This is a genomic window from Streptomyces sp. NPDC033178 (genome assembly GCF_055577685.1).
Genome location: NZ_JBVIPT010000007.1, coordinates 55345 through 108545, shown reverse-complemented (window position 1 = coordinate 108545; position 53201 = coordinate 55345). Strand labels below are relative to the sequence as shown.

Here is a 53201-nt window from a genome sequence, read left to right as displayed (position 1 = left end):
GGACCGGACGTCCGGACGGGGACGCTCGCCCGTCCGCCGGGGTCGTACGTCCCGACAAGTGACACTTGGTCGCTTTGGTGCCGTCGGGGGCGTGACCTGTCGCACGTGATGCGCGGCACGTTCCGGGCGGCCCGGCAACCCCCGGGGCGTGATGTACGTCATCCCGGACAAGAGCGCATCCTGCCCAATTGCGGTACGGGATGCGGCATATGACGGTGGCTGTTTTGGACGTGCCCGGGCCTCCGCCATTCCTTTGTGGCGGCGGCTGACGCTATGGTCCCCGTCGGTGGACCGAGACCCCTCGGTCCGCCATGCCCTCGGGGGGAGGGAAGGAACCCAGACGATGCCCGTACCCGTACCGCGGCAGAGAGCGATCCCCGCCGTGGAAGGTGGTCAGGCTCGCGCCGCGTCCTCAACCGGCGGACCGGCTCAGGCCGTGCCCGCACCCGGCGCCCTGCCCGGCCAGGCGCCGCCTTCGACGAGCCGCGACACCGACGGCGACAACTGCGACGACCCCGGCCACGGCAGCGACGCCCACCACGGCGACGCCCACCATGGCGGCTTCCACAACGGCAGTGCCCACACCGGCACGGCCCCGCTGACGCTGCTCGTGATCGAGGACGACCCGGCCGGCTCGCTGAACGTGCCCACACTCCTGGACTCGGCCGGCAAGCCGATACGTATCCGTACCGCCCGCAACCTCACCGAGGCCGAGCGGCTGCTGACCGACGACGTCCAGTGCATCCTGCTCGACCTCGCACTGACGACCGGTGGCCGGACGGCCGCCGACGCCGAGCCGGACGACGAGCTGGCCACGCTCAAGCACGTGCTGCGGCTCGCGCCGCGGCACGCCGTCCTCGCGCTCACCGCGTCCGAGGACGCCGAGCACGGCGCCGAGGTGGTGCGCGTCGGCGCCCAGGACTACCTCTTCCGCGACGAGCTGGACAGCCGGCTGCTGAGCCGCGCGATCCGGTACGCGGTGGAGCGCAAGCGTTCCGACACGGCCGAGCGACGGCTCACCGAGTCCAAGCTGCGCGCGCAGGAGAACGCGCGGCTTGAGCGCGGCCTGCTGCCCACGCCCCTCCTCGAAGGCTCCTCGCTGCGGTTCGCCGCGCGCTACCGGCCCGGCCGCTCGCGCGCGCTGCTCGGCGGCGACTTCTACGACACCGTCCGCACCCCCGACGGCACCGTGCACGCCATGATCGGCGACGTCTGCGGCCACGGCCCGGACGAGGCGGCGCTCGGCGTGGAGCTGCGGATCGCCTGGCGCGCGCTGACGCTGGCGGGCCTGTGCGGCGACGAGCTGCTCTCCACGCTCCAGCAGGTCCTGGAGCACGAGCGGGACAACGACGAGATCTTCGCGACGCTCTGCACGGTGGACATCGCACCGGACGGCCGCCGCGCTGGTCTGTGCCTGGCCGGTCACCCGGCTCCGCTGATCTCGCGCCCGGCCCGCTCGCGAGCCGTCGCCGGCGGCGCGGACGGCGCCGGGGAGCCGGCTCCTCCCGTCGCCGAGCTGCTGCCGTACGAGAACGGCGGCCCGGCGCTGGGTCTGCTGCCGAACGCCCGCTGGCCGCGCCAGCAGGTGGAGCTGGGCGGCGAGTGGAGTCTGATGCTGTACACGGACGGCCTGATCGAGGGCCGGACGGGTGAGGGCCGGGAGCGGCTCGGCCAGGACGGGATGGTGGACATGGTCCGCCGCCAGTTGGCGCAGGGGCTGCGGGGCGAGGAGCTGCTGCGGGCCGCCGTGAACGAGGTGCGGGCCCTCAATGGCGGGGAGCTGACGGACGACGTGGCTGTGCTGTTGCTGGACCGAGTGGCTTAGCGGCGCGCTCCGCGGGGTCCCGCTGTTCCCTTGCTGCGGGCCGTCCGTGGCTGGTCGCGCCCACGCGGCGGAGCCGCAAATTGATACAGCCCCGCGCCCCCAAAAAAAAGCTGGTCGCGCAGTTCCCCGCGCTCCTAAAAGGAGGGCGCCGGTGTGCGCGACCGGAAAGAGGGAGGGGGCTCAGCGGCCGCCGTTGTACGGGCCGTACGGGCCGTCGCTGCTGCTTCCGCCTCGGCGGCCGCCCCCGCCGCCGGAGACCTGCTTGAGCGCGGGCCGGACGTCGACGAAGAAGACGATCGTGGCGATGAGGCCGGCGATCTGCAGGAAGACCATCGGGACCAGCAGGTTCACGGCCACCGTGACGCCCAGGATGACCAGCCAGAACATCTTGCTCTGCTTGTTCGCGGCGCGGTACGCGTCGTCGCGCGCCAGGCCGGCCATCACCAGCGCCACCACCGCGAGCACCAGCATGCCGAGGAAGATCAGCGACATGAAGCCGCCGAACGCGGTCAACAGCACTTGGCCCACCTACCCGATTCGAGTCCTCGTCCCTACGCGGTCACCGTACCCGCAGAACGGGTCGGGGACTCCGATAGTGCCCGGAGTCCCCGACCCGTTCTCGTAACACCCCGCCGCCGGTCGACCGGCGGCGGTGCCTCGCCTACTTCGCGGGCGGCGTCGTCTTCTTCGCGGTGGTCTTGCGGGCGGCCGGGGCCTTCTTGGCCGCGGGCTTCTTCGCCGGGGCGGCCTCGGCCTTGGCCTCGGCGGGCTTCTCGTCCTTGACCTCGACCGGCTCCGGCTTCGGCTCGACGGCCACGGCCAGTTCCTCGATCTCCTCGGCGGCCTCGCCGCGCCAGGTCTTCACGGTCTGCTCGCCGCGCTCGGCGACCTTCTCGTACGTCTCGCGCGCCTTCACGGCGTACTCGGCGGCCACGCCGACGCTGCGGAGGGCGAAGTCCTGAGCCGTCTCACCGATCTTCTTCAGGTCGGTGTCCAGGGTGCCGATGAACTCGTTCACCTTGGTCTGAATGGTCTCCTGCGCCTCCTTGGCGCGGGCGGTGGCCTTCTCCTGGACCTCGTTCGGGTCGATGCCGCGTACGGCGTCGATGCGGGCCGGGGCCTCGGCACGCAGCTGCTCGACGATGCCGGGCACCTTCTTGGCCTGCTGAATGGCCAGGTCGGCGGTGCCGGCGGCGAAGTAGAGCGGGGTCGGGTCGCTGAAGGTCTTGCGCAGGTCGTCGGTGATGGCCATGGCGATGGTCCTCCCGGAATCGCTAGTGCTTGAAGCGTGAGGGTTTTGTGGTGCGGTTACTCCGCCGCCGGCCGGGCCGTTCCATGCCGTGCCCGGCCATGCCGTACCGGCCACGCCGTGCTCGTCATGACGTGCCCGGTCAGCTCGCGGAGGACTGCTGGTCGTGAGGGTCGTTCTTGTCGTACGGGTCCTGCGGATCGTGCTGGTCCTGCGGATCGTGCTGGTCGTGCGGGTCCTTCGGTGCGGCATCGCTGCCGTCGGCCGTGCGGGCCCTGTCAACGACGGTGTCCGGGCCATCCGTCACGTCTGTTACGCCGGTCGTGCCGGTCGCATCCGGTGCGTCTGCCGCACCGGGGACGCCCAGAGCCTCCTCGACCGCCTTGATCTCGATCTCGAACCCGTTCTCCTTGCGGAAGGACTCGTAGATCTGGAGCAGCACCTGCTTCTGCCGCTCGTTGAGCGTCGGGTCGGCGAGGATGACGGCACGCGTCTCCACCTCGTCCCGGTCCCGCTCGGCGTCGAGGATCCCGGCACGGACGTACAGCGTCTCGGCGGAGATCCGCAGGGCCTTGGCGACCTGCTGCAACACCTCCGCGCTCGGCTTGCGCAGCCCGCGCTCGATCTGGCTCAGATACGGATTGGACACCCCGGCGGCCTCGGCGAGCTGCCGCAGGGACAGCTGCGCGTTGCGCCGCTGTTCACGCAGATACTCACCGAGATTGCCGACGTTGAGCGATGCCATGCCCCCTACCCTGCACCACGCCCGCTAACTATTGCAAGCACATGCTTGCAAAAGTGCGCCACGCCACTTGCGGCTGAGCTGAGCCTGAGCACGACAGGTGTCGTATTTGCACGACAACCGTCGCCATCCGCGTTCGGCCTCCTGGTGCAGGTTCTCCTGGGTCGGCCTCCACGGGGCTCCGAGAAGCGGCGTTGTCAGTGGGCTCTGCCAGGGTGTGCGCCGTGGACGAACTCGTGGAACGCGTCGACGATCAGGATCGTGTGCTGGGGGTGGTGGTCAGCCGCCGGCAGGCCATCCGGGAGGGTTGGCTGCACCGGGTCGCCGTGACGGTGTGTCGTGATGAGCGTGGGCGGATCCTCGTTCACCAGCGGTCGGAGCAGCTGTCGCGCTTCCCCGGGCTCTACGAGGTCGTGGTCGGTGGCGCCGTGGATGTCGGTGAGTCCTATGAACAGGCCGCCGCGCGGGAGCTGGCCGAAGAGCTGGGCATTCGCGTGCTGCCGCGCTTGCTGTTCACGTTCCTCAACCGCAGCGGTTTGAGCCCTCACTGGCTCGGCGTGCACGAAGTCGTGGTGCCGGACTCCGTGGCCGCCGATCCTGATGAGGTCGCCTGGCACGGCTGGCTGACCGAGCCGGAGCTGCGGTCGGCCCTGCTGGAGTGGCACTTCACCCCCGACAGCCACGAAGCCTTCAGCCGGTATCTCAGACGGCCCGATCCGTTGCCGGGGTGGACCGGGCTTCGGGGGTGGGGGAGGCGAAGGCGGTGCCCGGGAGAGCGAAGGTGCGGGTGAGAGGGGAGAAGGTGGTGGAGCGGAGTGCGAGGTGGAGGAGGAGACAGCCGAGCGCGGCGCCGAAGGTGTTGGTGATGAGGTCGTCGACATCCGCCCCTCGGCCGTTGCTGAACAGGATGTACATGCCGAGTTGGGTGAGCTCGATCGAGGCGCTCACCGCCAGGGCACGAAGGGCGGCCCGCCCCGGGCCGAGTTCCCGGCGGGTCATGAGAGGGAGCAGCATCCCGAAGGGGAGGAACAGGAGCACATTGAGCGGGAACGAGACATCCGTGCCGAGGAGGCCCGTGAGAGGGATCAGCTGGACCTGATTGGTCCAGGGGGAGAGGTTCTGGGCCCGGTCCACGATGATCGGGAACAGGGTGAAGTGCAGGGCACCCGCCGCGTACAGGACCGCCACGAGCCGGGTGAGCGCGGGCCTGCCGTGCCAGCCCGGACGTCGACGGGTGGCACGAACGGCGAAGAGCACGGTGAAGGCGGCGAGAAGCGGCCCGAGCACCTCGACGGATTCGATGCGGAGGGTGATCCCGCTCATGTCATGCTCCTTGGTGTGACGGATCGCGTAACCGGCCTGACCAAGTCGACTCTGCCCGGCGGTCCGGAGCCCCGGATCGACCGAAAGCCAGATCTCGCGCCGCCTGCTACGACTTTCGGCAGAGCGGCGCGCGGCGTCCGGTGGTCCTGGGCGGCATGGCTGGTGTGGGTGGTGTGGCTGGCGCTGGTGTTCCTGGTGTTGCGGTTCGACCACCCGGCGCTGGGCATCGACGACAGATTCAGCAACCGTTCCGCCAAGCCGGTCAGCGCCCTGCTGGCGGTGGTCGCTGTCGTCGGCACGCCGTGGCTCGGTGCGCGGGCCCTGCCCGTGGTCGGGGCTCTGGTGGGGGTGACGTCGCTGGCGGTCTCGGTCCTGTTGCGCGCCGGTCCCGGCAGCGCTCCGGATCCCCTGGCCTCGGACGCGTACGGGCTCGCGGAGCCGGCGGCGCTGCTGTGGCTGATGCTGCTTGTCACGCTGCGCGGGCGGCGGGGCTGGGTGGCGTGGGCGGCACCTCCGCTGCTGTGGGCGGCGATCGTGCTGCGGCCGTTGGCGGTCGCGGTAGGGGAGAACAGCGTCATCGTGGCGCTGATCCTCGCCGTTGGGGCGACCGCGGTTCTGGGCGCCGGCGTCGCCTGGCGGCTGGTCGTGGCGGACCGGCGGCGGCGGGCGGCGGCGCTGCGCCTTGAGCAGCGGACCGAGTTCGCCCGTGATCTGCATGACTTCGTCGCCCACCACGTGACCGGGATCGTGGTGCAGGCGCAGGGCGCGCTGGCGATCGCGCAGCGGCGGCCGGAGCTGGTGCCACCGGCGCTGAAGCGGATCGAACACGCCGGGTCGGAGGCGCTGACGTCCATGCGGCAGATGGTCGGGATGCTGCGGGACGCCGACGGGGCACCGGCCCTCGCGCCGTTGGCCGGGATGGCAGAGGTGCGCTCGCTCGTCGAGGAGTTCTCGGCGGTCGGCGGCGCGTCGGCCCGGCTCGAACTGACGGGTCCGTTCGACGACCTGCCGGTGGAGGTGACCACCACCGCCCACCGGGTGGTGATGGAGGCGCTGACCAACGTACGCAAACACGCCCAGGGCTGCACCGAGGTGGAGGTGCGCGCGGTCCGGTACGGCGACGGCGTCACGGTACGGGTCAATGACGACGGCCGGCCGCGCCGTACCTCCGGTGGTGGGTTCGGACTGCGAGGGCTGGCCGAACGGGTGAACCTGGTCGGTGGTGACCTCCGGACGGGCCCGGCCGCGGAGGGTGGCTGGAGCGTCGAAGCCACCCTTCCGGCCGCCCCGGCCCCGGTCCGCGTCCCGGGCGGAGGGACCCGTTGACCATCCGCGTGCTGATCGCCGACGACCAGGCCATGGTCCGAGCTGGATTCACGATGATCCTGGGCGCCGAGGACGACATCGAGGTCGTAGCCGAAGCGGTGGACGGCCTTCAGGCAGTGGAACTCGCCGAGCGGTACCGCCCCGACGTGGTGCTGATGGACATCCGGATGCCCCGCCTCGACGGCCTCGACGCGCTGCGCCGGCTGAACCGCCCCGGCGCCGTCGACCCGCCGAAGGTTGTCGTGGCGACGACCTTCGACGACGACGAGTACGTCCACCGCGCGCTGCGCGACGGTGCCTGCGGTTTTCTGATCAAGGACTCCGGTCCAGCCCTGCTCGTCGAGGCCGTGCGGGCGGCGGCCTCGGGTGAAGCGCTGGTCAGCCCCTCCGTCACGGTGCGGCTGCTGCGCCGTCTGAACGCTCCGGCGCCTGGCCGTCGGGTGGCGCCGAGCCCCCTGTCCGCACGCGAGCTGGACCTCGTGCGCCTGGTGGCCCGGGGCTTTACCAACGCGGAGATCGCCGCCGCCCTGACCATCACGGTGGGGACGGTGAAGACCCACTTGGGGAACGTGCAGGCCAAGCTGCACGCCCGGAACCGGGTGGAGATCGCCGCCTGGGCCTGGGAATCCGGCCTCGTCGGCCAGGAGTGAGACCAGGAACGACCGTCCCGGCGAGGCTCTCCTGCTGTGCCGAAGCCCTGCCCCGGCTCCCTGCTTCCCCCCCCATGGCGTCGATGTTCCCCACCCGGGCGGGGCCGGGCGGGGAACGATCACCTGTCGACTGGGAAGCGATCACTCGCAGCCCTCAACTCGGCAGGCCACGGGGGCTCGTGAACGCCCCAGCCCGGTCGACCAGCGGGCCCGGAGCTCAAAGCTCAAAGCTCAGAGCCAAAGAAAAGATGCCGGCCGACACGTCCTTCGGGAGTGTCGGCCGGCGCGGGCGCCGGGGGCGGGGTGCCGGCCCGCGGTCGGTCAGCCGGTGGTGAGGAGTTCGAGGGTGTCGATCACTCGGTTGGAGAAGCCCCACTCGTTGTCGTACCAGGCGACCACCTTGACGTGACGGCCTTCGACGCGGGTGAGAGCCGAGTCGAAGATCGACGAGGCGGGGTTGCCCACGATGTCCGAAGACACCAGCGGGTCCTCCGAGTACTCCAGTACGCCGGCGAGCGGGCCCTCCGCCGCGGTGCGGTACGCGGCCAGCACGTCGTCGCGTGTCACGTCGCGGGCGACCGTCGTGTTGAGTTCGACGATCGAGCCCACCGGCACCGGTACGCGGATCGAGTCGCCCGACAGCTTGCCGTCGAGGTTCGGCAGCACCAGGCCGATCGCCTTGGCGGCGCCGGTCGTGGTCGGCACGATGTTGACGCCGGCGGCCCGGGCGCGACGGGCGTCGCGGTGCGGACCGTCCTGGAGGTTCTGCTCCTGCGTGTAGGCGTGCACCGTCGTCATGAAGCCGTGCTCGATACCGGCGAGGTCGTCGAGCACCTTGGCCAGCGGGGCGAGCGCGTTGGTCGTGCAGGAGGCGTTCGAGACGATCGTGTGCACGGCCGGGTCGTACGCGTCGGTGTTGACGCCGAACGCGAGCGTGACGTCGGCACCGTCCGACGGCGCGCTGACGAGCACCTTGCGCGCGCCCGCGTCGAGGTGCGCCTGGGCGGCCTTGGCCGAGGTGAACCGGCCGGTGGCCTCCAGGACGATGTCGACGCCGAGTTCGGCCCACGGCAGCTGCGCCGGTTCACGCTCGGCCAGCACCTTGATCCGACGGCCGTCGACGACGAGGACGTCCCCGTCGACGGTCACCGGGCGCCCGAGCCGGCCGGCCGTGCTGTCGTAGGCGAGCAGCCGGGCGAGAGTGGCGGGCTCCGTCAGGTCGTTGACGGCGACGATCTCCAGGGCGCTGTCGCGCTCCAGCAGTGCGCGCAGCACATTGCGTCCGATGCGGCCGAATCCGTTGATGGCGATGCGAGTCATGAGTGAGGTCCCTTCCCTTCGCGACCAGGCTCGCGCGCGGGCGACACCGCTGACAGTGGCGGGATCGCCATGGTTCAAAAGGATCCCGCCATGCCGTACGTGGGCAGGTCACTCGCCCCGCGTGAACGTGCGCCGGTACTCGCTCGGTGTCGTGCCGAGGATCCGCTGGAAGTGCAGGCGCAGATTCGCGCCGGTGCCGAGCCCGATGTCGGCGGCGATCTGTTCGACGCTGCGCTGCGAACGCTCCAGCAGTTCGCGGGCCAGGTCGATGCGGGCGCGCATCACCCACTGCATCGGCGTGTAGCCGGTCTCGTCGACGAAGCGCCGGGAGAACGTGCGCGGCGAGACCCCCGCCTGCCGCGCCAGCGTGTCGAGGGTGAGGGGCTCGTCGAGCCGGTGCAGCGCCCACTCACGGGTGGCGGCGAACCGCTCGCCGAGCGGCTCGGGGACGCTGCGCGGCACGTACTGGGCCTGGCCGCCGCTGCGGTAGGGGGCCGCGACCAGCCGCCGGGCCGCGTGGTTGGACGCGGCCACTCCGAGGTCGCCGCGCAGGATGTGCAGGCACAGGTCGATGCCGGAGGCGGCGCCGGCCGAGGTGAGCACGCTGCCCTCGTCGACGAACAGCACGTTCTCGTCGACCCGGACGAGCGGATGCCTGGCCGCCAGTGCCCGCGTGTAGTGCCAGTGCGTCGTGGCGCGCCTGCCGTCGAGCAGGCCCGTGGCGGCGAGCGCGAAGGCGCCCGTCGAGATGGCGGCGAGCCGCGCGCCCCGGTCGTGGGCCGCGATCAGCGCCTCGACGACGGCCCGCGGCGGGTCGTCGCGGTCCGGGAACCGGTAGCCGGGTACGAAGACGATGTCGGCCCACGCGAGCGCGTCGAGGCCGTGGGCGACGGAGTACGCGAGACCGTCGCCGCCGGTCACGAGACCGGGTGTCGCCCCGCACACCCGCACCTCGTACGGCATGCTCGCGCGGGTCGTGAAGACCTGCGCGGGAATTCCGACATCGAGCGGCTTCGCACCCTCCAGCACAAGGACGGCGACGCGATGCAGGGGAGGTGCGGGCACAGGAAGAGGTTACGCGGGGAGGTGGGGCGTGCCTTCGACGCGCCCCACCGCGCGGCCGGGGCGGGTGCTCGCCACGACCGGAGCGGATTCAGGCCGGGTCAGGAACCCGGGGGGCGGTGAAGTCCACGTCGGCCGCGGGCAGGACACGGCTGCTGCGTGCCGGGAAGCCGATGTGCCGGTAGATGGCGTTGTGGTGCATGACGGCACGATCGGAGGCGACGAACCCGTCCACGTCAGGGCGGGGCGGAGGTGGTGTGCCCGTCGGCGACGAGCACGAGGTCGTACCCACGGCTGAGCGCCTGCCGCGCGGTCGTGTCCACGCAGAACTCGGTGGCGAACCCGGTCACGATCACCTCGGTGACGCCGAGTTCTGTGAGCAACGGGCCGAGCTCGCTGTCGAGAAAGGCGTCGGCGGCGCCCTTCCGGACGGTCTTCTCGCCCTCGCCGGGGGCCAGTTCGGGCACGATCCGCCACGCTTCCGTGCCGGGCTCCAGCCCGGGGCCGTCGTGCTGGACCGTGATGACGGGCACGTCGACGGCACGGGCACGTTCCCGGAGCAGGGCGATCGTGGTGACGGTCTCCTTCGGCCGGTGGGAGATGGCCACGGCGGCGTTCTGCATGTCGAGGACCAGGAGCGCGGGTGTATGCGGCATGAGGGCACCGTATTGGGGTGCGGACGGGCGGGGCGACGGTTTCCATCGGGGGCCGACACCCCCGACCCTGTTCCGGCAGAGGTCGCCGAAGCCGCACCGGAATTCCGCTGTGCCGTTCCCGCGGTCCGCCGCACGGCGCTAGCGTCGGATCCCATGATCGTATGGCTCAACGGCACCCATGGCGCGGGCAAGACGACGACCAGTGCACTCGTGCAGCAACTGATCCCGGACTCACGGGTGTTCGACGCAGAGAAGGTCGGCGAGACACTCATGGACATCACGCCGGGGCTGCCCGGGCCCGGGACGGACAACTTCCAGCACTGGCCGCCGTGGCGGCCGCTCGTGGTCGAGACCGCCCGCCGCGTACTCGACTACACCGGAGGCACTCTGGTGATTCCGATGACCGTGCTGGTCGAGGAGTACTGGCGCGAGATCAGCACGGGCCTCGCCCAACACTCCATTCCAGTACGGCACTTCGTCCTCCACGCCGACCAGGACACCCTCCGCGGACGCATCGCGGGCGACACCGTTCTCGGCCCCGACTCTCCGTTTCGCCTCAAGTACCTGAAGCCCTACGCCGAGGCGGCCCGCACGTGGCTGCACGAAGAGGCCGAGGTCGTCGACACCACGCATCTCACGCCCGCCGAGGCCGCCCTGCGGATCGCGGAGGCCGTCAAGGGCAACGACGGTTAGCCCCTATTTCCGCCCCGAACCCGCAGGTCGTCACGTATGCGAGCACCGGCTTCGACACGGGCTCGACGACCTCGCTGGCGATTTCAGGACAAGGATCCCGGCGGCGGTCGCCGCGTCCCCGGCGGGGCGCCCCGAGCAACTGTGCGGAAGTCCGCTGCCCCGCCCTGGCGGAAAAGCACGGGGCACACCAGCCGCCTGGGGAACCATGAGGCATGCGCCCAGATGACTGGCACCTCACCGAAGACGTCGACGAATTTCTCGCCCGGGCCGGGGACTTCCTGCGCTCGCGGCCCGGCCCGCACGTCATGCAGCTGACGTGGGCCGAGAGAGTACGAAAGCGTGGAGCGGACTCGTTCGGTGCCGAAGCCCCCCTCTTCGGCATACTGGAGCAGGCGGGCGAGGTCAGCGCCACCTTCTACCGCCTCCCGCCCCGCGCTCTGGCCCTCTCCCCGCTCACGCCCGAGCAGGCCGACTCCCTCGCCGCCCGCCTGGCCGCCCTCGGGCAACCCCCTTCCCGCGTCAGCGCGGACCACAGCACCGCCACCGCCTTCGCCGAGGCCTGGCAGCGGCGCACCGGCGCGACGCCGAAAATCCGCGCCACGCGGCTCCGCCTGTACGGCCTCGGCACGCTCACCCCGCCGGAGCCGCTACCGGCCGGCCGGAGTCGTGTCCTGGGCGAGCAGGATCTTGAGGAGGCCATTTTCTGGTGCGGCGAGTTCTCCAAGGCCGTCGGGGAGGACGTCTCCATCAACGCCGACACCTGGGCCGAATCGCGCTACGCCGACAAGCGCTACACGCTCTGGGAGGCCCCGGACGGCACCCCCGTCTCCATCGCGGGCATGAACCCGTTGATCGGCGGCCAGATCCAGGTGGACATCGTCTACACCCCGGCCCACCTGCGCGGTCACGGTTACGCGGCTGCCGTGTCGTCGGAGGTGAGCCGGGCCGCGCTCGCCGCGGGCGCCAAGGACGTCGTCCTGTTCGCGGACCTCTCCAACCCCACCAGCAACGCTCTCTACCAGCGCATCGGCTATCGCACGCTCACCGACTGGGCCGCGTACGACTTCTCGGGTGCCGGTCAGTGACGGAGAAGCCAAACCCGTCGCCGGTCACTAGCGTGAGGAGCATGGATCTCAAGCTTGCACAGTGTTTCATCGCCGTCGACGACCACGACAAGGCGCTCGCCTTCTACCGCGATGTGCTCGGTCTCGAAGTGCGCAACGACGTCGGATTCGAGGGGATGCGCTGGGTGACCGTCGGCTCGCCCTCGCAGCCGGACGTGGAGATCGTCCTGGAGCCACCGCTCGCGGACCCGAACGCCACGCCCGCCGACCGGCAGGCGGTCGCCGAGCTGATGGCCAAGGGCCTGCTGCGCGGTGTCATCTTCCGGACCGACGACTGCGACGCCCTGTTCGAGCGGATCCGCGCCGCGGGCGGCGACGTACTGCAGGAACCGATGGACCAGCCGTACGGAGTACGCGACTGCGCCTTCCGCGACCCGGCGGGGAACCTCCTGCGGTTCAACCAGCCGCGCGGCAAGTAGTACGGCAAGGAGTACGGCACGCAGCAGGGGGCGCGGCGAGTGGCTCGGCGACCACAGGAGAAGCGGTCGCCGAGCCCTTAGGCGCGCACCAGTCACCAGTCACCAGTCACCAGTCACCAGTCACCAGTCACCAGTCACCAGTCACCAGATGATGACCCCGCCACGGACACCCAGCGCCCGTCGAGCCGCGTTCACGATGTTGTCCAGGCGGCGGCTCACGTCGTCGGCGTGCTCAGCGTGGGACTTCCGCGACGCCGCCCCCGCCTCCGCCGTCATGTGATCGGCGATCCGCGCCAGATGGGTGCGGAGCAGGTCGCACTCGGCGAGGAAGTCGGACACCTCGTCCGGCGCCACCGTCAGGTCCTCGGTGGCCAGCCGCGGGAAGAACCGCGCGCCCAGCGAACGAACCGGCTCCGACCCCCACACCTCCGTACGCCACCGCTCCCAGCCGGCCACGTCGGAGGACTCGGGCGGAACGTCCAGCACCTCGATGCCGCCCTCCGCTCTGGGCACGTACACATCGACCGACAGACTCATGGCAGGGAGTCGACCACGGACGGGCCCCGCCGGTCCACCACACCCGAGCGACGCGCCCGCCGCTCCACGGACCGGTGAGGCGTCAACGGCCTCCGGAGTCGGCTGCCTTGCCATTCGGACGGGCACTGGACAATGCCTGAAAACACGCATTGCCTTGCCGCACCAATTCCATTAACCTTTCCTCCGTGACTGCCGGGTCGGCCTTGGGCCAACAGCGAGTAGGGTTCCCGGCCTCCGAGTGAGGCCCGGGCGGGCCAGAGGGCCGCCCTTTCTGATTCAAGCGCGCCGAGCGCTCGTACGGAATTTCCTGTACGAGTGCCATGCCGCGCCGCACGCGCCACGCCACGCCTTGGCACACGAGATCACAACCTCCGCGTGCCGTTCCGCATAGCGCGTACCGCGTTCCGCGTGCCACCACGTATCCGCACGTCTCCCTGCCGGTGCCGCCGCAGGCGCATGCCCAGCGGACGTTCGTCCTGTCGACGTTCGCCCTGTCGACGTTCGCCCTGTCGACGTTCGCTGTGTGCGCATTCGCCCTGCCGGTGTTGGCCCTGCCGGGAATTCGCGCGCCTTCGTCTCGCCATCACCGCACTGCTACCACGGGCGTACCCGAATTCGCCCCGTGGCGATTCCCCATGCCCCGATCCAGTAATCACCCTGCAATAGACACCCAGAGGAAAGAAGAGAATGCCCAACGATTTCAACCAGCAGGTCATCGAAGAGTTCCGTGCCAACGCGGGCCAGGTCGGCGGCTATTTCGACGGAGCCCGGCTGATCCTCCTGACCACCACGGGAGCGCGCTCGGGCAAGCGGCACACGACCCCGGTCGCCTACTACCCCGACGGCGGCGCAAGCGTGCTGGTCATCGCCTCGGCCGCCGGCGCCCCGACACACCCGGACTGGTTCCACAACCTCCTCGCGCACTCTCAAGTCACCGTGGAAACGGGGGTGTTCACGTACGAGGCGGCTGCGGAGGTGCTGGCGGACGCCGAACGGGACAGCGCCTTCGCCCGTCTGGTCGAGGCCGAGCCGGGCTGGGCGGACTACCAGGCGAAGACCACTCGGGTGATCCCGGTGGTCGCCCTCCACGAGATCCCCGTCGACGGCCCGCCGAACGTGAACGCCACCTCGATGGGCCAGGGACTCAAGGTCATCCATGACGCGTTCCGCCGTGAACTCGCCCTGATACGAAAGGAGTTCACCACCGCCGGGCCCACCCTCGGCGCCCAGCTCCGCGTCAACTGCCTGACCCTCTGCGCGGGCCTGCACAACCACCACACCGGCGAGGAACTCGGCATCTTCCCGTTCCTCGGCGGCCGCAGTCCCGAACTCGCCCCTGTCCTGGACCGCCTGCGCGAGGAACACGAGCGCATCGCCGCCCTGACCGCGGAGCTCAAGCGGATCATCGGCGACGAATCCGCGGATCCCCAGCACGCCCGCCGGGAGGTCGAACGCCTCACCGCCGAGCTGGAGACCCATCTGGCGTACGAGGAGGAGCACCTGATCCCCGCACTCGACGCACCACCGACCGAGCCGACCTCCTAGTTCGGCCTGCGCGACAACCGGCTGGGGCGACCCACCGGACGGCACCTACTCCGTGGCGGCGGGTTCCGGCAGGGCGCCCGGGCGCGTACCGGAGACGGCCGACCGTCGTTCGCCGAGCCTGCCCAGTGCCGCGAGGGTCAGGGTCACGGTGACCGACGCGGCCGCCATCATCGTCATCGCCGTTGCCGGGGACGTCAGTTGGGCGAGCGTGCCCGCGAGGACGGCGCCGACGCCCTGCATGGCGGCCATGCCGGTTGCGTGCAGGCCGAGGGCCTGGCCCGCGAGGTCGTCGGGGGTGAGGGACATCAGGCGTTCCTGCAGGACCAGGCTCGCGGCGAAGCCGGCGGAGGCGACGGTGACGGCCACGGCCGACAGCGCCACTCCGGGCCGCAGGACGAAGAACAGGTAGGGAACGGCGAGCAGCAGACGCAGCGGGGTCGCGAGACGAGAGCGCAACGCGGGCGGTACCAGGAGCGGGACGACCTGCCGGAGCGGGCGACCGCGCTGCTGACCTACGTCTGGGAGGAAACCGTGCGCCCGTACTGGGAACGTCGGCGGCGCGTCCTGGAGGCCGACATGGTCGCGCGGACCGCACGCGTGAGCCAGGGAGGCTGGGCCGCTGTGCTGGACTCGCTGAAGCCCGGGACGCGGTGGCTCGGCGAAAGCCGGTTCCAGGTCAACCCGAACGCGTATCCGCCGCGGGAGATCGCCGCCGGGGCGGAGCTGCTGTTCATGCCGGTCACACCGAAGACCAGCTGGGTGTCGTGGGAGGGACGGGAGCGGTACGCCGTCGTCTACCCGTGCCTCGGGGTGCTCGCCGAGGACCACCACCGGCGCCCCGTCCCGGCCGGACTCGGGGCGCTCGTCGGGACCGCACGGGCCGGGGTACTGGCGCTGCTCGGAACTCCCATGAGCACGACCCAGCTCGTCGCCGTGACCGGACAGGGGCTGGGTTCGGTGGGCCGGCACCTGCGGGTGCTGCTGGACGCGGGCCTTGTGGAGCGGCGGCGAGCCGGTCAGTCGGTGCTGTATGTCCGGACGCCGGCCGGGGAGGTCCTCATGGAGGCGTCGGGGGCCGGTACCGGCGACCGGGAGCCGGACCCGGGGATCAGCTAGGTACCGCGCGACGGATCACGGTGGCCCTGGACAGTCCCCCAGGGCCCCCGACGGCCCTCACTCGAACGGCAACGGCCGCGCATGCACCACGTCCAGTCGTGACACGGCCCGGGTGAGCACGACGTACAACCGATGCAGGCCCCGGGTCTCCCCCTCCGCGATCGCCGCAGGCTCCACGGCGACGACATGGTCGTACTCCAGGCCCTTCGCGAGTCCGGCCCCCAACACCGTGACGCGTGCGCCCAGTTGGTCGACCCCGGCCGCCTCGATGCCGGCTCCGCCGAGCGCCTCCCGCACCCGTACGACGTCCGGGTCGGCCGTGATGACGCCCACCGACCCCTCGTACGAGAGGGCGCGTCGCACGGCCTCGATTGTCTCACCGAGTACGTCGTCCGTGTGGAGCATCCTCAACTCGCCGTCCCGGCGCAGGGATTGGCCCGCGGGAACTCCGACGTCCAGCCTCGCCAGCACCCGGTTGGCCAGTTCGACCACCGCCTGCGGCACACGGAAGCCGGTGGTCAGCGGCACGACCACCGCCTCCGGTCTGCCCAGGTGGCCGAGCAGTTCGCCCCACTCCCGCGCGGCCCACGGCGTGGTTCCCTGGGCGAGATCGCCGAGTACGGTGAGCGACCCGTAGGCCGCCCGGCGGCCGATCGCCCGGCACTCCATCGGGGACAGGTCCTGTGCCTCGTCGATCACCAAGTGCCCGTAGCCCTCCGGGTGTTCGACCAGCCCGGCGACCTCGTCGAGGAGGACGAGATCGGCCGCCGACCACCGGGCGGACTTCCACGACCGGGGCGGCCGCGCCCACAGCAGCGCCTTCTGTTCGTCCGCGTCCAGCACCCCGTCCGCCGCCCCGGCCAACGCGCCTGGGTCGGCGAGCAGTTCGGCGACGACCTCCTCCGGACGCGCCTTGGGCCACACGGCGTCGACGTACGCGCCGACGGGCCGTGCTCGCGAGATCTTCTGGACCCAGGCGTTCGACTGGGGCCCGGCACGTCGTTCGGCGCGCTCCCGCACGTACCGCACGATCCGCGTCCGGACCCGCTCGCGCCCGACGGCGTACGGCAGTTCCTCGGCCCGCACACCCGCCACGATCCGCGCGAGTGCCTCGCCGGGCACCCGCCACCGGTACGAACCGTCCGGCACCGCAAGGCCGTTGACCCCCTCAGCCCCTTCTGAACTCACCCTGGCGTAGAGGGCCCGCCGCAGCACCTCCGCCATCCGGGCGTCGTGCTTCACGACCGCGGCGGCCTCGTCGTCCTCGCCCGTGACCGGGTGCCGCCCGATCTCCTCCCCGACCGTGGACTGCCGTACACCGGTCTCGCCGAGCGCGGGCAGCACCTCCGAGATGTAGGAGAGGAAGGTGCGGTTCGGCCCCAGGATCAGCAGTCCGCCCCGCTGGACGCGCTGCGGGAAGGTGTACAGCAGATACGCGGCCCGGTGCAGCCCCACAGCCGTCTTCCCGGTGCCGGGCGCGCCCTGCACACAGACGGAGACGGTGAGGTCCGCCCGTACGAGTTCGTCCTGGTCGGGCTGGATGGTCGCGGCGATGTCGCGCATCGGGCCGACGCGGGGCCGCTCGATCTCGCTCGCGAGGATGCGGCTGCCGGCCGGGGTCCCGGTGCGGTACCCGTCCGGCGACCCGCTGAGGTACGCGTCCGGAAGGTGCCCGTCCGCGCGCCGCTGGTCCTCCAGGTACTCCCCCTCCAGGCGTTCGACCTCCGGGCGCTCGACCTCCGGGCGCTCGACCTCCAGGTGCTCGACCTCCAGGCGCTCGTCCTCCAGACCGGTGAGGTCGGTCGAGTCGCCGCGGCTCCCCGGCGCCCAGCCGAACCGCCGCCGCACCCGCACACCCTGTGGATCGCGGGCGCTCGCCTGGTAGAAGGAGCGCGACACGGGAGCCCGCCAGTCCACGACGAGGGGCGGCGCGGAGGGGTGCTCGGTGATCCTGCGCCGCCCGACGTGATAGCTCTGCCCGGCGTGGTCACCGGCGCCGCCGCGCTCTCCCCCGAAGTCCAACCGCCCGAAGAACAAAGGCCCTTCGGGCAGTTCCCGCATCTCCTTGGCCCGACTGCGGAGCCGATACCCGAGCACTTCGGCGTCGGCACCGGACGCGGAAACGTCCTCCCCGGTGACGACATGTTCCTGAGCACCGTCGACCATCGCGGCGAGGGCGGCGCGGCAGGTGTCGTGGTAGTCGCGTTCCTGCGTGAGGGAGGTGAGGAGTACGGGGTCGGGTGACGTCATTCGAGCAAGGATATCGGAATAACGTAACCGAGTTAAACTTTTTACTTGGTTGTGGAACGGATGCCGCTCGGCGACCGCGCGTCACACGCAGCGGGGCAGACCGGCCTCAAGCCGCGCGAACGCGCCCTCCGCAGCGACGACGGCATCCCGCCGCACGTCCGCGACCGGCTCGCCCTCCGCGATCCGCCGCCAGTTCTCCTGCGCGAGGATCCGCTGCACGGCGACGATCTGCCCGGCGGCGAGCCTGGCCTCAAGGCCACCGCCGAGGGCCTCGGTGAGGGCGTCCTCGGACCGCTCCAGATACTCGTACAGCCGGGCGACCAGCGAAGGAGTCCCGTAGAGCAGCCGGTGGAAGGCGAGGATGTGCGGGTCCCCGTTGACCCCGGTGATGGGGTCGCTCCGCTCGATCCCCGCCAGGAAGTGCCGGCGCAGCGCGTCGACGGCGGACTCCCCCGGCGCCCGCGCGGCGACCACCCGCGCGGCCTCGGCCTCGTGATCGGCGAACCGGTGCAGAACCAGGTCCTCCTTCGACGAGAAGTACCGAAAGAGGGTCGGCTTCGAGATCTGCGCGGCGGCGGCCACCTCCGCGACGGAGACCCGCTCGAACCCCTTCTGCAGGAAGAGCGTGATGGCAACGTCCGAGACGTCTTGGTACATGCGCAGCTTCTTACGCTCACGCAGCCCCATGGCACCCGCAGCCCCTGCCACACCCACCGCACGCGCCTGACGCGGCGCGCCCACGGCGCTCGCACCACTCACCGCCCGCGTGACTCCGGTCGCACCCGGAGCACCCCTCGCACCCGTCTCGCCCATGCCCCGAGCCTACGCACTTTCCGGACTCTCGCCCTCCCCTTGAACGCCACTACCTCAGCCCCCTGGCTGGTTCCGACCCCTCCTGCCGGCTCCTCTTGACCTCAACCGAACTTGAGGTCGAAGACTGGGCGCTCCACCCCCTCCCCTCTCTGGAGATCCCCGTGCGAGCAGCCCAGGTGACAAGGTTCGGCGACCCGTCGGTCCTGATCACGACCGACCTCCCGGACCCGGCCCCCGCCCCCGGCGAAGTACTGATCGACGTCGCCTACGCGGACACGATCTTCGTGGAGACGCAGATACGGTCCGGCTGGGGCGGCGACTACTTCCCGGTGGTCCCTCCGTACGTACCCGGGGGCGGAGTCTCCGGAGTCGTGAGCGCCCTGGGTCCGGACGTCCCCGAGGAGTGGCTGGGCCGCCGGGTCACTTCGTTCGTGACGGGCGCCTACGCGGAGCGAGCCGTCGCGGCGGCCTCGGCCCTGACGGTCGTACCGGACTCCCTGGATCTTCTCGATGCGGCGGCCCTGGTCCACGACGGAGTGACATCGACGGGCCTTCTGGAACTCACCGCGGTGACCGAGACGGACCGGGTCCTGATCCTGGGCGCCTCGGGCGGCATGGGCACGCTCCTGGTCCAGCTGGCCCATGCGCGGGGTGCCCGGGTGGTGGGCGTGGCCCGAGGAGAGGCGAAACTCGCCCTGGTACGGGACCTGGGCGCGGACGCGGTGGTCGACGCGACGTCCCCCGACTGGCCGGCCCTGGCCCGTCACGCCCTCGGCGGGTCCGGCGGCGCGGCGGACGTGGTCCTGGACGGTGTCGGCGGCCAACTCGGCGCCACCGCCTTCCCCCTGACGGCCCCCGGCGGCCGCTTCTCGGCCCACGGTGCCCCGACCGGCGGCTTCACCACCGTGGACCCGGCGGAGACCAAGCAGCGCGACATCACCCTCTTCGGCATCGGCGACGTCCAGTTCAGCCCGCCCGACCTCAGCCGCCTGAGCGCCCACGCTCTCGAAGAGGCTGCGGCGGGGCGATTGCGGGCGGTTGTCGGGGAGGTGTTTTCGCTGGAGGAGGCGGGGGAGGCGCATCGGGCCGTCGAGGGGCGGGAGTTGCTGGGGAAGGTGGTGCTGAAGTGCTGACCCGGCACCACTTCTCGAGCGCTCGCTCGATGTCGGTCACATCGGGGATGCCGTCGAGCCCCAACGGTCCGGCCGCGGTCTCCAATGCCTTGCGGACCACGGCTGTCGACCGGGCCAGCGCCCGCCGACCGGGGCGGTCCGGGCGGTCGGGCTGGTCGGGGCTGTCGGTCAGCGACTGCGCGGCGCGCACGACATCCGGGTAGACCGACTGCGCACGCTCGAACTCGACGTAGTGCCGCAGGTCTTGTGCCACCCCGTCGACCGAGTCGGGGCTGGTGCGCCGAAGTGCCCGACACCAGGCATCGACCACCTGCTCCCGCTGCGGCTTCGGATACCGCATCCGTACGAGGTGGATGGCAAGGTCGTGCAGCGGGTCGCCGTAGGTCGCGAGTTCCCAGTCGACACAGACCAGAGGCGGCGCACCGGAACGGGTCATGATCACGTTGTCTCGGTGGAGATCCGAGTGCAGCAGAGCGAACGGCCGCCCCGTCATGGCGGGCAGGCGGTCGGAGAACCGTCGCATCCCGTCCTCGGGGACGCCCAGCGCAAGGAACAAATGCCCGAACACAGGCCAATTGGGCTCGCGCACCTGGTGGTCCACCTGTGACGTCAGCAGCCGCAGGAACCCTCGGCTGTCCCGGTCGTCGGAGGGCCAGTCGGCGGGCAGCGGCGGCAGCGCCTCCCGGCCGACCTGAGCCATCCGTGCCGACAGGTCCGCCAACTCCTCGACGAGATCGCCGGGCACGGCTGTGCCGTCCGGGTGCAGTGCGGAGAGTGGAACTCCATCCACATAGCTGTGGATGGAGGCCTCGCGTCCGGCGGCCAGGCAGCGCGGCACCTGGTGCGGCAACACCCTGCCGACGGCATCCAGGACCTCCCCTTCCCGCGGCCAGGTGCGCACGACCACGGGCAGTGCCTCCGGCCTGCGGATCCGTACCGTCACGGGCGTGCCGACCGCACACTCCACATGCCGGGCCAGCTCCTCCGTCAGCGGCAGCACGAAGTTCTGGTTGTGATGCCCACGGAGCCTGACACCGGCACGTATCGCGTGCCGTACGAACTCGTCGCAAACGTCCGCGAGAGCGTGATCGTCGGGTTCGACCAGGGACATGGACGGCTCCTGGTCAGGTTCGGTCCAGTGCCTTCTGTCTGCACCATCGCAGGAGCGCCGCCTCGATCTCCGACAGGCTCGGCCGGGACGTCAGCCCCAGTGGCTCGGCCGCCGCCCAGAGCACGTCCCACACCTTCCAGCTCGCCTCGCGGAGCCGCCGACGGTCGAACTTCCCTGTGACGACGAGGGACTGCGTCTCACGGATGACGTCCGTGAAGAGGGACTGCGCCTTCTTGTAGTCGAGCAGCCTCGGCAGATCCTCGATCCAGCCTTCGGAACTGCCCTCTCTGACCTCTTCCGCGATCGAACACCAACGCTGGATGATCTCCCGTTCCTGCTGAACCGGATACCGCATCAGGTGGAGATGGGTTGCGAGGTCGTACAGGGGATCGCCGAGCATCGCCAGTTCCCAGTCGATGGCCCAGACTTTCCCCTCCGAATCGAGGATGAAGTTCTCTCGGTGCAGATCCGCGTGCAGGAGACAGAACGGCCTCTCCTTCAGCCCGGCCACATGCTTTCTGAGGTACCCGAAGGAATCTGGGCCAATCCCGAGAGCGGCGAACAACCCTTCGTAGTCCGACAGGTTCTGCTCATAGACGCGCTCTTGAGTGAACCGGATGAGCCTTTCGAGGAATCCCGCACTGTCCCCCTCCACGGCCCGATCCATCAGCTCGCAGTTTCGCTTCACGAGCAGGGTGTCCGACGTGACAGCGATCAACTGGCGGAACACTTCGAGGATCTGCGCGGACACCGCGGCGGGCACGGCTTCGCCGGAAGGATGCAGCTCCCCCAAGGTGCCACCCTCGACGAATCGCTGCAGGTCCACGCCCCCCACCGGAGCGACCTCGGGAATGGCGTCGATGCGTTGCTGCAGGTGGTAGAGCAGGTCGTACTCCGACTCGAAGCAACGCCTGTCGAACCACAGCAGCCTCTCGCGGGGCTCGCGGATCTTCCAGCGCCCCCTTTTGTCGGCCCCCGCCTCGGCCGACAGAAAGAACGCATATGTTTCATGGTGGTACCCACACAGGGGACCTTCGACCGCGTCCGAGTGATCGCTCAGATCACTGGCACGCCGTCGAGTCGCGGACGGTTCGGGTGACATTGCCCCGTTCTTTCTGGGACCAGCCGATGATGAGTGGAGGCAACGTACTACCCCAATGAGTCGCGCCGGGTCAGAACCGTTTCATCCAGCCGCGCTTCATATCTTCGACAGGTGGATGGACTCACCCATACGGGGACACTCCGCACACCACACCCACCACGACACATTGAAGACAACAGGTCCCCTCGCGAAAAGAGAGGCGGGCACACTCCTCTCTGCCTCGGGTGTGTAGCAATTGAGTTCGACACAGAGAGCGTCACCTCGCCGAGTTGACGTCAAGAACTGCATTCAGAACCAACTCGAGCGACCTCACCACAACTTCCGCTCCCGCCGATCTCAGCTCCTTCTCCTTTTCGGCGTTACGCGCGTAGCCAAGAAAAGGAACCTCGGCCCGTTGGGCGGCATGGAAGTCCGTGGGGGTGTCGCCGATCATGAGGGCGTCATGCGGGGCGGCGCCCATGGAACTCAGGGCCCGGACAAGACAGTACGGGTGTGGCTTGAGGTGGTGGAGTTTCTCGGTGCGACCGTAGACATTGGGCGCGAAATTGGCGGTGAGGTCACGGACGCCCAGATAACTGATCGCCGTCTGGGCCGAATTGTTGGTCGCTATGGCCAACCGTGCTCCGACCGCGCTCCATGTCTTTATCAGCGGATCCGCATACGCGGTGGGCAAGGCGCCGGGCACCGCACGGAGTTCCTCTTGGGTGAGCCGATCCTCCAGTTCGGTCACCAAATCGCTGTTCGGACGGCGCCGGTTCACGGCGGCCAGGAGGACCTGAGGGTCCGGGTGGATCTGCTCCTCCTCGGTCAGCAGTCCCCGCAGGCCCTGCCCCTCCAGCCAGGCGACCAGTTGGCGCGCCACCTTCTCCGCCGAGTAGCCCGCGAACAACTGACAGATCGGCCCATCGAAGTCGAAGAGGACAAAGCGGGCTCGCTCGATCACTTCCTGGAGGTTCGCTGTCTCTGCTGCCACCGGACCAGTCTGCTTCGTATCAGGAGTCACTAGGAGAGTGTCAGGTCCGTCGTAATGGTTTCCCAGAGGGCGTCGAACCACTTTTGGGACTGCACGACGAAGGCGGCGTCGCGTTGGCCTGCCCTTTGCTCGAAGGAGAACAAGAGGGATGTGGAGCCCAGGGCGTCGTACATGTCGAGGGTGCCGCTGTCGCCGGCCTCCTCGCGCCTCGTGATCATGTAGTACGCGATCAGGGCCTCGACGCCGTTGAGCAGATACAGCTTCACCGGCGGGGTGAACGGGAGGGCCCGGAAGGTCACGTTGACGTCGATGCCGTGGGAGGAACGCAGTGCCCTGAGGTTGTGGCGCAGGACGTGGCCCTGGGCGTTGCGCATCTCCAGCCAGCGCTGGTGGACCGGGTCTTCGGCTCCCTGCGCGTCCACGGAGACGGGGAAGGCGAGGTTGATGTCACGGGAGGGGAGGAGGATGCGGACGTTGATCGACTCGGGGCGGAGCCTGCCCTCGTGGATCAGGCGGACCGGTTCACCGAGGGCCAGCATCAGGGTCTCGGCGGTGAGGCACGCGGCGTCCACCCGGACATGCGGCACGGCGAACGCCTCGACCAACTGCGGTGCCAACCCGACCATCGTCGGCTGAGGCTCGTCCCGCGCGGGGGTCACGTCCGCGATACGCGGGGGGCTGCCCTTGCTGACGTTGCTGAGCCGGCCCTCGTCCTGGAGTGCCCGCAGGGCCTGGCGGATCGTGCCGCGCTCCACGCCGAACTCCTCGGCGAGCTCCGCCTGGGTGGGCAGGCGGTCGCCGGAGCGCAGGTCACCCACGCGGATGCGGTCCCGCAGGATGTCGGCGATCTCCTGCGGCGAGAGCTTTCTGCTGCCGTTCACTGCCACGTTCTCCTGGGTCACGACCAAACGCTACAACTCCGCTCCATCTTAGGGGAGTTGTTTGAAAGTTGTTTTGAAGTAGGGACCAACTGGGGATATCTTAGTCAGAGTTGGCAACCAACTTAGCGAAGATGGCGGAAGGATTGCCTCCTCTCGCAAGTAGTTGGCAGATGGGAGGGCTCCGCACCTCTCCAGCATCGTCCCGCACCCACCGCACCACACGTCCCGCCGCATCGCTCCTCCGCCCCCACACCGCCCAGCCCTCGCCCCGCCCCGCCCCGCCCGAAAGACCCGAAGGAGGATCCACCATGCCCGTCATAGCCTTCCTCTCCGCCGTCTTTGTCGTCACCTTCGAGCAACTCGTCCAGTGGCGGTACGGTCCCAGCGGCGTCGTCGGGCTGCTGCTGCTCACCATCGGCATCAAGGCGAAGAGCCCGACCTGCAGCTCGATCGGCGCCGTCGTCCTCGCCCTCATGGTCTCCGGGCCCGCTCTATGACCCGTATGACCCGTACGACCCGTACGACCTGCGAGGAAGACCCACCTGAAGATCCGGTACCCACCTGTGGGAGACCTCAGCCCGTGAGCACCAGCTCGGAGCTGATGGTCTCCCACAGTGCGTTGAACCACAGATGGGACTGCTCGACGAACGTCGTGTCCCGCAGGCCGTCGCCCTGTTCGAAGGGGAACAGCATGGACTGGGTCCCCTCCGCGTCGTACATCTCCAGGTACTCGTGGTCGATCTCCTCGCCGCGCCGCGTCAGCGTGTAGTACGCGAACAGCGCCTCCGCGCCGTTGAGCAGGTAGAGCTTCACGGGCGGGGTGAACGGCAGGGCGCGGAAGGTGATGTGTACGTCGATGCCGTGCGTGGCCCGTAACGCCAGCAGGTTGTGCTTGAGGACCTGGCCCTGCGCGTTGCGGTGGGCCAGCCAGCGGCGCTGCAGCCGGTCGTCGACCTTGTCGTCCACCGGTGCTGGGAAGGCGAGGTCGATGTCGCTGGACGGCAGGAGCACCCGGACGTCGATCCTGGCTGGTTTTATTCGCCCCTCGTGGATGAGACGCAACGGTTCACCCATCGCGAGAGTGAGGGAGACCGCCGTCAGACACAGGGCGTCGATCTCCACATGGGGGGCCGAGAAGGCCGCCGTGATCCGCGACGCGAGCGCCACCATGGTGGGCTGCGGCGGGGCTCCGGGCCCGGTCAGGGCCGGTCCCACGTCCTGGGCGACGGTCGCCGGGCTCCCTTTGGACACGTTGGACAGCAGGTGTTCCGACTGGAGGATGCGCAGCGCCTGGCGCACGGCCCCGCGCTCGACGCCGAACTCGTCGGCCAGCTGGGCCTGTGTGGGCATGCGCTGCCCAGGCCGCAGCTCACCGGACCTGATCCGGGTGCGCAGCTCGTCGGCCACCTCGCGGTGTGACCGCTGTGGCTGTTGTGACCTCTTCCGCCCATTGACGGCGACGTGTTCCGGGTCCACAACCAAACACTACAACTTCGCGCCATCTTTGGGCAGTTATTGAGAAGGTGGTTATGAGACGCATCCAAGAGGAGATAACTTCAGTGAAGTTGGTAACCAACTTGAGGAACATGGTCAAGCTTCCCAGGGGTTGGCCACCAGAGTCGGAACTGTCGACCAGGTGGACGGTCCCAGCGGGGGGTCCGCCTCCCCGTCCCGAAGGAGGGACCGCATGCCGCTCATCGCCATCATCGTCGCCGCCCTCGCCATCGGTTTCGAGCAGCTGATCCAGGTGAAGTTCGGGGCGATGGGCGTCATCGCCTTCGTCGCCCTCGCCGTCGGCATCAAGGCCAAGAACTCCATGATCGGCGGCATCGGGGCCGTCATCCTCGTGATGCTGCTCGCCCAGTCCGGCTGATCGGGCGCCACCGTCCGGCAGTCCGGCCGACCGGGCTCCCTTCCGGAGGGGAGCCGGGAGCCCGGTCGGTCCGCACCATCGCGGATCGCTCCAGGATCCGCGGAACAACAACTGAACAGCTACGGATCACAACTGAACAGCCACGAATCAAACGGAGGAGAAGCCGCACACGCGGACCGGCCACACGGAACGGAGCACCAGGAAACAGGGAATCAGAAGATGTCCGGGCACCACGGTCGCCTGGACGTGCGCAGCAGGGCGTCGGCCAAGGAGGCGGCGCCCGCTCGTTCTTCCCGCACCCGCCCCAGCGCCGCAAGCCGCACCGCGGACTCGTCCCCGAGCCAGAGCGAGCCCAACTCGCCGACACCCAGCGTGAGTTCGGCGTCGGCAGTCGTCCGCGCGCAGCTCGCGCCCGCCTCCGAAGCGTCCAGCCGGTACCGGCCCCCGCACAGCCCTCCCCGGTCGACGACCTCCAGGACGAGCGTCCCCGTCGCCCCGTACGTACGCGCCTCCAGTGCCGCCACGACGTCCAGGACCCGCACCCACAGCAGGTCGGCCTGCGTGAGGATGCGTGCCGCGCGCGGATCCGGCAGCAGATGCGGCAGCAGGTCGTCCGGCGCCCGCCACCCCGTCCTGACCTTCGTGACCCAGTCGACCGAGCACACGTACTGCCACAGGGCGCGCTCCGCGGCCGGCGTGACCGCGATCATGTCCTTGACCTTCGCGGTCTCCAGCGGCTGCTTCACGTCCCCCCAGTGGTCGTCCACGGTGTACGTGAGCAGCCCCTCGGCCTCTACCTCCGCGTTGCGGTACACGGCGTGGAAGGGCTCGGTCCACGATGCCGGGTCGAGCACCAGCGCGCCCGTGCGGACCTGCCACCACCGCTCGTCGCGGTCGACCACGCCCGGCTGCGCCCGCCTGAGCCGCTCGTGGAGCTCCGGGCCGGTCTTCCGTACGTCGTCGCCGTCCACGAGGTCGATACGGCCGCCGTCGTCCGGGCCCGACCAGCGGGGGTCGAGCCCCGCCCTCGGCACGTCGATCGTCCACTCGGCGGCCGTCGTGGCCACGCCGAATCCGTACCGGCCGTAGATCGGGTACTCCGCGGCGATCAGCGTCGCCACGGTGTCGCCCCGCTCCTTCGCGGCCGCCAGGTCCTCGGTCATCATCCGGGTGAGGATGCCCCGGCGGCGGTGGGTCGCGGTGACGGTCACGTTCGAGATCGCGTCGGCCGCCACGGGGGTGCCGCCGACGGCCGTGACCTCCTGAGCGAACGAGCGGAACGTGCCCACGCATCTGGTGCCGTCGAATGCGCCCAGTGTTCGCTCGGGCACGATGTGGGTGCTGCGGTCCTTGACGTCCGCGTCCGACACGGTCGGGGGGAACTGGAATCCCGTGTTCAGCGCACGGATCCACTCCCGGGTCTCGTCCTCGCGGATGGGGCGTATGTCGATGTCCTGGCGGGGGGTCATGCGGTCACGCTAGGCACACGTGGTGTGGGGTGTCGCGCCGTTTTTCTCTCGACCAGCCCCCACCCACCCGCAGAAGAACAACCGCAGACGTACACCCGCAGACGGCGACGTCACATCAGCAAGTCGTCCACCTGCGCCTCGCCCTCGCGATAGCGGCGAGCGATCTCCGCGCTGCAGTCGTCCGCGGTCCGCTGCAGCTCCTGCCGCCGCCGGGACACCTGCTGCTCGTACCGCACGAGCCGCCCCATCGCCGCGTTCAGTTCCAGATCCGTACGCGCCTCCAGGTCGGACAGCTCGACCTCGGCGAGCATGTCCGAGGCCAGCCGCCGGAACTCCTCGCTGTGGGGCGTACCCACGGTCACGTGCCGTGCGGACGACCGCTGCCGCGCCGGCGCATCCGTCAGGATCTCCGACAGCCGCTCCACGACGGACGCCTCGGCCGCGATGCGCGCCTCGCGCCCCCGCCGCGGGGCACCCCGCCGCCCCAACTCGGCCCGCAGGATGTCGATCCGCCCCTGCAGCAGCCGCCGCACATAGCTCAGATCGGCCTCGTCCCGCTGCGCGTCCCTCCGCAGGGTGCGCAGTTCGGGCAGCCGCAGGACGCTCAGTTCGGGCTCGGGACCGGGCGCCGAATCAGGCATGGGGCTGTCCGTACGCTGGGTGGGCGGACGCGCCGCGACCGGGCGCGCTGACGACGACGGTGAAGACTGCGGCAGGGACGCCTCCGGCGATGACGATGACGATGGCGATGACGGCGGCTCCCCCCGAATCAGCGATACGACCCCGGGTGACTGCCCCGTACTCGATGTGCTCATGTGCCTCAACCGTCCCCTCGACCGGCGCGTGTGAGCATCGTGCCACCCCAAGTGGCCGCTATGTGACCGAGTGCCCCCGATCGGCCCCAGATGGGGGGTTAAGGATCAATAAGAAAGCCCCGTACGGACGTCGGTACCGAGGCCGACACCGACGTCAATCCGACGCACGGCATGATGGTCCGTATGCGTGCGGTGGTGCAGAGAGTGGACGGCGCGAGCGTCGTCGTCGAGGGTGAGACCGTCGGGGAGATCAACGGCGAGGGCCTGTGCGTCCTGGTCGGGGTGACCCACGAGGACACCAAGGAGAAGGCGGCCCAACTGGCCCGCAAACTCTGGTCGATCCGCATGCTGGCCGACGAGAGGTCGTGCTCGGACATCGACGCCCCGCTGCTCGTCATCAGCCAGTTCACGCTCTACGGAGACGCCCGCAAGGGCCGCCGCCCCACCTGGAACGCGGCCGCCCCCGGCGACGTCGCGGAGCCCCTCGTGGACGAGGTCGTGGCCCAGCTCCGCTCGCTGGGAGCGACGGTGGCGACGGGCCGCTTCGGCGCGCAGATGCGCGTCTCACTGACGAACGACGGCCCGTTCACCGTCCTGCTGGAGATGTAACCGCCAGGCTGCCGGAGACTCAGCCGCAGCCGCACCCACCAGGCGTACTCTCCACGGATCCGGCCCGGCAGCCCCTGGCGGGCCCTACGGCTCGACCACGACCTCCTGCGCCGCGGCCGTCGTGTCGGCCACCAGTCGCGCGTCCAGCGGTACGTTCCGCTTGACGAGGCCCAGGGCGATCGGCCCGAGCTCGTGATGGCGTACGGCCGTCGTCACGAAGCCGATCTTGCGCCCGTCGGGCCCCTCGTCCGCGAGCCGGAGCTCCGCGCCGTGCGGCGGCAGATGGACCTCGCTGCCGTCCAGGTGCAGGAAGACGAGCCGACGCGGGGGCTTGCCCAGGTTCTGGACGCGGGCGACGGTCTCCTGGCCGCGGTAGCAGCCCTTCTGCAGATGCACCGCGCTGCCGATCCAGCCCAGCTCGTGCGGGATGGTCCGGTGGTCGGTCTCGAAACCGATCCGCGGCTGGTGGTGCTCGACGCGCAGCGCCTCGTACGCGAGCAGCCCGACCGCCGGGCCGTGCCGGTCGACGTCGGCGGCGTACGACTCCAGGTCCGTACGCGGCAGGAACAGATCACGTCCGTACGGTGTCTCGCGGACGACGACCCCCTCGGGGACGTCGGCGATGGAGCCGGCGGGCAGGTGGACGACCGCGAACTCGTCCGTGCGGTCGGCGACTTCGACGCGGTAGAAGAACTTCATCGACCCCAGGTACGCGATCAGCGCGTCCTGGCTGTCGGGCTCCACGTGGGCCCAGGTGGTCGTCCCGTCGTCGACGAGATACAGCGCGTGCTCGATGTGGCCGTGCGCGGAGAGGATCAGCGCCTCGGTGGCGCGGCCCGCCGGGAGGTCGCTGACGTGCTGGGTGAGCAGCAGGTGCAGCCAGCTGAGCCGGTCGTCGCCGGTGACGGTGACCACTCCGCGGTGCGAGAGGTCCACGAAACCGGTGCCGCCGGCGAAGGCACGCTGTTCTCGGAACAGGTCCCCGTAGTGGGCGGCGACACCTTCGTCCACGCCCTCGGCGGGCACGGCACCGGGCAGGGACAGCAGAGGGCTCTTCATATCCACACAGCCTACGACCGAGCAGGCGCGCTTTTTATTTCCGGCGGAGTGCCGCTGCCCACTTGCCGGGGGCCGCTCCGCCGCCTACTCCGCCTTCGCGGCCTTCTTCGCCGCGCTCGCCGTGCAGTCCTCGCAGCGGCCGAAGATCGCGAAGTGCTTCATGTCGGTGGAGAAGCCGAACGTCTCGCGGAGCTTGGCCGTGAAGTCGGCGGCGATCTCGACGTCCGCCTCGATGACGTTCGTGCAGTCGCGGCAGACCAGGTGGAGATGGTGGTGCCGGTCCGCGAGGTGGTACGTGGGCGCCCCGTGCCCGAGGTGCGCGTGCGAGACGAGCCCGAGCTCCTCCAGGAGCTCCAGGGTCCGGTACACCGTGGAAATATTGACCCCCGACGCCGTCTTCCTCACCTCGATGAGGATGTCGTCAGGGGTCGCGTGCTCCAGGGTGTCCACGGCTTCGAGCACGAGTTGCCGCTGCGGCGTCAGCCGGTAACCGCGCTGCCGCAGATCGCTCTTCCAGTCAGTGCCTTCGGTGCTGCTTCCAGTGGTCACCACACCGAAAGTCTAGAACTACTTGTAGAACTACTTGAAGAAAGCGATCCCGTCGTCCGGCATGTCGTCCGGCAGGGCCTTGGCCCAGCGCTCGACGTCCTCCGGGCTGACGACCTTCTTGAGCTGGGCCGACATGTACGGGCGGAGCGCGACCTCGGGGGTCTGCTTCTCGCCGACCCACATGAGATCGCTCTTCACATAGCCGTACAGACGCTTGCCGCCGCTGTACGGGCCCGAGGCGGCCGTACGGGCTACCGCGTCCGTGACCAGGTCGATCTGGGGCTTCTTGTCGGCCATCTCGCCGTACCAGATCTCGACGACGCCGTCGTCGCGGACCATCACGACCTCGACCTTGCGGTTCTGGTCGATCCGCCAGAAGCCGGACTCGGACTCCAGCGCGCGCACCTTGTTGCCCTCGGCGTCGAGGACCCAGGTGTGCGAGTGGTACTCCAGGAAGTCCCGCCCGTCGTGGGTGAAGCTGACTTCCTGGCCGAAGTTGCACTTCTCGTCGCCGGGGAAGTCGTGGACGCCCGCGCCGGTCCAGTTGCCGAGCAGGAAGGCAAGGGGGACGAGGTCCTTGTGCAGGTCGGACGGGATCTCGATCATGAGGTCGGCAGTTCCTTGATGGGGGTCAGCGCTGGCCCTGGTACAGCTTCTTCACGGCCAGCCCGGTGAAGGCGAGAACGCCGACGCAGACCAGGATCAGCAGGGCTTCGAAGAAGTACTCAAGCACGGGGTGCTCCTCGGGGGTGACGCGGTGGTGGGCAGTACAGAGCCGCTCCCCACTCTAGTGGGGGTGGGGAGCGGCTCTCTCTCCGAGGTCCGCCGGTCAGCTCAGGAGCTGGCTCTGCAGGACCACGGTCTGCTGGAAGGGGACCGCCTCGGCGGTGCCCTTGCGGGACTGCACGATCACGGCGACGGTGTCGCCGGCCGAGAGATAGGCCTGCCGGACCTGCTCGGCACCGTACGGCTCCGTCTCCACGTACGGCGCGCGGGTGACGTGGGCGAACTCGGTCTTCTCCGGGAAATCCTCGTCCCGGTCGAACTCCTCGGCACCGCGCACGGCGTACGTCGGGCTGTCGTAGTGGATCAGTTCGGTCGCGTAGAGCTCGTCCGCGGCGGCCGCGGTGTCGAAGCGCAGCAGGTAGATCCGCGTGTGCGTGCCGTCCTGCGTGGTCCAGCCGCGGGCGGCGATGTGCCGCAGCCCGTTGTCGGTCATCACCTGGCCGGCGGCCTTGCGGTCCTCCTTCGACGTGAACTCCGCCAGGAAGTCCTTCGTCGCGAGCCAGCCGCCCTTGCCGCGCAACGCCTGGTCCGCCTTTGCCCCCTCGGGGGCGGGCAGTACGAGCGCGCGCAGGTCGGCGTGGTGGGTGGCGGCCCCGTTGGCCTCGGCGAAGGGGGCCGGACTGCCGGACGGCAGCGGCGGCCTGACGATCTCCGGGTAGTCCCAGCGCCCGTCGGACTCGGTCGCGAGTCCCGGCAGGTCGGTGCGCTCCTGCCGCGTGATGCCGTACGCCGCAGCCGTACCGACCGCCGCGAACACCGCCGCGACGGCGGTCCACCGCAGCACGGCACGCAGGGCCCGGCGGTCCTTCCCCGCCTCGGGCGGTACGAGCGGTGTTCCTGCGGGGACTGCGGGGACTGCGGGGACTGCGGGGAGCATGCCGGGCGGGGGAGGCACGATTGCCTGCCGCTCCCCGGTCTGCTCGGTCTGCTCGGTCTGCTCGGTCTGCTCGGTCTGCTCGGTCTGCTCGGTCTGCTCGGTCTGCTCGGTCATACCGCCTCCCCCGGGTCGGTGATGCGGTCGAGCTGGGTGCGCAGCAGCAACGCGACTCCCTCGGTGTTCAGTGGCCTGATCCCGGACGCGGTGGCGCTGACCAGCACGTCTCCCTCGTACGCGGAGCAGAACATCGCCTCGATCTCCTCGCCCGTGGTCTTCGGCTGCAGAAAGCACTTGGCGTTCTTGTGGCCCTTGATGGCGGGGCCCGCGCGGAAGACGTCCATGGCGTCGAGGAACTCGTTCTGGAACGTCGCGATGTCCCGGACCGCCGCCTTGTTCTCCATCCGGGACAGCACGACGCTCACCGCGAAAGCCGACTTCGAGTCGGCATAGGAGTTGCCCGCCGTGCTGATGTAGCTGCGCATCGCCATGCCCTGGACGCGCTGCTTGTCGATCTGTTTCTCCAGCCGCAGTCGCTGGGAGCGGGGCAGGCCACGCAGCGACTCCTTGCGCAGGGCGGTGGCCTGGGCACCGCTGAGCCGGGCGTCGTGGCCGTACTCGTTGAGGTCGGGGCCGCGGCCCCAGTCGTCCTCCCCGTACGGCACGAGCAGGCCGGCGAGCCCTGTGGCGGCGGCCGGCTTCTTGTCGTCCGCCTTCTCCCTGGGGAAGTCCCAGACGGGCGCGCCCGCGTCCCGGTCGGCGTCGTTCACGGTCACGACGGTGTAGCCGGTGCCTGCGACGACGGCGGCGACCAGGAGGCCGGCACCGACGAGGGCGGCGATCCGGCCACGGCGTACGGGCTTCTTCGCGTCCGGCGCCACGGGCTCGGCCGCCGGCGTGGCGTCCACCGGCTCCACCGACACCTCGGGCTCGACCGGCTCGGCCTCCCCCGTGGGGACACTGCTCGGGTCGTCGCTCACAGCCGCTCCATCTGCCGCTCGGCCAGTTCCATGATCTTCGCCTTGGCGATCGGCCTGCTGTCGTTCACGAAGATCTGCATGGCGATGTCACCCCGCCAGGCATGCGCCTCGGCCGTGTACATCGGGAGGTATCCGGCCTTGTTCTCGGGCTGCTTCCGTACGTATGCCATGCCGTCGCCGGTGCCGGGGACGGCCCAGCTGTCCGTGTCGTACTCCGCCTCCCCGTACTGCTCGGCCTCCACCCGTTCACGGGCGGCCAGGCGGTCCTCCTGGCGGTACTGCACGAGCCGGATCACGACCGAATACGTGCGGCCCGTCTGCCAGGCGGTGACGGCTGCGCGCCGGAACTCGTCGTCGATGAGGGTGCTGTAGGCCGCCGTCGGCTCGGTGTACCCGTCCGCGTACATGTCGAGACCCACCCAGCCGTCGACGCCTTCGGCGGAGGTTGTGTCCCGCGCCCCGCTCGGCCGCTCGACCAGCAGCTTGCGCAGGTCACCGTCGGTCCTCACCCTGCGGTCCTGCGCGGCCGACAGGGGCTGGGGCCCCTTGCCCCCGGCCTGCGGAAGCGACGGCTGCGAGAGCGATGGCAGTTCGGTGGGCTCGCGGTCGGCCTGGATCAGGTATCCGGCACAGGTACCGGCGACCAGTCCCAGCACGGCGGCCGTGGCGATCAGGAGCGTCGTACGTCCACGCCGACGCACAAGCGGCACGGCCTGCTTCTCCGGGGCCTCCGGGACCTCCGGGAGCTCCGGGGCCTCCGGGACTTCGGAGGTCTCCTGGACCTCAGGTGGCGCTTCGGGTGTTTCCGTGACTTCCAAGACGTCCCCCACAGAACGCGAAGCGCGGATTCCGTATCCGCGCGCACAGGAGACCCATGGCCAACACGTGGGGTTGCAAGGGAGTTGATTACGATTCGACCATGGCGAAGAAGCTCGTGATCAAGGTGACGGCGGGGGCCGATGCTCCCGAACGCTGTTCGCAGGCGTTCACGGTGGCGGCGGTCGCCGTGGCCAGTGGGGTGGACGTGTCGCTGTGGCTGACGGGCGAGTCCGCGTGGTTCGCGCTGCCGGGCCGGGCCGCCGAGTTCGAACTGCCGCACGCGGCCCCCCTCCCCGACCTGCTCGACTCGATCCTGGCCGGCGGCCGCCTCACCCTCTGCACGCAGTGCGCCGCCCGCCGGGACATCACGGAGAAGGACGTCATCAAGGGCGTACGCATCGCGGGCGCCCAGGTCTTCGTCCAGGAGGCCCTGGCGGACGGGACCCAGGCGCTCGTCTACTGACCGGGACGGGTCACTGGCGGCGCTTCTTGCCGTCCAGTTCGTCCCACCAGTCGTCGGACTTGGGGTCGCCGGACGGGTCGTCCCACCAGCGGTCGTCGGGGCCTCGGCGGTTGGCCGCCATCGCCGCGAGCGGGGGAATCACCATGGCCACGACGCACATACCGACGGCCACGGGCACCGACCAGAGCCGCACGACTCCCCAGGCCAGCACGAACAGCCCGATGCACGTCCCCATCATGGCGAAATAGACGTGACGCCTTCGTGCGTACATACGTCCAGCGTAGAACGCCTCGGTGCAAAGGCTCACCCCGCGAGACACCGACGATGCCACGACCCGACGGACGGAGTCCGGCGCAGCGCCTCGAAGCCTGCGAAGCAGCGCGAGAGGCGCGTCAAGGAGAGGTCGTGACGCCTTCGTGCGTACATACGTCCAGCGTAGGCCCGGGCAAGCCGAAGGGCCGCACCCCATTACCGGAAAGCGTCCAACCCCCGGGGGTGCGGCCCTTCGGCCGTTTATACGGTGTCTGCCGTCAGGTGGTTCAGACGGGTTCAGACGGTGATGGCGACCTCGGCCAGGCCGCCCGTCTGGGCGACGACCGTGCGGTCGGCCGTGCCGCCGGGAACGAGGGCGCGGACGGTCCAGGTGCCCTCGGCCGCGTAGAAGCGGAACTGTCCGGTCGCCGAGGTCGGGACCTCGGCGGTGAACTCGCCGGTCGAGTCCAGGAGGCGGACGTAGCCCACCACCGGCTCGCCGTCCTTGGTCACCTGACCCTGGATGGTGGTCTCACCGGGCTTGATCGTCGAGGCGTCCGGGCCGCCGGCCTTCGCTCCACACATGTTTCGTTTCCGTCCTTCAGTCCTTCGGGCCTTGGGTTACTTGTTGGCGCCGAGCTCGATCGGCACACCGACGAGGGAGCCGTACTCGGTCCACGAGCCGTCGTAGTTCTTGACGTTCTCGACGCCGAGCAGCTCGTGCAGCACGAACCAGGTGAGCGCGGAACGCTCACCGATGCGGCAGTACGCGATGGTGTCCTTGGCGAGGTCGACCTGCTCCTCGGCGTAGAGCTCCTTGAGCTCGTCGTCCGACTTGAAGGTGCCGTCGTCGTTGGCGTTCTTCGACCACGGGATGTTGCGCGCGGACGGGACATGGCCCGGACGCTGCGACTGCTCCTGCGGCAGGTGGGCCGGCGCCAGCAGCTTGCCGCTGAACTCGTCGGGCGACCGGACGTCGACCAGGTTCTGCGAACCGATGGCCGCCACGACGTCGTCGCGGAAGGCGCGGATCGCGGTGTTCTGGGCCTTCGCCTTGTAGTCGGTCGTGGCGCGGGTGGGCACCTCGGCGACCAGGTCGCGGGAGTCGAGCTCCCACTTCTTGCGGCCGCCGTCGAGAAGCTTCACGTTCTCGTGGCCGTACAGCTTGAAGTACCAGTAGGCGTAGGACGCGAACCAGTTGTTGTTGCCGCCGTAGAGGACGACCAGGGTGTCGTTGCCGATGCCCTTCTCCGACAGGAGCTTCTCGAAGCCGGCCTGGTCGACGAAGTCACGGCGGACCGGGTCCTGGAGGTCCTTGGTCCAGTCGATCCGGATCGCGTTCCGGATGTGGTTCTTCTCGTACGCGGACGTGTCCTCGTCGACCTCGACGATGGCCACGCTGGGGTCGTCCAGGTGGTCCTGGACCCAGTCGGCGTCTACCAGGACGTCGCTGCGGCTCATGCTCGTTCTCCTCCGGGGCAGTTGCGGCGGGGCGTTGCGTCAGAAAGGGGTGCGACGCGCTCGACGATCACGGCTGCGATGGCGTACGCGGCGCAGGGGTGGCCCCGACGAGAGAGGTCGAAGGGCCCGGCTCGCGGAAGTACGACGCTTCCGCTCAGAAAGTGCGACAGAGCATGGCGGCGACGCGGCACAGGTCTACTGCCCGCCGCTTCGTGAGATCCGCCTGTCCCCCCGGCCGGAGGACGCTCAATTTGCACTGCATGACGTCGATCGTAGGGACGGACAGGCGGGCATGTCACCGGTGTGTCGTATTCTGAGACGCGATCGTCCGGGATGTGGGACACGGAGGGAGTCCGGCCCGTTTTCTCCCGGCCCCGGAAGGGCTGCAGCCGTCGTCACATCTCTCGCACATCTGCTGTGCGGACGGGGGTGTCTCGCCTTTCGGACGGACGGTTGCTCGCGAGTGGGCCGATGTCCTCACTCCCTGTCCGACCTACCAGACCTACCCGACCAGGCTGACGTCCGAACCCTTCACCGTGATGTCGACACCCTTCGGGGCCGCCTCGACCTTGTCGAGCTTGATGCCGCCGGGCAGGCCGTCGATCTGCTGCCGGAAGTCGGTGATCAGGCGGACCTTGTCCTCGGCGAGCTGGACGCCCAGGTTGGGGAGGGAGTCGGCGTGCACCTCGACGGTGTCGCCCTTGACGCTGACCGAGCTGAGCACGGAGACCGGGCGGGGGAGCTTGGTGCCGAGCACCGTGGCCTCCACCTCGACCTTGATCTTGCCGTTGCCTCCGTCGGAGAGGCCGACGACCTCGGCGGTGACTCCGCTCGCGACGTCCACGGGTTCGGCCTTCGCCGCCTTGAGGAGTTCGTCGTACGAGATCGTCGCCGTGCCGGTCGCCGAGGCGGCCTTCGCGGAGCTGTAGTCGCCGGAGAACGCGACGCCCCGCATCTGGGCGGTGAGGTCGTCGATACGGATCTTGTCCGGGGTGGTGCCGTCGGCGGTGCCCGTGCCGCCGCTCGTGTCGGCCTCGTAGTTCTTGATGCCGACCTCCACCTCGTCCAGTTCGCCGCCGACGACCTGGGTGAGGAAGGGGAAGCCCTTGATCGAGACGCTGGGGGTGGTGGCCAGGCCCTCGTTGGTCTTCAGTCGGTCCGCCGCCTCGTCCTCGGCGAAGCCGACGGCTACGCGGTCGGCGATGATGAAGAGGCCGCCGAGGATGACGGTCACGATCAGAAGTATTCGCAGTGCTCGCATGGTTTTCGTGTTCCCCCACCTTGGCGGTCTCCTGGCGCGAGGGTAACCCTGCGGGGGCCTCCGGCCGGGGGGACGGGGGGAGTTGTCGATCAGCTGTGACAGGTGTGGCCGCGGGACCAGGCCTTTTCCTCGCCCCCGCCGCCCCTACCCGTCCCGTCCCCTGGGGGCTCCGCCCCCAGACCCCCGTATCGCGCTGAACGCGCTCGTCCTCAAACGCCGGACGGGCTGAAATTCAGCCCCTCCGGCGTTTGAGGAGCGGGGGTTCGGGGGCAGAGCCCCCGAGGGACGGGAATGGGTAGGGGCGGCGGGGGCGAAAAAGGTCGGTCTCGTCAGGCCAGCGCGCGGCCCAGTACGTAGATCGCCGGGGCGGCTGCCGCCAAGGGGAGGGCGACTCCCGCGGTGAAGTGGACGAAGCGGGACGGGTAGTCGTAGCTGGCCACGCGGTGACCGATCAGCGCGCAGACGGCAGCACCCGCGCCGAGGAGCGCACCGGAGGACGCACCGAGGTCGGTGAGCCCGCCCGTCGCAGCCCCCGCAGCCGCCCCCACCACCAACGCCACAACCACCGAACCCACCGTCGGCAGAGGCACCGCACGGGCCAGAACCGCCGCCCCGACCGCCACCGCCCCCACCGTCACCGCATCCGGCTCCGCCCCCAGGTGCCCCGTCGCCACGATCGCCAGCGCCGCCGAGACGACCGTGGCCATCAGCCCGGACATCCGCTCGTCCGGAGACGCATGGCTGCGGAGCTGGAGGACCAGGGTCAGCAGGACCCAGACGCCGAGCGTGCCGAGAATCGCGGCGGGAGCGTTCTCCCGCCCGGCCGCGAGCAGCGCGACGTCCGAGGTGAGCGCGCCCGCGAAGGCGAGGGCGATGCCCTGCCGGGCGGGCCACATCCCGTTCAGCCGGAACCAGCCCGCCGCGGTCACCGCCTGGAGGATCACGAGCGGTACGACCAGTGCGTACTCCCCGACGGCAGCCGCCCCGGCCATCAGCAGCCCGAGGACCGCCGTCAGCGCGGCCGGCTGCAGACCGGGCTCGATGATCGGCGAACGCCCCTCAGCACGGGCCCGCTGGGCGGCGGTGAGGCGGGTGTTTCCGGTGACGGTGGCCGGGCCGTACTCCGGAGCGGCGCCGGAGCCGGATGCGGCGCCGGATGCGGCGGCAGGCGAGGGAGCCGGTGCGCCCGGCACGGGTGCGGGTGCGTGCGTCTGGCTTCCGTAGCCCTGATGGCCGCCCTGATGGCCCTGGGGCCCCTGCGAGCCCGGGTAGCCCTGCGGCTGTCCGGCCCCGCCCGTCTGACCCGCCTGGTCCCACCCCGTCTCCGCCGGCATCGGCTGTCCCACCACCCCGTACTGACCGCTCTGAGCGGCCTGACCGCCCTGAGCGCCGTACTGAGCCGCGTACTGCTGCTCCCCCGGCCCATGCGGAGCCTGCTGCGGGAAGTACGCCGTGTCCGCGGCCGGGGCAGGTGCAGGTGCAGGTGCAGGTGCGGTCGGTGTGACCGACGGCTGGACCTGGGTCTCCCAGGTCTGGCCCTCCCACTGCTGGGTGTACTGCTGCTGGTCGGGCTCGGCGTCGGCCTCGTACTGCTGCTGATGGCCCGGCCACCCGGACGGCGGCTGCTGCGGTTGCTGCTGCTGGTAGGGGTCGTAGCCCTCGTACGGCCCGTCCCCGTTCCCCTCGTACGGCTGGTTGCTCATGGTCCCGTCACCCTCCTGCGAACGGCGGGAGCACTTCGACCGTGCCGCCCTCGGCCAGCCGTACCGTCTCATGTCCGCGGGTGCCCACGGGGTCACCGTCGATGAGGAACGAGCATCGCCGCAGGACGCGGACGAGTTCGCCGGGGTGTCGCTCGCGTGCCGCGTCGAGCGCGTCCGCGAGGGTCTCCGCCTCGTACGGCTCCTCGGCGACGCCCGCTGCGGCCTTGGCGGCGGCCCAGTAACGCACCGTGCCCTTTGCCATCTGAATCCTGATTCCTGATTCCTCGGTCGACGGTCGTCCGGCAGTCGACCGCCGGTCGGTGAATGGGTGACAAGCTGACAAGCACCGCCCAGGCTAGCCCGCGGGCGCTGCCGCCCCGGCCGCCCACTGCCCGATGCGGGCCAGCAGCGCGTCGTCCGCCGCGTTCTCCGCGTGGCCCATTCCCGGCTCCAGCCACAGTTCGGCGTGGCCGTCGGAGGCGTCGGCCAGCATCCGGGGGTGGTCCACCGGGAAGTAGCCGTCCTGCTCGCCGTGGACGATCAGCAACGGCGTGGGCGTGATCAGCGGGACCGACTCCACCGGGGAGGAGGGGACGGGGTCCCACTCGCGGTGGTGGATGCGGGTGCGCAGGCCGTAGCGGCCGACGGCACGGCCCGTCGGACGGGTTACCAGCCAGTGCAGGCGGCGCATAGGGGCCGTGCCCCGGTAGTACCAGCGAGCGGGTGCGCTGACCGAAACCACCGCGTCCGTATGCGCTCCCGTGCGCCCCTCGTGCTCCTCGCCACCGGCCGAATTGATCGCCGCGTGCCGCAGGACGACCGACCCGCCCATCGAGAAACCGACCGTGGCCACCCGGGTGTGACCGAGTTCTCGTGCCCACTCCACAGCCGCCGCCAGATCGAGCACCTCGCGGTCGCCGACCGTCGAGCGCCCGCCGGAGGCGCCGTGGCCCCGGAAGGAGAACGTGACGACCGCCCCGTACTGCGTGAAGGCAGTGGCCGCCCGACGTACGTGCAGCCGCTCCAGATCGCCCGTGAAGCCGTGCGCGACGACGATGGCGAGGTCGCCCGGGACGTCACCGAGGGCGTCCTCCGCGGTGTCGGACGTACCCCTTCCGGGGTCGTACGCGGCATCGATCGTGACCCCGTCGACCGTGCGCAGAAATCTCCGCAGAGGTGGCCGCAGGGTTGTCTCAAGGCGTGGACGAATCAAAGATCGCGTCACATGACCTGCCGGACCTAGGTTCATGTGGGCTATTGTGCTGGGCAGAGGACTCGGGCAGCGAAGCCCCCGGGTCCTTTTGCGCTTTCTGGAGCGTTGTATACGAACGCTGTATACGACTCTCAGGGGAAATATCGCGACAGGAAGTGCGATGCCAGAGCGCGATTGCGGCGCCCAGGGGCGCGGGAGCCGCGAGAAGTACGAAGCAGTGCCGCAAACGTCCTCGCAGGGACCGAGGAGGAACCGACGTTATGGGCAAGCAAACCGTGCAAGACCGTGTGACGACCCAGGCAGGTGGGGCGCGATGAGTTCTCTGCTGCTCCTTACCAACGCTCTCCAGCCGTCGACGGAGGTGCTTCCCGCCCTCGGCCTGCTGCTGCACAACGTGCGCGTGGCTCCGGCGGAGGGCCCCGCTCTCGTCGACACCCCTGGTGCCGACGTCATCCTGATCGACGGGCGGCGCGACCTGCCTCAGGTCCGCAGCCTGTGCCAGCTGCTGCGGTCCACCGGGCCCGGCTGTCCCCTCATCCTCGTCGTCACGGAGGGCGGCCTCGCGGCCGTCACCGCCGACTGGGGCATCGACGACGTCCTGCTCGACACCGCAGGTCCGGCGGAGGTCGAGGCACGGCTGCGGCTGGCCATGGGCCGCCAGCAGATCGTCAACGACGACTCCCCCATGGAGATCCGCAACGGCGACCTGTCGGTCGACGAGGCGACCTACTCCGCCAAGCTCAAGGGCCGGGTCCTCGACCTCACCTTCAAGGAGTTCGAGCTCCTGAAGTACCTGGCGCAGCACCCCGGCCGCGTCTTCACCCGCGCCCAGCTCCTCCAGGAGGTCTGGGGGTACGACTACTTCGGTGGCACCCGGACCGTCGACGTCCACGTACGACGGCTGCGGGCAAAGCTCGGACCCGAGCACGAGTCGCTGATCGGGACCGTCCGCAACGTCGGCTACCGATTCGTCACGCCGGAGAAGGCGGACCGTGCCACGGACGAGGCGAAGGCCAAGGCGGCCCAGCCGAAGCCGGGGGACACCGAGAATACGGACGAGTCGGCACACCTCGACGCCACCGAGAGCGCCGAGGTCACGGTGGAGGCACAGGAACCCGTACGACCTGCACAGAGGTAGGTCCATCCGCGTAGACTCCGCGCGTGGCCAAGGTGACTCGGGATGACGTAGCGCGACTGGCAGGGACGTCGACTGCCGTCGTCAGTTACGTCATCAACAACGGACCCCGGCCGGTCGCCCCGGCCACGCGCGAGCGTGTCCTCGCCGCGATCAAGGAGCTGGGGTACCGGCCGGACCGGGTCGCCCAGGCCATGGCGTCGCGGCGTACGGACCTCATAGGCCTGATCGTGCCGGACGCGCGCCAGGCCTTCTTCGGGGAGATGGCGCACGCGGTCGAACAGGCCGCGTCCGAGCGCGGAAAAATGGTGCTCGTCGGCAACTCCGACTACATCGGCGAGCGCGAGGTCCACTACCTGCGGGCCTTCCTCGGTATGCGGGTCTCGGGGCTCATCCTCGTCAGCAATGCGCTGAACGACAACGCGGCCGCCGAGATCGAGGCGTGGGACGCCCGGGTGGTGCTGATGCACGCGCGGCCCGAGGCCATCGACGACGTCGCCGTCGTCACGGACGACATAGGCGGGGCCCAGCTCGCCACGCGTCATCTTCTTGAGCACGGTTACGAGTACGTCGCCTGTCTGGGCGGCGTCGCGGAGACCCCCACCGTCGGTGACCCCGTCTCCGACCACATCGAGGGCTGGCGGCGTGCGATGCGGGAGGCCGGGCGGTCGACCGAGGGTCGCGTCTTCGAGGCGCCCTACAACCGGTACGACGCGTACAAGGTCGGTCTTGAGCTGCTGGCCGGGCCGGACCGGCCGCCGGCGATCTTCTGTTCCACGGACGACCAGGCGGTCGGGCTGCTGCGGGCCGCGCGCGAGCTTCGGATAGACGTGCCGGGGGAGTTGGCTGTCGCCGGGTTCGACGACATCAAGGAAGCGGCGTTGACCGATCCGCCGCTGACCACGATCGCGAGCGATCGGTCCGCGATGGCTCGCGCGGCTGTCGATCTCGTTCTCGACGACGGGCTGCGGGTTGCCGGTGCTCGGCGGGAGCGGTTGAAGTTGTTCCCGTCGCAGTTGGTTGTGCGGCGGTCTTGCGGGTGCGGGTAGCTCCGCTGGTGGGTTGTTGGTTGGCTGCGGGTGGCTGGGGACTGGTCGCGCCCCGCGGCGGAGCCGCAAATGTCACAGCCCCGCGCCCCTGAAAAGTCGGCCCTCGCCAAGTGGCGAGGGCCGACGTCTGTTCAGCGGTTTCTAGAACAGCAGGTTGTACTGGTTGAAGCCCGTTCCCAGGCTGACTCGTGCGGCGAAGAGGTCTGTTGAGGCCTTGTTCGTGCCCCGGTAGAGCCAGAGCGTGCCGCCCGAGTCGCGGGCCATGATGTCGGCCACTCCGTCGCCCGTCACGTCGCCGTTGGAGACGTACGAGGTGAAGTTCCAGCCGGTACGGGCCTTGATGCGGGCCGACCAGGGGGTCTTCTCCTTGCCGGTGCCGCGGTAGAGCCAGAGGGTGCCGTCCGTGGAGCGGACGAGGAGGTCGGGCTTGCCGTCGCCGGAGAGGTCGCCGTGGCCGAAGATCTTCACGTTCTTCCAGGAACCGCTGACGACCTTGACCTTGCCGTAGAACTCGCCGTTGCCGCGTCCCGGGTAGAGGTAGACCGAGCCGTCGGCGTCCACCGCGAGCAGGTCCGGGCGGGCGTCGCCCGTCATGTCACCGGGGATCGCGTACGACTTGTAGCCGCCCCAGACCGAACTGATCTGCATCCAGGTCCAGTCGCCGGCGGCGTGGTCCATGTAGCTGCGGTACAACTTGCCGTCGGTCTTGTCGCGGACGATCAGGTCCTGGTAGAAGTCCCGGTCCAGGTCGGCCTGGAGGACCCAGGTGGCGGTCTGCCAGCCGTTGCCCTGGTAGGCGCGCTGGGCCAGCGAGGTGCCCTTGCTGTCCTGCTGGAAGAGGCCGCCCGAGGGCGTGCGGGCCAGCAGGTCGGCGCGGCCGTCGTACGTCAGGTCGGTGTCGTCGACGCGCGGCTGGGCCGCCCAGGCGTAGGAGCTGACCTTGGTGAAGACCGGGTAGGCGCCCTTGCCGGTGCAGCCCGCGACGCCCCAGGAGACGATCCCGACAATCTTGTTGCCGACAACCAGGGGGCCGCCCGAGTCGCCGTTGCAGGGGCTGTTGGTGCCCTCGTCGGCGCCGGTCGCGGGGGTGCCCGCGCAGGTCATCGAGCCCTCGATGAACTCGTCGCTGCCGAGGACCGTCTGCATGGCGCTGTTGCAGGTCGAGTCGGCGACCAGCGGCAGGCTCGCCTTCTTCAGCTTCGTCGAGAGGGTGGCGTCGTCGGCGCCGGAGGTCAGGCCCCAGCCGTAGACGGTGGCCGCGGTGCCTGCCTTGTAGAGCGCGCTGTCGTCGGACGCGGCCAGGCGCAGCCACTGCTGTTCCAGCGGGCGGTCCAGCGTGAGCACCGCGATGTCGTTCTGGGCGGTGGCTTCGTTGTAGCGGGGGTGGGTCCACTGGCGGTAGACGCCCGCGGGGGTGCCGGTGGCGTAGTCGTCGAGGTCGGTGGTGCCGGCCAGGACTGCGCCGTTGCTCACCCAGTCGAGGCCCGCGACGCAGTGGGCGGCCGTGAGGACCTTGTTGGGCGCGACGAGCGTGCCGCCGCAGAAGTAGCCGTCGCCGGTGGCCGGGTCGGAGTAGCCGAGCTGGACCATCCAGGGGGCACTGGCGATGGTGGTCTCACCGCCGCCGATGATGAACGGTGACTTGCTGGGCGAGGCGTCGTCCGGGGTCTCGCCGGTCGCCTTCGCCGCCGCGACGATCCGGTCGCGCAGCTCCTTGGCGGAGGCGGCCGGCTTCGCGGGCTGCGAGAGGTTCGCGTCGGGCAGACCCCCGGTGGGGTCGTCCGCCGCTGTCGCGGGCTGGGCCGCGAGGACGCCGGCGCAACTCAGCGCCAGCGCGAGAGCGGCCGCCGGGAACGCCGTGGCGGGGCGTCTCCAACGGTCGCGCAGGGCACGTATCACTCAGGGCTCCTGAGGTGGTGGTGTGTCGTGAACCCACCAAGATTGCGCCCCTCGTTTCCCGTTGCACACGTTCTTCACAGTGGTCAGACAAGTATTCGTCCGCCGCTTCCCTCACATCACCGTGCCGCAACCCCCTGTTTCACCGATTTCAGCGGCTCCTGGCGGCTTTATATCGGGCATACGCGGTTCTGTCGGGCTTCTCAGGGAGCACTCAGGGAGCTCTCATGGTCGGGGTTCAGAGTCTGAGTCATGACCGAGAGCTTCCGCCGCAGCGGCGAGTACCCCCAGGGCGAACAGCAGCAGTCCGCGTACACGCAGGGCGACGCGCAGCAGTCCGCGTACCCCCAGCAGCCGTACGCCTCCGCGCACCCCGCGAGCTCCTCCTCCGACTCCGACTCCGCAGACTTCTCCACCTCCTCCGTGAACCCGGAGTGGCCGCCCCCGCCGGCGTACGAGCCGGCGCAGCAGGGCGCCGCTCCCACGGCTCTTCTCACCGAGCCCGTCTCCCCGGCTCCCGCCGCTCCCCGTAGGCGCGCCAAGGGGCCGCTGGCGCTGCTGGCCGCCGTGGCGATAGCCGCCGCGGCCGTGGGCGGCGGTACCGCGTACGCCTTCCAGGAGCTGACCGGCAACGACACGGTGGCGAGCAGCAGCACAAGCACCAGCGTCGTGCCCACCAGCGAGAAGGGCACCGTCGCCGGGGTCGCCAAGGCGGTCAGCCCGAGCATCGTCGAGATCAGCGCCACCTCGAACGCCGGCCAGTCCACCGGTTCCGGCGTGATCATCACCAGCGGCGGCGAGATCATCACCAACAACCACGTGATCTCGGGCGCCTCCGAGATCAAGGTGCAGCTGAGCAACGGCAAGTCGTACACCGCGAAGGTCGTCGGCACCGACAGCAAGAAGGACCTCGCGCTCATCAAGCTGGAGGACGCGCCCTCCGGTCTGACGGTCGCGACGCTCGGCGACTCCACGGGCGTCAAGGTCGGCGACCAGGTCGTGGCGATCGGCTCCCCCGAGGGCCTGACCGGCACGGTCACCAGCGGCATCGTCTCCGCCCTCAACCGTGACGTCACCGTCTCCACGGACGAGAGCCAGGGACAGCAGCAGCAACAGCAGGGCGACGGCGGCAGCGGTCAGTGGCCGTTCGAGTTCGGCGGCCAGGAGTTCAACGGCGACACCGGCTCGTCCACGACCACGTACAAGGCCCTCCAGACCGACGCGTCCCTCAACCCGGGCAACTCCGGCGGCGCGCTGATCGACATGAACGGCAACATCATCGGCATCAACTCCGCGATGTACTCCGCCGCGGACGCCACCTCGTCGAGCGCCGGCAGCGTGGGCCTCGGCTTCGCCATCCCGATCAACACCGTCAAGGCCGACCTGGACACCCTGCGGGCCGGCGGCTCCGACAGCTGATCCTTCACCCGCCTCCTCCGCCCACCCCCTTCGAATCACCCCCTTCGCACCGACCCACCCGGAGTTCGTCATGAAGATCAGGAACGTCTCCCACACCCTCACGGGCGCCGACCCGGCCGCGTTCGCCCTGGCCCTCGAAGTGGCGTACGAGCTCCACGCGCCGGCGCCCCGCGCGCCCGAGGTGGCCCCCGCTGCCGCTCCGCGCGGCGCCCGCCGTGGTGCCGGCGCCCGCGTCGGCCGAACCGTACGAGGCTGACCCCTGCCGGGCCCACGGCCCGGCAGACGCTACGAGAACAGCCCTGAGCAGCCCTGAACAGCTCTGAACGTGCGAGGCTGAAAGCGCCCCGACCACGTCCCACCGCACCCGAGGAACTGACCGCGATGAGCCCCGCCGAAGGCGACCGTGAACCCCAGCGCATCCTGATCGTCGACGACGAGCCGGCCGTGCGCGAAGCACTCCAGCGCAGCCTCGCCTTCGAGGGTTACGACACCCAGGTCGCCGTCGACGGCGCGGACGCCCTGGAGAAGTCCACGGTGTACCAGCCCGACCTGGTCGTCCTCGACATCCAGATGCCGCGGATGGACGGCCTGACCGCCGCCCGCCGGATGCGCGGCGCGGGCACCACGACGCCGATCCTCATGCTGACCGCCCGCGACACGGTCGGCGACCGCGTCACCGGCCTCGACGCCGGCGCCGACGACTACCTGGTCAAGCCCTTCGAACTCGACGAACTCTTCGCCCGCGTACGGGCCCTGCTGCGCCGCAGCTCCTACGCCGCCGCGGCGGTCGGCGCCCCCGCGGACGACGCGCTCACCTTCGGCGACCTCCGCATGGACCTCGCGACGCGCGAGGTCACACGGGGTGGGCGGCCGGTCGAGCTGACCCGCACGGAGTTCACCCTGCTGGAGATGTTCCTCGCCCATCCGCGCCAGGTCCTCACCCGCGAGCAGATCCTGAAGGCGGTGTGGGGCTTCGACTTCGAGCCGTCCTCCAACTCCCTTGATGTGTACGTGATGTACCTGCGCCGGAAGACCGAGGCGGGCGGCGAGCCTCGTCTTGTGCACACGGTGCGGGGTGTGGGGTATGTGCTGCGGTCGGGTGGGGCGGAGTGAACAAGGCCGTCCGGCTGGTACGTGCCCTGCCGCTCCGGTCCCGGTTGTCACTGCTCACCGCCGCGGCGGTGGCCTTCGCCGTGGCGGCGGTCTCCGTGACGTGCTGGTTCATCGTCCGCGACCAGCTCTACAACCAGGTCGACGACCAGCTGCAGAGTGCGCAGGTCTCGCCGCCGCTGCTCCAGAGCATGTTGCGCAACTGTCAACTGTCCGAGCCGCAGGACCTCCAGCAGCCTCCGAGTTCCCCCATCGTCACGATCTTCTATTCGGACGGCTCCACCTGCACCAATCCGATCAACCCGACCGTCCCAGTGCAGGCCGCGGACCTGGCGGTGGCCAAGGGCACAACTCGTAGCGCCACGCACTCGGCCACTGCTGACGACGGTTCAGAGGTGCGCGTCTTCAGCCAGCAGGTCGTCGACCGCGAGACCGGACAGGTCCAAAGGGGCATCGCGGTGTCCATCGCCAAGCCTCTGAAGGACGTCACCAAACCACTGTCCTCGCTGGCCTGGACCCTGCTCATTGTCTCCGGCATCGGAGTCGTGGGAGCCGGAGCCGCAGGTCTCTGGATCGCCCGCGCCGGTCTCCGTCCCGTCGACAAGCTCACCGAAGCCGTCGAGCATGTGGCCCGTACCGAGGATCTCTCCATCCGGATCCCCATCGAGGAGGACAGCGAGGACGAGATCGCGCGCCTCTCCCGTTCCTTCAACTCGATGACGGCCTCGCTGGCGAACTCCCGCGAACTGCAACAACAGCTCATCGCCGACGCCGGTCACGAACTGCGAACCCCCCTCACCTCCCTCCGTACGAACATCGAGCTGCTCACCCGGAGCGAGGAGACGGGGCGGCCCATCCCCGAGGCGGACCGCAAGGCGCTGCTCGCGTCCGTGAAGGCGCAGATGACCGAACTGGCCGCGCTGATCGGGGACTTGCAGACACTGTCGCGGTCGGACGCGGGGACGCCGGCGGACCGCGTACAGGTGGTGTCGCTGCAGGACACCGTGGAGGCGGCCCTGCGCCGGGCCCGTCTGCGTGGCCCGGAGCTGACGATCACGGCGAACGTGGACCCCTGGTTCGTACGGGCGGAGCCCTCCGCGCTGGAGCGGGCCATCGTGAACATCCTCGACAACGCGGTGAAGTTCAGCCCCGAGGGCGGCACGGTCGACGTCACCCTCAAGGACGGCGAACTGACCGTACGGGACCACGGCCCGGGCATCCCCGCCGACGAGCTCCCCCACGTCTTCGACCGCTTCTGGCGCTCACCGAGTGCAAGGGCACTCCCCGGCTCGGGCCTCGGCCTGTCCATCGTGGCCCGTACGGTCCAACAGGCGGGCGGCGACGTGGCGTTGAGCCCGGCCGAGGGCGGCGGCACGGTGGCGACGATCCGGTTGCCCGGCGCACCGACACCGCCGCCCTCGCTGGACTGAGGCGGGCCCTTCCCCCGAGGGCCTGTCTCAGCCCGCCTGGGACGGGGTCTGCTTCATTCCGTCGACCACGGCACGGTTCTTGATGGCCATGGTGAAGTTCACCGTTCCGGGCTTGATCAGGACGCCCTCTTCCTTGAGCTGCTTCACCTGGACATTGCGCGCACCGAGGTAGACATGGGTCTTCTTGTCGAAGATCCACTCCTCGCGCTGCCCGCTGGTCTCGTCCAGCCGGGCCACCGCCACCCCGTGGCGACCGGCGGCGTCCACCGCGTCGTCGACGACGACCACGCCCGGGATCTTGGCGGCGGCCTCGAACAGCGCCGGGTAGAGCTCGGCCGGCGGGTAGCTCTCGGCGAGCAGGTCACCGATGGTGGCGAAGGCCTGCTGGTCGGGGGTGTTTCCCTGGCCCTTGGTCTCCTTGTAGATCTTGGCCAGCAGTGCGTCGGGGTCGGTGGTCAGCTTGGTCAGGTAGTCGTACGACGGGCTGCCCAGGTGCGCCTTCGGGGTGTTGCCCTGCTCGTCGGGCAGGCTCAGGGTCTCGCCCTCGGGGCTGTCGTTGACGGCGGGGTCGATCAGCCAGCCCTTGACGCCGTCCGGGGACTCCCACATCTGCCGGCGGTGCAGTTCGTGGCTGGCCAGGCTGGACTTGTCGTCGACGGTCTTCACGAAGGTGTCGGCCAGCACGGACTCGATGTAGATGTACTGGCCGGGCTTGACGGTCGGGTGGTCGCCCTCGGCCGCCGCCAGGGAGATCTGGTCGATCAGCTGGGGCACGCCCTTCGCGGACGCGGTACCGACGTCGGTGGTCAGGGCCGGTCCGGTGGCGACGCCGCTGTCCCGCACCCCGCTGCCGTCGCCGCCGACCGTCACCACTCCGGCGATGACCACCGCGGAGAGGGCGGCCGCCATCGCGGGCAGCGTGATCGCGGGGCGCGGCAGCCGGAATCGCCGGGCCTTCTGAGGGGCCGTCGCCGTCGCTGTGCGCTCTTCCCGCTGGACTTGCTGGGCCTGCTCGTGGATCTGGGCCATCAGACGCTCCTTGTGGAACTGGTGGCGGCCCGTCGGCAGGTCACGCGCCGTCTGGGACAGGAGCTGTGCGTCCTGGTCCCACTCGGCAGGGTGCTGCCGGGACGTGTTCGCGTTCATCGGTTTCCTTCCTGTGCGGGCCGGATCGCATTTACGTGATCGCCTCTTGTCTGTCGTACGGGGCGGGTGCCTTCCCGTTTTTCGCGAACTTTCTTGAACGCGATGTCGGCGGCAGGTCGTCCCAACTCCCCTTGATGCACGGCGAGTTGAGGCATCGCAAGCTGGGCCTCGGCGATCGAGCGCAGTTTCTTGCGGGCGCGGGAGAGGCGGGAGGCGACCGTCCCGACGGGAATGCCGAGCGCCTCCGCGGCGGCCTCGTAGTCCAGTCCCTCCCCCAGACAGAGCGTGATGACCTCGCGCTCCGGTCTGCGCAGGCTCGCGAGCGCGGTGAGGGCCGTGGCGAGCCGCTGCCGGTCGTCGACGCGGTCGGCGACCTCCTCGGCGTGGTCGGGCACGGCGAGCTCGGCCGCCGCGGCGGCGTTCGCGGCACGGCGGTAGCGCCGGTTGCTGCGGTACTGGTTGCGGGCCGTGTTCGTGGCGATGCCCAGCAGCCAGGGCCGCAGCGAGCCGCCCTCCGGGTCGACCCTGTCGCGCAGCTTCCACGCCTCCATGAAGGTCGCGGCCATCACGTCCTCGGCCGTCGACCAGTCCGCGGTCAGCCGGAAGGCGTGGTTGTAGACCGCACGGGCGTACGCGTCGAAGAGTTCGGCGAAGGCGCTCGAATCCCCGGCCCGTATCCGGGTTCGCATATGAGTGGTCACCTCTATGAGCTGTACGGCGGGAGGGGCCGCCTTCCCGTGAGCTGCGTCACAGGGAAGGCGGGGCCCGGTTTGCCCGCGGGGCGAGGCCCGTGCGAGTCTCGGGCATCATCTCTCCGAAAGGCTGACCGCGATGCTCGGCATGGTTCCAGGTCTGGTCCTCGGCGACTTCCCCTCCCGCGCTTCGACGCGGGAGCGGTAGCCCCCTTCCTGCCCGACCTACGAGCCCGTACCGCGCGATACCGCGAGACGGGCCGTCTGCCACGCACGGCGGCTTCCCACTTCCCCGGCTCCTCGTCGAAGTGCTCTTCGTGCCCACCGCACGTTCGAACACGAGGAGTACGTCGTGTCCACGACGCCCACGATCAACTGGTCCGAAGACCAGTCTGCCCGCCCCGCCCAGCCTGCCCAACCTGCCCGATCCGCCCACTGGCACTCGGAGAGCTTCGCTCCGCCTCCCCGCCGGGTCGTGGTCGCCGACGACCGAACGAAAGCCGGTACGGCCTACCAACTGGCCTGCGAGGGAACGGCGTTGCTGTGGCAGGGGGACTTCCACAACGCGCGCCAGCTGCTCCAGGCGATGGGCCGCCGCATCGACCGGAAGTCGAACCCCGCCCGGCCCGATGCGACCCCCGCCGAGTCCTTCCACCTCCACCGCCGGGCCCGCGGCCACCGCGCCCGCGTACTGGGCAAACTCCTGGTCCTGCTGGAGGACGAGCACTCCCTGACCCTGCGCCGAGCACCCGACGTACGCCGGGCATGCACCGAGGCGTACGGACCACCGCGGGGCGAACGAGCGGTCTCCCTCACGGAGTTGCTGGGTGTCATAGGGGCACATCAGTGGCGTGAGAGGGGTGTGGAGGTACCGGCCCTGGGAGCCGGCGACCGCATCCATCCCCACTACGGCGTGTTCTCCCCGGTCAGAGGTGAGTACATCGACCTGGTGGCACAGGCACCGCTGCCCGCGAACCCGCGTACGGCGTTCGACCTCGGTACGGGAACGGGGGTGCTGGCCGCCGTACTGGCCCGACGGGGCCTCTCCCACGTCGTGGCGACCGACATCAGCCCGCGCGCGCTGGCCTGCGCCCGCGAGAACGCCGACCGGCTGGGCCTCGCCGACCGTATCGAGGTCACCGGCCCCGGCCTCTACCCCGAGGGCCGCGCCGACCTGGTGGTCTGCAACCCGCCCTGGCTCCCCGCCCGTCCGACCTCGACCGTCGAACAGGGCGTCTACGACCCGGACGGCACGATGCTCCACGGTTTCCTGCACGGCCTGGCCGCCCACCTCAACCCAGGAGGCGAGGGCTGGCTCGTCCTGTCCGACCTGGCGGAACACCTGGGCCTCAGAACACGCGAGGACCTGCTGACCGCCATCACCACGGCGGGCCTACGCGTGACGGACCGCCTCGACACGAGCCCCCACCACCCCCGGGCCCGGGACACCACGGACCCGCTACACCACGCCCGCGCCGCCGAAGTCACTTCGCTGTGGCGCCTGATCCCCAACTGACGTTCCCGAGGAAGAGGGCCCAGGGCTCCGCCCGGAAGACCAGGGCGGGGCCCTGCGGGAACTTGCTGTCGCGCACGGGGACCATGCCGGGGTAGCCGTCGGCGACCTCGACGCAGTCGTTGTCTCCTCCCTCGCTGTAGCTCGACTTGCGCCATATCGCAGTGCTGAGATCGAGGGTGCGCGTCATGATCTGTGCTCCTCCAGTACGTCCCTGATGAACGTCAGCGAGTCCGACGGTGACAGCGCCAGGTCGCGCAGCCGATCGTAGGACAGTCGGAGCCGCAGGACCTCGTCCGGATCCTCGGCCAACTCACTGCATCCGTTGCCTTCCTTGTAGGCAACAGCGCTTCCGTCCTTCTGCCAGAGCAGCGTTAGCGAACCCGTCATGTGGTGGTGAACTCCCGCTGAGAACGGCAGCACTTGGAGCGCCACATTGGGCCACGCCGCAACGACCTCAAGGTGAAGCAGCTGCTCAGTCCAGGTCTTGGCGCGGGCAGTCGGACGCCGGAACGCGCACTCGTCCACGATGATCCGGACATCGGGCTCCGGACTCTGCCGCAGCAGGTACTGCCGCCCAATGCGCGCCGCCACCCGCTCCTCCACCAGATCTTCACCGTCAGCCGTTGTCTGGGCCCCAGACAACACCTCGCGGGCGAAATCCTCTGTTTGCAGGAGGCCGGGCACAGCCGGGGTGAACTTCCACATGATCCGCGCCGTCGACTCCAGCCGCATGAACCTCTTGTACTGATCCTTGAACGCGTCCAGCCGCGTCACCCTCCAGTGGCTGACCAGCAGGTCACCGGCCTTGTAATACGCGTCCAAGTCCTCCATGACCGTCATTTTGGACAGCCGCTCACCCGACTCCAACCGGGACAGATAGCTCTTGTCGTACCCGGTCTCATCAGCCAACTGCCCGAGCGATTTGCCCGCCCTCTCTCGGAGATACCGAAGCGTCCGGCCGAGCACAGCCCGACCCGTCTCCTGCTCACCGTCAACCTGTTCGCCCACCGTCACCCCTAACCGTTGCCTGGCGCTCCAGACAACACCGACCCCCTTCCGCAGCGTACGACCCAGCAGTGACGATCGAGACACGAACGGTAATCACCGCTCGTCAAAGACCCCGTGTCCAGAAGGAGCACTGCCATGGGCGGACTCGTCACAACCCTCTGCGAGTTGCTGTTGCGCGTACTGCTGCCCGCCAGGGGCCGCCATCGGGCGAGGCCCACCACCGCCCCGCCCGACAGGCGCGAGGCGTGGGCGCCCGCCGCACCCGTATGCCGGTGCCAACTCACCTACGGGGCAAGGACCTTCGCGTGGGACACACCCCTCGTGCGCCCGTATCTCCATGACGTGGAGGTGTCCGCGTGACGGGCCCACTGCGCCTGCTGCCATGGACGACCCCCGAGGGCAAGCCCTGTTATCTGAGTACCGACAGCGAGGAGAGCAGGCTCTCCCGGCTCGCGGACGACCTGGAGGCGGCGCAACTGGACTCCGGCGAACAGGTCATTACGGGAGCCAGAGCCGTACTCGCCGACCCCGAGGCGGGCGACCGCGCCGTGCGCTTCGCGCTCACCAGGGCGGTGGAGTGCCTGGGAGACGTACTCCGTATCGCGGTCAGCCGGGGTGCGCGTATCGGGGGCGGCAAGGACGAGGGCAACGAGTGGTGACACGGCCGGCGGGCGATGCCAGGCTAAGTCGTGGCCGGCCCTCTCACTGCCCCCGCCTCCGGTCCGCTCTGAGTACCAGCCCCGCGAACGCGGCCACACTCGCGC

General features: G+C 69.9%; 58 protein-coding genes and 3 pseudogenes (1 of these 61 running past the window's edge). 23 read left to right on the top strand and 38 right to left on the bottom strand.

All coding sequences use genetic code 11. The annotated features are described in order from the left end of the window. Positions 1–343: 343 nt before the first annotated feature. The gene (locus tag ACZ5VQ_RS19005; RefSeq protein WP_469105896.1) at positions 344–1825 is read left to right on the top strand and encodes a PP2C family protein-serine/threonine phosphatase; all 1482 of its coding nucleotides are present in this window, start codon (positions 344–346) and stop codon (positions 1823–1825) included. A gap of 180 nt (positions 1826–2005) precedes the next feature. Here the strand turns inward: ACZ5VQ_RS19005 and ACZ5VQ_RS19000 are convergent, their stop codons facing one another. The 3 genes from ACZ5VQ_RS19000 to ACZ5VQ_RS18990 all read right to left on the bottom strand — a co-directional run bounded on the left by ACZ5VQ_RS19000 (position 2006) and on the right by ACZ5VQ_RS18990 (position 3819). After that, a complete protein-coding gene (locus ACZ5VQ_RS19000; protein ID WP_469105895.1) occupies positions 2006–2344 on the bottom strand; it encodes a DUF2516 family protein in 339 nt (112 codons plus the stop codon). 142 nt (positions 2345–2486) lie between these two features. Then, on the bottom strand, positions 2487–3077 hold the full coding sequence (locus ACZ5VQ_RS18995; protein ID WP_362082663.1) for a hypothetical protein: 591 nt from the start codon (positions 3075–3077) through the stop codon (positions 2487–2489). A 139-nt stretch (positions 3078–3216) separates the two neighbouring features. After that, positions 3217–3819, bottom strand: a complete 603-nt coding sequence (locus ACZ5VQ_RS18990) for a helix-turn-helix domain-containing protein (RefSeq protein WP_469105894.1) — start codon at positions 3817–3819, stop codon at positions 3217–3219. 212 nt (positions 3820–4031) lie between these two features. Between ACZ5VQ_RS18990 and ACZ5VQ_RS18985 the strand changes: the two genes are divergently transcribed. Then, positions 4032–4607 (top strand): NUDIX domain-containing protein, encoded by a 576-nt coding sequence (locus ACZ5VQ_RS18985; RefSeq protein WP_469105893.1) that lies wholly within the window; start codon positions 4032–4034, stop codon positions 4605–4607. Here the strand turns inward: ACZ5VQ_RS18985 and ACZ5VQ_RS18980 are convergent. Next, positions 4519–5139 carry a VanZ family protein gene (locus tag ACZ5VQ_RS18980; RefSeq protein ID WP_469105892.1) on the bottom strand — a complete coding sequence of 207 codons (621 nt, stop codon included), beginning with the start codon at positions 5137–5139 and terminating at the stop codon, positions 4519–4521. The two genes, ACZ5VQ_RS18985 and ACZ5VQ_RS18980, sit on opposite strands and share 89 nt — an antisense overlap. A gap of 15 nt (positions 5140–5154) precedes the next feature. Between ACZ5VQ_RS18980 and ACZ5VQ_RS18975 the strand changes: the two genes are divergently transcribed. Both ACZ5VQ_RS18975 and ACZ5VQ_RS18970 read left to right on the top strand, forming a co-directional pair. Beyond that, positions 5155–6465 (top strand): sensor histidine kinase, encoded by a 1311-nt coding sequence (locus ACZ5VQ_RS18975; protein ID WP_469105891.1) that lies wholly within the window; start codon positions 5155–5157, stop codon positions 6463–6465. Beyond that, positions 6462–7115, top strand: a complete 654-nt coding sequence (locus ACZ5VQ_RS18970; protein ID WP_469105890.1) for a response regulator — start codon at positions 6462–6464, stop codon at positions 7113–7115. Before ACZ5VQ_RS18975 ends, ACZ5VQ_RS18970 begins: the two co-directional genes overlap by 4 nt. Before the next feature lie 321 nt (positions 7116–7436). Here ACZ5VQ_RS18970 and gap read toward each other — a convergent pair whose 3' ends face one another. The 3 genes from gap to ACZ5VQ_RS18955 form a co-directional block, all read right to left on the bottom strand. Then, complete coding sequence (gene gap / locus ACZ5VQ_RS18965; RefSeq protein WP_469105889.1) at positions 7437–8435, bottom strand: type I glyceraldehyde-3-phosphate dehydrogenase; 999 nt, start codon at positions 8433–8435, stop codon at positions 7437–7439. A gap of 108 nt (positions 8436–8543) precedes the next feature. Continuing rightward, positions 8544–9500, bottom strand: coding sequence for a GlxA family transcriptional regulator (locus ACZ5VQ_RS18960; RefSeq protein WP_469105888.1), 957 nt, complete (start codon positions 9498–9500; stop codon positions 8544–8546). A gap of 233 nt (positions 9501–9733) precedes the next feature. Then, positions 9734–10153, bottom strand: a complete 420-nt coding sequence (locus tag ACZ5VQ_RS18955) for an isochorismatase family protein (protein WP_469105887.1) — start codon at positions 10151–10153, stop codon at positions 9734–9736. Positions 10154–10306: 153 nt separating this feature from the next. Here ACZ5VQ_RS18955 and ACZ5VQ_RS18950 point away from each other — a divergent pair, with 153 nt between their 5' ends. The 3 genes from ACZ5VQ_RS18950 to ACZ5VQ_RS18940 all read left to right on the top strand — a co-directional run bounded on the left by ACZ5VQ_RS18950 (position 10307) and on the right by ACZ5VQ_RS18940 (position 12389). Then, the gene (locus ACZ5VQ_RS18950) at positions 10307–10846 is read left to right on the top strand and encodes an AAA family ATPase (protein WP_469105886.1); all 540 of its coding nucleotides are present in this window, start codon (positions 10307–10309) and stop codon (positions 10844–10846) included. Positions 10847–11058: 212 nt separating this feature from the next. Continuing rightward, entirely contained in the window at positions 11059–11931 is an 873-nt protein-coding gene (locus tag ACZ5VQ_RS18945; RefSeq protein ID WP_469105885.1) for a GNAT family N-acetyltransferase, read from the top strand. 41 nt (positions 11932–11972) lie between these two features. Further along, entirely contained in the window at positions 11973–12389 is a 417-nt protein-coding gene (locus ACZ5VQ_RS18940) for a VOC family protein (RefSeq protein WP_361058423.1), read from the top strand. 141 nt (positions 12390–12530) lie between these two features. On the opposite strand, the gene ACZ5VQ_RS18935 is transcribed toward ACZ5VQ_RS18940, so the two are convergent. After that, positions 12531–12926: a hypothetical protein gene (locus tag ACZ5VQ_RS18935; protein WP_362082691.1), complete on the bottom strand. Its 396-nt coding sequence runs from the start codon at positions 12924–12926 to the stop codon at positions 12531–12533. A gap of 687 nt (positions 12927–13613) precedes the next feature. Here ACZ5VQ_RS18935 and ACZ5VQ_RS18930 point away from each other — a divergent pair. Next, positions 13614–14471, top strand: a complete 858-nt coding sequence (locus tag ACZ5VQ_RS18930; RefSeq protein ID WP_469105884.1) for a nitroreductase/quinone reductase family protein — start codon at positions 13614–13616, stop codon at positions 14469–14471. Positions 14472–14516: 45 nt separating this feature from the next. Here the strand turns inward: ACZ5VQ_RS18930 and ACZ5VQ_RS18925 are convergent. Next, positions 14517–14942 (bottom strand): annotated as a pseudogene (locus ACZ5VQ_RS18925) (MFS transporter); the annotation flags it as partial. On the opposite strand from ACZ5VQ_RS18925, the pseudogene ACZ5VQ_RS18920 reads away from it, so the two are divergent. Then, positions 14943–15587: pseudogene (locus ACZ5VQ_RS18920) on the top strand (ArsR/SmtB family transcription factor); the annotation flags it as partial. It lies immediately after the preceding pseudogene. A 57-nt stretch (positions 15588–15644) separates the two neighbouring features. On the opposite strand, the gene ACZ5VQ_RS18915 reads toward ACZ5VQ_RS18920, so the two are convergent. Both ACZ5VQ_RS18915 and ACZ5VQ_RS18910 read right to left on the bottom strand, forming a co-directional pair. Next, entirely contained in the window at positions 15645–17837 is a 2193-nt protein-coding gene (locus tag ACZ5VQ_RS18915; RefSeq protein WP_469105883.1) for a HelD family protein, read from the bottom strand. A gap of 81 nt (positions 17838–17918) precedes the next feature. After that, entirely contained in the window at positions 17919–18494 is a 576-nt protein-coding gene (locus ACZ5VQ_RS18910; RefSeq protein WP_469105882.1) for a TetR/AcrR family transcriptional regulator, read from the bottom strand. A gap of 317 nt (positions 18495–18811) precedes the next feature. Here ACZ5VQ_RS18910 and ACZ5VQ_RS18905 point away from each other — a divergent pair, with 317 nt between their 5' ends. Continuing rightward, positions 18812–19783 (top strand): zinc-binding dehydrogenase, encoded by a 972-nt coding sequence (locus ACZ5VQ_RS18905; RefSeq protein ID WP_469105881.1) that lies wholly within the window; start codon positions 18812–18814, stop codon positions 19781–19783. Positions 19784–20072: 289 nt separating this feature from the next. On the opposite strand, the pseudogene ACZ5VQ_RS18900 reads toward ACZ5VQ_RS18905, so the two are convergent. From ACZ5VQ_RS18900 to ACZ5VQ_RS18885, 4 genes and pseudogenes are all read right to left on the bottom strand, one after another. Beyond that, positions 20073–20894 (bottom strand): annotated as a pseudogene (locus tag ACZ5VQ_RS18900) (phosphotransferase family protein); the annotation flags it as partial. Positions 20895–20907: 13 nt separating this feature from the next. Beyond that, complete coding sequence (locus ACZ5VQ_RS18895) at positions 20908–21996, bottom strand: phosphotransferase (protein WP_469105880.1); 1089 nt, start codon at positions 21994–21996, stop codon at positions 20908–20910. A gap of 256 nt (positions 21997–22252) precedes the next feature. Then, positions 22253–23050 carry an HAD family hydrolase gene (locus ACZ5VQ_RS18890; protein ID WP_469105879.1) on the bottom strand — a complete coding sequence of 266 codons (798 nt, stop codon included), beginning with the start codon at positions 23048–23050 and terminating at the stop codon, positions 22253–22255. Continuing rightward, on the bottom strand, positions 22999–23877 hold the full coding sequence (locus tag ACZ5VQ_RS18885; protein WP_469105878.1) for a GntR family transcriptional regulator: 879 nt from the start codon (positions 23875–23877) through the stop codon (positions 22999–23001). Before ACZ5VQ_RS18885 ends, ACZ5VQ_RS18890 begins: the two co-directional genes overlap by 52 nt. A 281-nt stretch (positions 23878–24158) precedes the next feature. On the opposite strand from ACZ5VQ_RS18885, the gene ACZ5VQ_RS18880 reads away from it, so the two are divergent. Continuing rightward, complete coding sequence (locus tag ACZ5VQ_RS18880; protein WP_055618439.1) at positions 24159–24347, top strand: hypothetical protein; 189 nt, start codon at positions 24159–24161, stop codon at positions 24345–24347. A 76-nt stretch (positions 24348–24423) separates the two neighbouring features. Here the strand turns inward: ACZ5VQ_RS18880 and ACZ5VQ_RS18875 are convergent, their stop codons facing one another. Further along, complete coding sequence (locus ACZ5VQ_RS18875; protein WP_269649921.1) at positions 24424–25332, bottom strand: winged helix-turn-helix domain-containing protein; 909 nt, start codon at positions 25330–25332, stop codon at positions 24424–24426. 205 nt (positions 25333–25537) lie between these two features. Here ACZ5VQ_RS18875 and ACZ5VQ_RS18870 point away from each other — a divergent pair, with 205 nt between their 5' ends. Further along, entirely contained in the window at positions 25538–25723 is a 186-nt protein-coding gene (locus ACZ5VQ_RS18870; RefSeq protein ID WP_189836753.1) for a hypothetical protein, read from the top strand. Between the two features lie 212 nt (positions 25724–25935). Here the strand turns inward: ACZ5VQ_RS18870 and ACZ5VQ_RS18865 are convergent, their stop codons facing one another. Both ACZ5VQ_RS18865 and ACZ5VQ_RS18860 read right to left on the bottom strand, forming a co-directional pair. Continuing rightward, positions 25936–27192, bottom strand: coding sequence for a GNAT family N-acetyltransferase (locus tag ACZ5VQ_RS18865; RefSeq protein ID WP_469105877.1), 1257 nt, complete (start codon positions 27190–27192; stop codon positions 25936–25938). Positions 27193–27302: 110 nt separating this feature from the next. Further along, entirely contained in the window at positions 27303–27833 is a 531-nt protein-coding gene (locus ACZ5VQ_RS18860; protein ID WP_469105876.1) for an RsiG family protein, read from the bottom strand. A gap of 357 nt (positions 27834–28190) precedes the next feature. Between ACZ5VQ_RS18860 and dtd the strand changes: the two genes are divergently transcribed. Beyond that, positions 28191–28616, top strand: a complete 426-nt coding sequence (gene dtd / locus ACZ5VQ_RS18855) for a D-aminoacyl-tRNA deacylase (protein ID WP_361893077.1) — start codon at positions 28191–28193, stop codon at positions 28614–28616. Positions 28617–28700: 84 nt separating this feature from the next. Here the strand turns inward: dtd and ygfZ are convergent, their stop codons facing one another. The 6 genes from ygfZ to ACZ5VQ_RS18825 all read right to left on the bottom strand — a co-directional run bounded on the left by ygfZ (position 28701) and on the right by ACZ5VQ_RS18825 (position 33682). Next, a complete protein-coding gene (gene ygfZ, locus ACZ5VQ_RS18850) occupies positions 28701–29675 on the bottom strand; it encodes a CAF17-like 4Fe-4S cluster assembly/insertion protein YgfZ (protein ID WP_469105875.1) in 975 nt (324 codons plus the stop codon). A gap of 84 nt (positions 29676–29759) precedes the next feature. Beyond that, positions 29760–30227 carry a Fur family transcriptional regulator gene (locus ACZ5VQ_RS18845; RefSeq protein WP_469105874.1) on the bottom strand — a complete coding sequence of 156 codons (468 nt, stop codon included), beginning with the start codon at positions 30225–30227 and terminating at the stop codon, positions 29760–29762. Between the two features lie 27 nt (positions 30228–30254). Further along, positions 30255–30830, bottom strand: a complete 576-nt coding sequence (locus ACZ5VQ_RS18840; RefSeq protein WP_362082733.1) for a heme-binding beta-barrel domain-containing protein — start codon at positions 30828–30830, stop codon at positions 30255–30257. A gap of 223 nt (positions 30831–31053) precedes the next feature. Continuing rightward, complete coding sequence (locus ACZ5VQ_RS18835) at positions 31054–32001, bottom strand: hypothetical protein (protein ID WP_469105873.1); 948 nt, start codon at positions 31999–32001, stop codon at positions 31054–31056. Further along, positions 31998–32864, bottom strand: coding sequence for a hypothetical protein (locus ACZ5VQ_RS18830; protein WP_469105872.1), 867 nt, complete (start codon positions 32862–32864; stop codon positions 31998–32000). Before ACZ5VQ_RS18830 ends, ACZ5VQ_RS18835 begins: the two co-directional genes overlap by 4 nt. Next, on the bottom strand, positions 32861–33682 hold the full coding sequence (locus ACZ5VQ_RS18825) for a hypothetical protein (RefSeq protein ID WP_469105871.1): 822 nt from the start codon (positions 33680–33682) through the stop codon (positions 32861–32863). Before ACZ5VQ_RS18825 ends, ACZ5VQ_RS18830 begins: the two co-directional genes overlap by 4 nt. Positions 33683–33783: 101 nt before the next feature. Between ACZ5VQ_RS18825 and ACZ5VQ_RS18820 the strand changes: the two genes are divergently transcribed. Further along, complete coding sequence (locus tag ACZ5VQ_RS18820) at positions 33784–34146, top strand: DsrE family protein (protein ID WP_469105870.1); 363 nt, start codon at positions 33784–33786, stop codon at positions 34144–34146. 10 nt (positions 34147–34156) lie between these two features. Here ACZ5VQ_RS18820 and ACZ5VQ_RS18815 read toward each other — a convergent pair whose 3' ends face one another. The 8 genes from ACZ5VQ_RS18815 to ACZ5VQ_RS18780 all read right to left on the bottom strand — a co-directional run bounded on the left by ACZ5VQ_RS18815 (position 34157) and on the right by ACZ5VQ_RS18780 (position 40072). Then, complete coding sequence (locus tag ACZ5VQ_RS18815) at positions 34157–34417, bottom strand: DUF3099 domain-containing protein (protein ID WP_143639496.1); 261 nt, start codon at positions 34415–34417, stop codon at positions 34157–34159. A 278-nt stretch (positions 34418–34695) separates the two neighbouring features. Beyond that, positions 34696–34983 carry a DUF1416 domain-containing protein gene (locus ACZ5VQ_RS18810; protein WP_055617549.1) on the bottom strand — a complete coding sequence of 96 codons (288 nt, stop codon included), beginning with the start codon at positions 34981–34983 and terminating at the stop codon, positions 34696–34698. A 36-nt stretch (positions 34984–35019) separates the two neighbouring features. Continuing rightward, complete coding sequence (locus tag ACZ5VQ_RS18805) at positions 35020–35859, bottom strand: sulfurtransferase (RefSeq protein WP_055617550.1); 840 nt, start codon at positions 35857–35859, stop codon at positions 35020–35022. 154 nt (positions 35860–36013) lie between these two features. After that, a complete protein-coding gene (locus tag ACZ5VQ_RS18800) occupies positions 36014–36121 on the bottom strand; it encodes a putative leader peptide (RefSeq protein ID WP_469105869.1) in 108 nt (35 codons plus the stop codon). A 240-nt stretch (positions 36122–36361) separates the two neighbouring features. Further along, positions 36362–37120, bottom strand: a complete 759-nt coding sequence (locus ACZ5VQ_RS18795; protein ID WP_469105868.1) for an LmeA family phospholipid-binding protein — start codon at positions 37118–37120, stop codon at positions 36362–36364. 329 nt (positions 37121–37449) lie between these two features. Beyond that, the gene (locus ACZ5VQ_RS18790) at positions 37450–38823 is read right to left on the bottom strand and encodes a hypothetical protein (protein ID WP_469105867.1); all 1374 of its coding nucleotides are present in this window, start codon (positions 38821–38823) and stop codon (positions 37450–37452) included. A 7-nt stretch (positions 38824–38830) separates the two neighbouring features. Further along, on the bottom strand, positions 38831–39085 hold the full coding sequence (locus tag ACZ5VQ_RS18785; RefSeq protein ID WP_143639489.1) for a MoaD/ThiS family protein: 255 nt from the start codon (positions 39083–39085) through the stop codon (positions 38831–38833). A gap of 93 nt (positions 39086–39178) precedes the next feature. Continuing rightward, the gene (locus ACZ5VQ_RS18780) at positions 39179–40072 is read right to left on the bottom strand and encodes an alpha/beta hydrolase (RefSeq protein WP_469105866.1); all 894 of its coding nucleotides are present in this window, start codon (positions 40070–40072) and stop codon (positions 39179–39181) included. Positions 40073–40349: 277 nt separating this feature from the next. Between ACZ5VQ_RS18780 and ACZ5VQ_RS18775 the strand changes: the two genes are divergently transcribed. Further along, positions 40350–41174 carry a response regulator transcription factor gene (locus ACZ5VQ_RS18775; RefSeq protein WP_326729248.1) on the top strand — a complete coding sequence of 275 codons (825 nt, stop codon included), beginning with the start codon at positions 40350–40352 and terminating at the stop codon, positions 41172–41174. A 23-nt stretch (positions 41175–41197) separates the two neighbouring features. Continuing rightward, complete coding sequence (locus ACZ5VQ_RS18770; protein ID WP_469105865.1) at positions 41198–42220, top strand: LacI family DNA-binding transcriptional regulator; 1023 nt, start codon at positions 41198–41200, stop codon at positions 42218–42220. 141 nt (positions 42221–42361) lie between these two features. On the opposite strand, the gene ACZ5VQ_RS18765 is transcribed toward ACZ5VQ_RS18770, so the two are convergent. Then, positions 42362–44119, bottom strand: coding sequence for a trypsin-like serine protease (locus ACZ5VQ_RS18765; protein ID WP_469105864.1), 1758 nt, complete (start codon positions 44117–44119; stop codon positions 42362–42364). A 249-nt stretch (positions 44120–44368) separates the two neighbouring features. Between ACZ5VQ_RS18765 and ACZ5VQ_RS18760 the strand changes: the two genes are divergently transcribed. From ACZ5VQ_RS18760 to ACZ5VQ_RS18745, 4 genes are all read left to right on the top strand, one after another. Beyond that, positions 44369–45535: a S1C family serine protease gene (locus ACZ5VQ_RS18760; protein WP_469105863.1), complete on the top strand. Its 1167-nt coding sequence runs from the start codon at positions 44369–44371 to the stop codon at positions 45533–45535. A 70-nt stretch (positions 45536–45605) separates the two neighbouring features. Continuing rightward, positions 45606–45791: a hypothetical protein gene (locus ACZ5VQ_RS18755; protein WP_469105862.1), complete on the top strand. Its 186-nt coding sequence runs from the start codon at positions 45606–45608 to the stop codon at positions 45789–45791. 125 nt (positions 45792–45916) lie between these two features. After that, a complete protein-coding gene (locus tag ACZ5VQ_RS18750) occupies positions 45917–46648 on the top strand; it encodes a response regulator transcription factor (RefSeq protein ID WP_469105861.1) in 732 nt (243 codons plus the stop codon). Then, positions 46645–48075: a sensor histidine kinase gene (locus ACZ5VQ_RS18745; protein ID WP_469105860.1), complete on the top strand. Its 1431-nt coding sequence runs from the start codon at positions 46645–46647 to the stop codon at positions 48073–48075. Before ACZ5VQ_RS18750 ends, ACZ5VQ_RS18745 begins: the two co-directional genes overlap by 4 nt. A gap of 27 nt (positions 48076–48102) precedes the next feature. Here ACZ5VQ_RS18745 and ACZ5VQ_RS18740 read toward each other — a convergent pair whose 3' ends face one another. Continuing rightward, entirely contained in the window at positions 48103–49221 is a 1119-nt protein-coding gene (locus tag ACZ5VQ_RS18740; RefSeq protein ID WP_469105859.1) for a CU044_5270 family protein, read from the bottom strand. Then, positions 49218–49910, bottom strand: coding sequence for an RNA polymerase sigma factor (locus tag ACZ5VQ_RS18735; RefSeq protein WP_469105858.1), 693 nt, complete (start codon positions 49908–49910; stop codon positions 49218–49220). The genes ACZ5VQ_RS18740 and ACZ5VQ_RS18735 overlap by 4 nt, the downstream gene beginning before the upstream one ends. Before the next feature lie 355 nt (positions 49911–50265). Here ACZ5VQ_RS18735 and ACZ5VQ_RS18730 point away from each other — a divergent pair, with 355 nt between their 5' ends. Beyond that, positions 50266–51429, top strand: coding sequence for a methyltransferase (locus ACZ5VQ_RS18730; RefSeq protein WP_469105857.1), 1164 nt, complete (start codon positions 50266–50268; stop codon positions 51427–51429). On the opposite strand, the gene ACZ5VQ_RS18725 is transcribed toward ACZ5VQ_RS18730, so the two are convergent. Together ACZ5VQ_RS18725 and ACZ5VQ_RS18720 are read right to left on the bottom strand one after the other, a co-directional pair. Continuing rightward, the gene (locus tag ACZ5VQ_RS18725; RefSeq protein WP_469105856.1) at positions 51398–51616 is read right to left on the bottom strand and encodes a DUF397 domain-containing protein; all 219 of its coding nucleotides are present in this window, start codon (positions 51614–51616) and stop codon (positions 51398–51400) included. The genes ACZ5VQ_RS18730 and ACZ5VQ_RS18725 overlap by 32 nt on opposite strands. Beyond that, positions 51613–52437, bottom strand: coding sequence for a helix-turn-helix domain-containing protein (locus tag ACZ5VQ_RS18720; protein ID WP_469105855.1), 825 nt, complete (start codon positions 52435–52437; stop codon positions 51613–51615). Before ACZ5VQ_RS18720 ends, ACZ5VQ_RS18725 begins: the two co-directional genes overlap by 4 nt. A gap of 135 nt (positions 52438–52572) precedes the next feature. Between ACZ5VQ_RS18720 and ACZ5VQ_RS18715 the strand changes: the two genes are divergently transcribed. Both ACZ5VQ_RS18715 and ACZ5VQ_RS18710 read left to right on the top strand, forming a co-directional pair. Then, on the top strand, positions 52573–52797 hold the full coding sequence (locus tag ACZ5VQ_RS18715; protein WP_469105854.1) for a hypothetical protein: 225 nt from the start codon (positions 52573–52575) through the stop codon (positions 52795–52797). Continuing rightward, on the top strand, positions 52794–53096 hold the full coding sequence (locus tag ACZ5VQ_RS18710) for a hypothetical protein (RefSeq protein ID WP_469105853.1): 303 nt from the start codon (positions 52794–52796) through the stop codon (positions 53094–53096). Before ACZ5VQ_RS18715 ends, ACZ5VQ_RS18710 begins: the two co-directional genes overlap by 4 nt. A gap of 43 nt (positions 53097–53139) precedes the next feature. Here ACZ5VQ_RS18710 and ACZ5VQ_RS18705 read toward each other — a convergent pair whose 3' ends face one another. Continuing rightward, positions 53140–53201 carry the end of a hypothetical protein gene (locus ACZ5VQ_RS18705; protein WP_469105852.1) on the bottom strand. Its footprint extends 322 nt past the window's final position, so the window shows 62 of its 384 coding nt (coding positions 323–384); its start codon lies off the right edge, out of view — the gene reads right to left on this strand; the stop codon is at positions 53140–53142.

Bases quoted from the DNA above. Each gene is read 5' to 3' on its own strand.
- ACZ5VQ_RS18795 (WP_469105868.1), bottom strand. From the start codon at position 37,120: ATGCGAGCACTGCGAATACTTCTGATCGTGACCGTCATCCTCGGCGGC.
- ACZ5VQ_RS18725 (WP_469105856.1), bottom strand. From the start codon at position 51,616: ATGACGCGCACCCTCGATCTCAGCACTGCGATATGGCGCAAGTCGAGC.
- ACZ5VQ_RS18915 (WP_469105883.1), bottom strand. From the start codon at position 17,837: ATGACGTCACCCGACCCCGTACTCCTCACCTCCCTCACGCAGGAACGC.
- ACZ5VQ_RS18735 (WP_469105858.1), bottom strand. From the start codon at position 49,910: ATGCGAACCCGGATACGGGCCGGGGATTCGAGCGCCTTCGCCGAACTC.
- ACZ5VQ_RS18780 (WP_469105866.1), bottom strand. From the start codon at position 40,072: ATGAACCTAGGTCCGGCAGGTCATGTGACGCGATCTTTGATTCGTCCA.
- ACZ5VQ_RS18810 (WP_055617549.1), bottom strand. From the start codon at position 34,983: ATGTGTGGAGCGAAGGCCGGCGGCCCGGACGCCTCGACGATCAAGCCC.
- ygfZ (WP_469105875.1), bottom strand. From the start codon at position 29,675: ATGAAGAGCCCTCTGCTGTCCCTGCCCGGTGCCGTGCCCGCCGAGGGC.
- ACZ5VQ_RS18955 (WP_469105887.1), bottom strand. From the start codon at position 10,153: ATGCCGCATACACCCGCGCTCCTGGTCCTCGACATGCAGAACGCCGCC.
- ACZ5VQ_RS18865 (WP_469105877.1), bottom strand. From the start codon at position 27,192: ATGACCCCCCGCCAGGACATCGACATACGCCCCATCCGCGAGGACGAG.
- ACZ5VQ_RS18785 (WP_143639489.1), bottom strand. From the start codon at position 39,085: ATGGCAAAGGGCACGGTGCGTTACTGGGCCGCCGCCAAGGCCGCAGCG.
- ACZ5VQ_RS18990 (WP_469105894.1), bottom strand. From the start codon at position 3,819: ATGGCATCGCTCAACGTCGGCAATCTCGGTGAGTATCTGCGTGAACAG.
- ACZ5VQ_RS18910 (WP_469105882.1), bottom strand. From the start codon at position 18,494: ATGTACCAAGACGTCTCGGACGTTGCCATCACGCTCTTCCTGCAGAAG.
- ACZ5VQ_RS18940 (WP_361058423.1), top strand. From the start codon at position 11,973: ATGGATCTCAAGCTTGCACAGTGTTTCATCGCCGTCGACGACCACGAC.
- ACZ5VQ_RS18775 (WP_326729248.1), top strand. From the start codon at position 40,350: ATGAGTTCTCTGCTGCTCCTTACCAACGCTCTCCAGCCGTCGACGGAG.
- ACZ5VQ_RS18755 (WP_469105862.1), top strand. From the start codon at position 45,606: ATGAAGATCAGGAACGTCTCCCACACCCTCACGGGCGCCGACCCGGCC.
- ACZ5VQ_RS18870 (WP_189836753.1), top strand. From the start codon at position 25,538: ATGCCGCTCATCGCCATCATCGTCGCCGCCCTCGCCATCGGTTTCGAG.
- ACZ5VQ_RS18820 (WP_469105870.1), top strand. From the start codon at position 33,784: ATGGCGAAGAAGCTCGTGATCAAGGTGACGGCGGGGGCCGATGCTCCC.
- ACZ5VQ_RS18895 (WP_469105880.1), bottom strand. From the start codon at position 21,996: ATGTCACCCGAACCGTCCGCGACTCGACGGCGTGCCAGTGATCTGAGC.
- ACZ5VQ_RS18840 (WP_362082733.1), bottom strand. From the start codon at position 30,830: ATGATCGAGATCCCGTCCGACCTGCACAAGGACCTCGTCCCCCTTGCC.
- ACZ5VQ_RS18760 (WP_469105863.1), top strand. From the start codon at position 44,369: ATGACCGAGAGCTTCCGCCGCAGCGGCGAGTACCCCCAGGGCGAACAG.
- ACZ5VQ_RS18805 (WP_055617550.1), bottom strand. From the start codon at position 35,859: ATGAGCCGCAGCGACGTCCTGGTAGACGCCGACTGGGTCCAGGACCAC.
- ACZ5VQ_RS18995 (WP_362082663.1), bottom strand. From the start codon at position 3,077: ATGGCCATCACCGACGACCTGCGCAAGACCTTCAGCGACCCGACCCCG.
- ACZ5VQ_RS18980 (WP_469105892.1), bottom strand. From the start codon at position 5,139: ATGAGCGGGATCACCCTCCGCATCGAATCCGTCGAGGTGCTCGGGCCG.
- ACZ5VQ_RS18935 (WP_362082691.1), bottom strand. From the start codon at position 12,926: ATGAGTCTGTCGGTCGATGTGTACGTGCCCAGAGCGGAGGGCGGCATC.
- dtd (WP_361893077.1), top strand. From the start codon at position 28,191: ATGCGTGCGGTGGTGCAGAGAGTGGACGGCGCGAGCGTCGTCGTCGAG.
- gap (WP_469105889.1), bottom strand. From the start codon at position 8,435: ATGACTCGCATCGCCATCAACGGATTCGGCCGCATCGGACGCAATGTG.
- ACZ5VQ_RS18880 (WP_055618439.1), top strand. From the start codon at position 24,159: ATGCCCGTCATAGCCTTCCTCTCCGCCGTCTTTGTCGTCACCTTCGAG.
- ACZ5VQ_RS18835 (WP_469105873.1), bottom strand. From the start codon at position 32,001: ATGACCGAGCAGACCGAGCAGACCGAGCAGACCGAGCAGACCGAGCAG.
- ACZ5VQ_RS18945 (WP_469105885.1), top strand. From the start codon at position 11,059: ATGCGCCCAGATGACTGGCACCTCACCGAAGACGTCGACGAATTTCTC.
- ACZ5VQ_RS18750 (WP_469105861.1), top strand. From the start codon at position 45,917: ATGAGCCCCGCCGAAGGCGACCGTGAACCCCAGCGCATCCTGATCGTC.
- ACZ5VQ_RS18800 (WP_469105869.1), bottom strand. From the start codon at position 36,121: ATGCAGTGCAAATTGAGCGTCCTCCGGCCGGGGGGACAGGCGGATCTC.
- ACZ5VQ_RS18715 (WP_469105854.1), top strand. From the start codon at position 52,573: ATGGGCGGACTCGTCACAACCCTCTGCGAGTTGCTGTTGCGCGTACTG.
- ACZ5VQ_RS19005 (WP_469105896.1), top strand. From the start codon at position 344: ATGCCCGTACCCGTACCGCGGCAGAGAGCGATCCCCGCCGTGGAAGGT.
- ACZ5VQ_RS18790 (WP_469105867.1), bottom strand. From the start codon at position 38,823: ATGAGCAACCAGCCGTACGAGGGGAACGGGGACGGGCCGTACGAGGGC.
- ACZ5VQ_RS18740 (WP_469105859.1), bottom strand. From the start codon at position 49,221: ATGAACGCGAACACGTCCCGGCAGCACCCTGCCGAGTGGGACCAGGAC.
- ACZ5VQ_RS18815 (WP_143639496.1), bottom strand. From the start codon at position 34,417: ATGTACGCACGAAGGCGTCACGTCTATTTCGCCATGATGGGGACGTGC.
- ACZ5VQ_RS18950 (WP_469105886.1), top strand. From the start codon at position 10,307: ATGATCGTATGGCTCAACGGCACCCATGGCGCGGGCAAGACGACGACC.
- ACZ5VQ_RS18930 (WP_469105884.1), top strand. From the start codon at position 13,614: ATGCCCAACGATTTCAACCAGCAGGTCATCGAAGAGTTCCGTGCCAAC.
- ACZ5VQ_RS18860 (WP_469105876.1), bottom strand. From the start codon at position 27,833: ATGCCTGATTCGGCGCCCGGTCCCGAGCCCGAACTGAGCGTCCTGCGG.